The following is a 42,940-nucleotide window of genomic DNA, read 5'->3' on the forward strand; positions in this document are numbered from 1 at the left end:
TGCGCATGGAAACCCGCTTGCGCCAGGCTCAGGACGATTATTACGGCGGCGCCTATTACGGCGGTTATGGCGGTTACAACCGCTATGGCAATGGTTACGGTGCGTACACCGCGGTGCCGATCATCCGTACGTATTCGGAAGAGGTCGTCGTGGTGCAAGTGGACATGTATGACGCCCAGAGCGGTCAGCCGGTCTGGAGTTCCAGTGCCGAAACCAGCAACCGGGGCAGCGAAAGCCAGCGCACCGATGCCATTCGGGAGGCTGTGGAAAAGGCCATGTCGGCGTATCCTCCCAGTTAGCTTCTGTAGATAAGAAGCATTTCGCAGGTTTCTGCTTTCCACCGGAGAATCATCATGCTTCGCCGTTTCGTTTTACTGGCAGTGGCTGCGCTGCTCAGTGCCTGCGCCGCCAACCAGGTCAATCACGACTATGACGCCAGCCGTGACTTCGCGGCTTATCACAGCTGGAGCTGGAAAGAGCCCGCCCTGCAATACCGTCCCGATGATCCACGGATCAAGAGCGACCTGACCGAGCAACGCGTGCGCGAGGCGGTGACCGATCAACTGGATCAGCGTGGTCTGCGTCCAGCCGCCACGGACGCCAAGGCTGACTTGAATGTGCAGACCTACCTGATTGTCGAAGAGCGCCAGCAACAGGTGACCACCAATTATGGCGGTGGCTGGGGTAACCCATGGTATGGCTACTATGGCGCGCCGATGTACAACGAAACCCGCCTGGTTTCCTACAAGGTCGCGACCATCCAGATCGACCTGCTCGACGGCAAGGACGGCAAACTGGTGTGGCGCGGCAGCGATGAGCAAATGCTCAGTGGCAGTCCGAATCCGTCAGATCGCAGCACGGCCATCCATGAAACGGTCACGCGGATCCTGGCCAACTATCCTCCGCGCAGACCCTAGCCTAACGCCTCTTGACCCCCTGTTTCGCCGCAGGGGGTTTTTTATTGCCGGAAGTGGCGAGTTGCCAGCAACCTCGATCACCCTTGACTACACTCCTTGTCACCCACGGAGGTTGCGCCCGGCTGTGCGCCGGCAAAGGAGTGCGCCATGTCTTCCCGTATGCAGTTTCGCGGTCCGGCCCGGCAACAGGGCGCGATTGGCCTGATGGCCGCGTTGACCCTGACCACGGCCCTGGGCTTCATGTTGTTGGTGGTCGATAGCGGCAGGCTTTATCTGGAGCAGCGCAGTTTGCAACGGCTGGCGGATGTCGCGGCACTTGAGGCAGTCAGCCGCAATGGCGATTGCCAGTCAGCGGGATTAAGTGCTGCGGCTTACGCTCTAGAAAGCGCTACCCGGAACGGTTACAGCGCCAATGATGACATGACCCTGAATACGGCCTGCGGCTCGCTGCAAACAGGGACCAAGAACCTTCGCGCTTTTGTAGTCGATGCGAGTAAAAAAGAAGCGATTCGCGTAGTCGTCACCCATACGGTAACGACCAGTGTCGCAGCGGGCATTTATGCGTTGATGGGGTCAGGGCCTTTGAATCTGACCACTCAACTCTCCGCAACGGCCGTCAGCGCGCCGGCAGTATTGCCGCCCCTGGCCATGTTGACCATCGGCAGTACGGCGTTGACTGTCGACTCCAGCAAGTCGGCAGCGTTGAACCTGTTGTGGGGGCAGATGCTCGACGGTAGCCTTAACTTGAGTGTCGCTGGGTGGCAGGGGTTGGTCGACAGCCAAATCAACCTCCTGGATTACCTGAACCAATTGGCGCTCGACGTGAATGTCAGCGCGGGCAACTACACCCAGTTGTTGAACACAAGTATCGGCATGACCCAATTGCTCGACACAGCTATTACTGTACTTCAGGCCAGTGGTCCAACCACCAGTGTGGCGGTCAGCGGGCTGACAGGGCTGAAGGCGGCGGCGGGCGGAACTTCAATTGTTCTGGGGCAAATGTTGCAAGTGCAAACCGGTACGGTTTCATCGGCACTCAACACCAATTTGCAGCTGTTTCAATTGGTCGAGGCCTTTATACAATTGGCCAACAGCAAAAATGCGGCCGTGGCCAGCATTCCTTTGAACGTCCCGGGACTGGGCAATGTCGACGTCAAAGTCAAAGTCATCGAACCGCCGCAGTTGTCGGCCATTGGTAATCCGGCGCTGGTCACAGGACAGCTCAATGATCCCAATCGGATCTTTGTGCGCACAGCTCAGGTGCGTACTTTGCTGTCGCTTGATTTGCCTGTGCTGGGTTTGATCTCCGGGCTGCCCAATGCAATCAAAAGCTCTTCCTTGGTGGGCGGACTGACCGATGTGTTGAATGATGTACTGGGCCTGGATCTGGCGAAGGCACTGAATTCGGCTTTTTGTGCCTTGGGCGGTACCTGTGAGCGTACAGACCTGGAAATCCTTGCTACTTCATCCATCGATATCGCGTTGGATGTGGCAAGCGCCAATAGTTTTGTCACGGGGTACAACTGTGCCAGCGATGCCACCAAAACCCTTACCACCCAAATCAACACTTCGTTGGTCAAGTTGAAAGTCGGAGATATCGATATGGCCAACGCTTTTTCATCGTCAGCCGATGTCAGCGTGCAGCCATTGGCCCTGATTGATGTCGGCGCGATCACCTGCACCATTCCGTTGTTGGGCCTCGGTCAGGAGCATTGCGATCCTGCGAGTCGTAAACCTTTTTACGGCGGAGGCCTGGGGGTGAAAATCGAAACATCTGTCGCCGGTAATCAGAGCACCCATGTCTACCATCAACCACCGGAAATCAAGCAACCGCCGCAGTTATACAGCCTGAGTACAACCGGTATTGTCAGTAGCCTGAACGCGACTTTGAGCGGTGTGCAAGTAAAGGCCTATGAACCCACCGGTTCAAGTTTGCTGGGCAACTTGCTGAGCGTCGCGGCCAGTACTCTCAGCGGCGTGCAAAGTACGTTGGGAAGTGTGATCAAATCCTTGCTCAGCCCCATACTCGACCCCATTCTTGATGGCCTGCTGTCCAACCTTGGCATCAACCTCAACCAAGTCGATGTGGGTGCCAATCTCAGTTGCAAGCCGCCCGGACGCCCTTCGCTGGTGATCTAGTCCAGCACCACAATCGGCAACTCAATACAAAACCGTGCACCCTCGGTGGCGTTTATCACGCTCAGTTTGCCGCCCATGTTTTCGACGATGCCGTAACTGACCGACAGCCCCAAACCGGTACCGACCCCCACCGGTTTGGTCGTGAAGAATGGCTCGAAAATCCTTTCCAGCAGGCGTGGATCGATACCGCCACCGTTGTCCTCGACCCATAACCGCACAACCTGGGCATCGCGTTCGGCATTGACCGAGATCCAGGGTTTGAACGCCGGGTTGCCTTCGCGTTTGCCGAGCAAGGCATCCCGAGCGTTGACCATCAGGTTGATCAGCACCTGTTCCAGTTGATCGACGTGGCCACGCACCTGCACGTCAAAACCGGCCTCGCTGATCCGCAGGTCGACGCCTTTGCCACGCATGCCCTCGGCCAGCAGTGCCAGCGTGCCTTCGATGGCCAGGGCCGGATTGAACGGATGCTGCTCGATTTCCGAACGGCGGCCGAACACCCGCATGTGATCCACCACCCGCGCGGCACGCTGCACTTGTGAGTCGATGCGATTGAGTTTGTCGGTCAGGTAATCGACCTGCACCTCACCAGTGCTCAGGCGCTTGAGCACGTTGACGACGGCCATGCGCATCACGTTCAACGGCTGATTGATCTCATGGGCCAGGCCGGTGGCCATTTCGCCCAGCGTGGCCATTTTCGCGCTTTGAGTAAGTTGCTGCTGCGAGCGCCGTACTTCCGTGTTGTCACGACCCACGGCCTGGATTTCCAGCAATTGACCTTGCTCGTCGAACACCCCGCGGTCGGACCAGACCCACCACGCGTGTTCACGTCCGGGCAGTTGCAGGTTGATTTCGGCGGTGCTGATCGGGAACTCGGGGCTCAGCTGATTCAGCCGTTGGGTGAAGGCATCGCGCTGCGCCTGAGACATCCAGTTGCCCAGATTCATCCCCGGCAATTGCTCGGGCGTCAGTTCCAGGTACATGGCCAGCGGCCGGTTGCCGAACGTCAGGGTCAAGTCCGGGCGGTAGCGGCAGATCATCGCCGGTGAGTCTTCCACCAGAATCCGGTAGCGCTCTTCACTTTGCTTGACCTGTTCCGCGGCCAGGGTCGCTTCGGTGACATCCAGCCACAGCCCCACGGCTTCGACCGGCAAGCCGAGGTCATCACGCAGTAATTTGGCTTCGTCGAGCAGCCAGTGATAATCGCCACGGCTGTCGCGCAGGCGATAGCGGGCACGCACGGAACCTTCGCGCAGCAACAGTCGGGTGCGTTCGAAGTACTGCGAGCGGTCGTCGGGGTGAACCCGGTCCACCAGCGTATCGGGTGCGCAATCGGCGAGGCTCCAGCCCAATAGTGGCAGCAGGCTGTCGCTGAAGAACGTCGGTTGCAACGCGCCTTCGACGTAACGCTGCACGTAGATCACCGCCGGAGAACTGGCGATCAGGTTGTCCAGCCGCGCATGGGCGGCGGCGGCGCGTTGCTCCTGATTCTTTATGTCGCTGATGTCGAGCATGAAACCCACCAGCCGACGGCTTTTACCCAACCCCAGCGCCTGGCCTTGCAGGCGATACCAGATCGGTTCGGGTCCATCGTCGGGACGATACAGGCGCACGCACAGCAGCATGGACAGGCCGTCATCCCGCAAGTCTTGCAGGCGACGGCGCAACGCTTCGCGGTCGGCGGGATACACCTGCTCAAGCCAGTCCTGCACCGATAAACGAGATGTTCCCAGGTTCAGCGTATTGGCCAGCGAAGGGGCCAGCTGCACCTCGTCGCTGTCGCTGAACATTTCCCACCAGCCGGTGCCCAGCAGGGCTTGCAGCGACTCAAGACGCTCGAGCTGCAACTGATGTCGATGTTCGCGCAGACGTTCAAGCAAAGGCGCGGCGAGCGCAGCTGTCAGCTGCTGCCAGTCGCGCTCGGTAGTATCCGGCGCGCGTTGTTGTACTGCATAGAAACCGCAGAGCAACCAGGCGACCACCCCGTTCGCATCGTGATAGGGCACCGCGAAGCCGTCAGCATTGCCGAAGGTGCCTTGCAGGCGCGGGTGTTCGCGCAGGGTCAGATACTGCGGCGCAGAACCGCTCAAACTGTCGAGGCCAGTGCCCAGGCGCTGACCGTTTTGCCAGAGCTGTGGGGCGTCGAACGCGGCGTACTGCTGTTGAATCTGCCAGCCGTGTTCCTGCTCATCCGGCAAGGCCAGGGCAAGGCATGGAATCTGAAAACGCTGTGCCAGGTTTTGCAGTTGCTCGGTCAGCACGTCCGGCAGGCGCGTCAGGCTGCACAGGCGCAACTGCTCAGCGATTTGCATGGCCAGCCGTTGGCACTGCTCGCGGTTGTGCGATTGCCGGCGCTCCAGCAACAGGTCACCGATGTCCAGCAGTTGCAACAACCAGGCATCGCCGAAGGGTTGTACCCAGCCGCGCAGATGCAGCGGGGCACCGTTCAGGGTGTAGAAGTCCAGGTCCAGGTTCTGGCCCTGCCAATCAGCGGGCGAGCCTTCGATGGCCAGGCTGCTGTGGGGTAAAAGCAAGTCGAGCAGATGAGGCGCGCGGGCGTTCGGGACCCGCTGTGCCAGCAGATGCCGCAATGGACCGGTCAACTGCATGACCCGGCCTTCGGCATTGAGTTGGACCTGCAAACCGAAACACTGCACCCGCTGCGTCTCGGGCGGCTCCTGCCGGGGCTGCGGATAGCGGTTGAGCAGACGGCCGAACAACTTGTCCCCAGCGCTCAAAATTGCAGGCTCGAACTGGCTGTCAGGGTGGCCGGCAGGTTGGGCACTTGACCGATAACCGGCAGGTTCAGAAACGGGATAACGGCGTTAATTTTACTGGTCGGGTAGTTGACGCTGACTTTCAATACGCCGCCCACGAATGTGGCGCTGGTGTCGGTGGCCGCATTGAATGCCAGCGCGGGGGGAATCCAGGACAATTGATTCTTCAGCTCCGCCGTGGCTAGCGCCGTCAGCGCGCTTGCGTAACCGGGTGTGGTCGGGTCCAGCGCGACGCTGCGCCTTACGGCTTCGGCGGTCGACTGGTTGAATGATTGCATCAGCAGCATCGGCAGGCTGTAACTGACAATGCCGTAGAACACGGAAAAAAAAACGATGAACACCAGGGCGAACTCAATCGCGGCGGCACCTTTTTGTTTGTGCGGGAGGCTGTTTCTCATGAGTGCGTCTACCCTGACCATCACTAGGTAATATCATCATAGAATCATTCAGCCAAAACGGACGTTTATTAGCAGATGCAGAGTGTTGTCCTACTGATCTGGCTGGCGCTCTGCGCAGCACAGGATGCTCGGGAACGTCACATCGCCAACAGCTTGACCCTGGGGGCCGGGATGTTGGCGTTGGCTTATTTGTTGTGGAGCGGCACAACCTGGCTGGGGGCCGGTGCAGAGCAGGGTGGCTGGGCATTGTTGTTGGCGCTGGCGTTCACCTTGCCGGGCTATGCCCTGGGGCGTTTGGGCGCCGGCGACGTAAAACTGATGGCTGCACTGGGTCTTGCGACGGACGGTACACATGTATTGGGCACGTTTATCGGCGCCGGATTGGCCAGTGTTTTTTGGCTGCTGCTGGCGCCAAGAGTCTGGCTTCATATGAGTCAAGGGCTTAGAAGCCATCTTCTTTACCTGGCACCGGGAATGTCAAAGAAGCAGCCATTTGCGCCCTTTGTGTTAGTGGGCCTGATGCTGACGTTCGCGTGGTTCCATTAGAGATGACTCGTATGTACATCGCCGGAAACTAAGTCTATTTTTCAGTCAGTAGTTGTACAGCCTGTGGCTGTCAGTGAAGACGGGTCAATGTTTGGCCTCACAGGGAGTTGCACGTGAACAAGTTTACTTCGGCAGTAAAAGTCCTTGTGGTCGACGATGCGCTAATGATCGTTGAAGAACTGTGTGAATTTCTGGAGAGCAAAGGTTACCGCTGTGTTCCTTGCGAGTCCGGCCATCAGGCCATCGAGCGTTTCAAGGAGGACCTCGATATCGGTCTGGTGCTGTGCGATCTGCACATGCCTGGCATGGACGGGATCCAGCTGGTGGAGGAGTTGCAACGACTGTCGGGCAAGCATCGTGCATTCGAAGCGATCATGCTCACCGGCTGCGCCGACAAGCAGGACGTGATCAAGGCGTTGCGCGCCGGGATTGCCGACTATTACCAGAAGCCGATTGATCTGGATGAGCTGCTCGAAGGGTTGCAGCGTCAGGAAATGGTCTTGCAGGAAAAGCACAAGAACCAGCAATTGGGTCACTTGAATCAGAAGCTTCAGTACTTGTCCGAGTCGATCGATGATCTGTATCAGGACCTGGACAAGGTGCGACGCGGCCCGCAATCGGTAGACCGACATGACCAGGGTGTTATGGAGACTGACTCGGTCGAGATGCCGGCGATTTTCAATCAGCTGTCGCCGCGGCAACTGGATGTGGCCCGGTTGGTGGGCAAGGGGAATACCAATTATCAGGTGGCCTGTGAGTTGGGGATTACCGAGAACACGGTGAAGTTGTATGTGTCGCAGGTTTTGCGGTTGACGCATATGCATAACCGGACGCAGTTGGCGTTGGCGTTGTCGCCCAGTAATTCCGGGTTGCGGCAGCGGGTTACGGCGCATTGATCCTTGGCGGCCTCTGGGCCGACCAGGCTGTTGGTTGATTGAGTACATATCCGTTTTTGCGGTAACGGCGGCTGGCGGTTTCGCCCTTACGGCGAGTCACTTTTGGCAAACGCCCCAAAAGTAACCAAAAGGTCTCGCCCCTTACGTACGGCCCCTCGCTGAGGCTCGGCGTTCCTTCGCTCCGGCATTCATCCGGGGGCATTGCCCTCCGGTCGGCTTCGCTTCGACCTACATGCAATGAGTTCGACTGCGTCGAACGGCGCTGCGCGCCAATCCCCGGATAAACACCTCCACTCAGCCTCCCGAGGGGGCGGGTGGATCAAAAGCGAAAGGCGAGCTAACGCTCGGCCTGGTGAGTGGTGAGAAGCGCGGGTGTACGCAGATCAATTGTAGGAGCTGGCTTGCCAGCGATGACGGCCTGCCAACCAACCTGATCTTGCTGCTGCACGCGGTCCAATTGTAGGAGCGAGCCTGCTCGCGATGGACTCAAACGCACCGCGAACATCCAGAAAGTACGCGTCATCGTTAACGACCATCGCGAGCAGGCTCGCTCCTACACTGTTTTTGAGGTGTACACAAAATCGGCGAGTAGCAAAAAGTCCCTGACCCACCATCTTGTTCCAAAAACGGCGCTCTCTAATGAGCAAACGCCCGGCTCAATGCGGTAAAGCCCGGGCCTGCCAGTACGATCAACAACGCCGGGAAGAGAAACACCATCATCACGATGGACATTTTGGCGGACATTTTGGAGATGTATTCCTGCAGGCGTGTCAGGCGGCGGTCATCGAGTAACTGTTTGAGTGCCAGCAGGGATTTCATCGCGCCACCGCCCTGGTAGATCAGCTGTTGCAAGATCACGCAGGTGTCAGTGAACTCCTGGACCGCCAACAAGTGGCTGGACTTGTTCAGTTCTTCGCCCAGTTCCAGGCCGGAGTCTACCCGCGCCAGCACCAGACGCAGTTCATGGGTCAGGGCGGGCAGCAGTTGCTTGCCTTCCTGGCTCAGGACGCGCAGGGATTGTTCCACCGCCATGCCCGATTCGAACAGGATGCGCAGCAGCGTAATGAAGGTTGAAGTCTCGACGACGAGCTGTTGTTGTCGACGTTGTGCTGCGGCAGCCAGAAAGCGTTTTGGCAGTAGATAACCGAAGCCGATGGCGATGATCGGGGCCACCCAGTGGTTTTTTACCGTCGGGTAAAACAGCTCCTGGCCGAGCAAGCACAAAACCAACGCCAGCAAGGGCACGCCCACTTGCAGCGCGGCGAACAGTGAACGCTGGCGGGCGCTGCGCCACCCCAGACGGTTGAGCAGCGTCAGGGTTTCGTTGTCCATTTTGACCGACAGTTGCCCGAGACGGCTGGCGCCCAGCATTTGCAGCCATTGGTTGAAACGGTTGTCGCCAGACAACTTGCCATCCAGTCGCAGGGTCACCTGGCGCGCTCGGCGTCGTTGTTCCAGCAAATTGTGCAGCAACAACAGACCCGCCCCGAGAAACAGCAGCGCGCAGATCAGTAATGAGATCTTCATAGGGTGCGCATCATGCGCCACAGCGCAAAGCAACCGACCACCTGCAGAGCGAACGCGCTCACCAGCATCATTTGCCCGGAACTGTCCCTCCACATGCTCTGAAGATAGGTCGGGTTGGTGGCCAGAAAGTAAGCTGCAACGCTGACCGGCAGCAGCGCCAGAACCAACGCAGTGATGCGGGTTTCACCGGTCATTGCGCGCAATTGACGCGCCGCCTGCTCCCGCTCGCGGATCATCTTGATCAGGTTTTCCAGCAACTCGCTGGCATTGCCGCCGTAACGGTGATTGACCTTCAAACCGAGTGCGAACAGACGCAGCTCATCTTTCTCGTACAGTTCGGCAAAGTCCGAAGTGGCCTCGGCCAGGCCAACGCCTAACTGCACGTTGCGCTGAACCCGGCCCATGGCATCTTTGAGCGGGTCTGCGGCGGTGTCGATGGCGCCCAGCACGGCATCGGACAGTGTCCGGCCGGATTTCAGGCTGCGCACGGCGTGATCGAGCAAGGTCGGCAGTTGTTCAATCATGCGTGTGAGGCGACGCTGATAACGCCAACTGACAAACAGCCGCACGATCACCGGGGGCATCACCAGCAACACCAACGCGCCGAGCCAGCCCGACACGACAAACCCCATCAGCACGCCCAACGCCCATAACGAAATCCACAGGCCCAGCCGTTCGGTGGGGCGCCCGAGCCCTGCGCGCAGGAACGCGCGTTCGAGGCCGCTCCAGGATGATTTCGGCAGCATCCGTTGCGGTTGCCCCTGGCTCAGACGGCCAAGAATTCGCTCGGTGCCGTTCTGGCGCAGCCCGCTATAGAGAAAGCGCAGCGACAGCCCGAACAGGATCAGACAAACAAGGATCAGCAGCGCGGGTCTGAGCATGTCGAGGCCTCAATACGCCGAAGGGGCGAGCGTCGTTTCGCGGCGCAATTTGTCGCCGGCGGGGTTGACCGCTTCGCGCAAAAAGCCAAAACCGGTACGACGGTCGAAACGGAACAGTGTGTTGGTGACATACACGTCATCGCGCACGCCAATCACCTCGACCACTTCGCTGACGCAGCGGCGGCCGTCGGGCAAGCGCGTCAGCTGGATGACGACGTCCAGTGCCGCGCAGATCATTTGTCGCAGGGTGCGTTCGGCGATGGTGCGGCCAGTCAGGCCGACCAGGGTTTCCAGGCGCAGCAACGCGTCCTGTGCGTTGTTGGCGTGCACGGTGCTCATGGAACCGTCGTGGCCGGTGTTCATGGCCGTGAGGACGTCGACCACTTCGACACCACGAATCTCGCCGAGGATGATCCGGTCCGGGCGCATCCGCAGGGCGTTGCGAATCAAGTCGCTGGATTTCACCTCGCCATGGCCCTCGGCATTCGGCGGACGGGTTTCCAGGCGCACGACGTGCGGGTGGCCGAGTTGCAACTCGGCGACGTCTTCGATGGTCACCAGTCGTTCATTGGGGTTGATCAGTTGACTGAGAATGTTCAGCAGCGTGGTCTTGCCGGTGCCGGTGCCGCCGCTGATCAGAATATTGCAGCGCTTGCCCACGGCTTCCTGAATGAAATCGTAAATCGCCTGATCGATGGTTTGCATGGCCATCAGGTCGGTGCTTTTGAGCATGTCCTGGCGAAACTTCCGGATCGACAGGCACGGGCCATCGAGGGCAATCGGCGGAATGATCGCGTTGACCCGGCTGCCATCGGGCAGGCGCGCATCGACCATCGGCGAGGACTCGTCGAGCCGTCGCCCCAATGGCGCGAGAATCCGTTGCATGACGCGTTCAACGTGGTGCGAGTCGATGAAACGCAAGTCGCTCAGGTGCAGCACGCCCTCGCGTTCAACGAACACCCGATGGGGGCCGTTGACCAGAATCTCGGTCACCGCCGTGTCACGCAGCAACACTTCCAGCGGTCCGAAACCGGTGAGTTCGTCGACGATCTCTTCGGCCAGGCGCTCCATTTCATAGCGGGAAATGGCCAGGTGCAGACGCGCGATGTACTCGGCCACTTTGTCGATCACAAATTGCGATAGCACTTGCCGCGAGCCTTCCAGCAGGTTTTTGCCGGACTCTTCGATGGCGTCGATGATGTAGCGGTGCAAGACCAGTTTCAGGCCGTCATGGTCAGTGTTGCCAATGGCGGCGCGTTGCGTGGCGCCGAAAAGTTTTTCGCTGCTCATTGCACACCTCGCAAGCGGTCGAACCAACCGGCCTTGGGTTTGGCCAGGCCTTCGGAGCGTTTGGCCAGGCGTTCGCCGAGGGCGCGCAGGCTTTGGGTGAGGCCTTCGCGAGGCGCCAGTTCGAACAGCGTCACGCCCTGGTTCTTGGCGTTGAGGCGGACCTCCGGGCTGTAGGCGAGCGTGGCGATGATTTCCAGATCGAAGGTTTTGCCGAGGGTTTCGGAGTCGGGCGCGACGTTGCGCAGGTAGCGGTCGATCAACAGCCTGGCGTGATCGAGCTTCATGCCTTTTTCACGCCATGCGTTGAGCACGGCGAGGTTGCGGCGACAGTCGAGCACGTTCTGATCGGTGTACCACAGCAGCTTGTCGCAATGGCTGACGAAGGTGCGCAGCGCTTCGCTGTCCGGCTGACCGGTGAGGTTCACGACGATGTGCTGGAAGTGTTGGCGCAGGGCGCTGAGCAACATATACAACTCGGCGGCGCTGGTGTGCTCCAGTGGTTCATCGCTGCTGGCATAGGCGAGAATGCGCAGCCCGGCTTCGCAACTGGTGAACGCGCTGTCGATCAGCGTGGCATCGAGGCGTCGCAAGTGGCGTAACGCATCGCCGAAGTGAAACGAACTCTCCAGACCGAGCAGGGCCAGGCTGTCGCCTCGGGGCAAGCCCAGATCAAGCAGCAGCGTGTGTTGTCCGCTCTTCTGCACCACTTGCGCCATGTGGGTCGCGAGCAAGGCACCGTCGGCGTTGCTCTGTACGCCATAGAGGACGGTCAGGCCGCCCAGGTGCGTGTTCGGCGTCACTTGCGGCAGACGTTTGCTCAGGCGCCGTACCAGGCCCGCGACCTCGCTGGAGCGCGAGCCATAGGCGACAAAATCCCGGGCACCGGCACGCATGGCATTGAGCACAAGCTGGTTGTCCATGCCGTCACCGAGCGCGACGATCGCCAGCATCGGCTTGGCTTCCAGCGCGCCCTCGATCAATGCGCTTTGGGCCACCACATGGTCGCGGTCCAGGCCGACGAACACCAGGCTGGCGAAGGTCACGTCGACCAGCGCGAGCAGTTCATCGAGGCTGCCGCCACCGGCGCTGACCACTTGACCCAAAGGCGCGAGGGCGCCTTGCAGCCATTCGAGGTCGGTGTTGTTACGCGTGATTGCGAGGAAGGTCTGATTCAGGTTCTGGCTCATTGCGATAACCCACTGCGTTTATCGATGTCGCCGTTTTCGAGGCGGTTGAACAACGGCGTAGAGCGTCTGCGCATGGAAAGGCGTCCTTGCTCGGCTCAGGGGGTCTGTTGGGTGATTTCGTTGCCACGAATGACTTCCACACTGGGCTTGCGCGGTGCGTTGCCATTGCTGACCGGGGCAGATTTCGGGGGAGGAGCGGTCATGGCCAGTTGGCTGAATTGCAGGAGTTCGCGGTTGGCATTGGCCAGCGTGGTTGCCGAAACACGCTCACCGGCCCAGTAGCGGGCCAGGCGTTGTTCATCGGCACTGCGGACCGCCAGGCGCAACACCCCGACCTGGGCTGCGAGCATCAGGCGGCTCACCAGTTGTTCGGGGACGGCGAGCAACACGGTCCGGGCCGCGGCGCGCTTCTGGTCTTGCTTGAGTTTTTCGTCTTGGTTGGCCGTCGGACTGGAAGGCTGGCCGTCGTTGGTCAACCCCATTTGTTCGCCCACGCCGAGCACCCGCAAGGCCGGTATCACAAGCTGCGACGACGGTTGAAGGTTGAGGGTGTCTTTACGCAGAAACAGCAGCACATCGACATAGTCGCCGGGCGTCAGTTGCCCGCCGACATTGATCACTTCGTCCACGGCGACCGCCAGGGCACGCTCATCGATGCGGATCATGCGTGACAGTTGGCTGCCGGCTTCGAAACTGGCGTCGTTGAGCCAGGTGCCGGCGCTGAGGGCTCGCCATGGCGTGCGTCCGATCACCTGGTCAAGGCGGGTCAGGCTGCCGGCCGGCACCGTGCGCAGTTTTTCCACGGTCACGTCGGCGGCGGTGATCGGCACAAAGGCCGCGACATTGTTGACCAGCACGACCACCGGATGTCGAGTGAGATCATCCGCAGGCATCGACGCCTGAGTGGCGATAACCGGTGGGGTGTCGGTGACCTGGACAACGGGTTCGGGGGCCGGTTGGCGGCTCAATGAGACGCCCCAATATCCGGCAATGATGGCGCCGATCAAAAACAAACCGGCGAGACCCAGGGTAATACGGCTGTTCATGACGGCTCTCCCTTTCCTGCTGCTACAGAACTCGTTCTATCTAACGAGAAAACTTCGCAATCAGGCAGCTATGAACATTGAACTATTTCGCTATTTGACCGTAGCGCAGGTAGAGCGAAATGCCATTACTGAGAGGAAAAAATAAGCCTCCAAACAGCGATGCCCGATGAAATGACACTGTTTTATGACGTCAACGAACCGACTAATACTTTTGTATTAATGCGTATTTACAGTTGTTGGGGTGGGTAATGCCGACAATGCTGATGCTGGCACTGGGGAATCATGTTGCGTCCGTGCAACACCCGTCGTCGTCCAGGAGAACGTTATGTCTATTTCCACACTGGTTCAGAAGGTCAAATTGGAAATCGTTTTCTTCAGTTACAGGAGACTGGTGAGGGATACCGAGGGTGCTTCGGGTATTGAATATGCGATTGTGGCAGCGATGGTTGCGGTGGTGATTGCTGGGCTCAGTAGCGACCTGGGGGACGACATCAAGACTATATTCGGTCAGATCGGAACGGCACTGGGTCGCAAAGCCGCTGCCCCCGAGTGAATCTTGGCTAAGACGATAATTTGCCGGATCCTAACGTCAGTGCTTAGTCCATTGCAGGTATTGCCTTATGAATGCGCTCGCTCAGCCACGCCAGCAGCTTCTTCTGGTCGATGACGAAGAGGATGCATTGCTTGAGTTGGCGGAGTTGCTGGAGGGTGAAGGGTTCAATTGCTACACGGCGACATCGGTCAAGATTGCGTTGCAGCATTTGACGCGTCATCCGGATATTGCGCTGGTCATCACGGACCTGCGCATGCCGGAGGAGAGTGGCATGTCGTTGATCAAGCGGCTGCGCGAGCATACGTCGCGTGAGCATTTGCCGGTGATTGTGATGTCCGGGCATGCGGGTATGGAGGATGTCAGTGACTTGCTTCGGTTGCAGGTACTCGATTTGTTTCGCAAGCCGATTTATCACGTGCGGTTGTTGGAGACGCTGAACAATTTGTTTCCTCAGCCGCAGATGTATTTGGTCAAGGGGTGACTTGGCGGCCTCTGGGCCGACCATGCTCCTGGTTGATTGAGTAACTATCCGTTTCGCAGTAATGGCGGCTTATGGTTTCGCCCTTACGGCGAGTCCCTTATGGCAAACGCCCGGAGTGCCGATACATCCAACATCGATGTTGGATGCACCGGCCTCATCGCGAGCAAGCTTGTCCTACAGGCTTGGTGCCGTTCGAATCATTCATGTCCGACGCAAACACTGTAGGCGCTGGCTTGCCAGCGATAGCGGTCTGTCAGTCAACATCGATGTTGGATGCACCGGCCTCATCGCGAGCAAGCTGGCCCCCACAGATTTGGTGCCGTTCGAATCATTCATGTCCGACGCAAACACTGTAGGAGCTGGCTTGCCAGCGATAGCGGTCTGTCAGCCAACATCAATGTTGGATGCACCGGCCTCATCGCGAGCAAGCTGGCCCCCACAGGTTTGGTGCCGTTCGAATACTTTGTGTTCGACGCAAAAACTGTAGGAGCTGGCTTGCCAGCGATGGCGGTATGACTGGCACCCGATCATCCGGATGCCACTCCCCCATTCCTACAACTGGTAACTGAAACTGATGCTGTATCGCGGCCGACGGTTGAAGGTGTCCAGCGCTTCATCGGACATCGGCTTGGCGGCTTCCAGGGAGACGTTGTAGTACTTGGCATCGCCAAATCTCAAACCCACGGCGACCGATGACATGTCGTTGCTCTTGACCGGCAATTCGTTGAACCAGGTCTTGGCACGGTCGAGCACGCCATAGGGTTGCAGAATGCGTACCCAGCTCCCCTCCCGATGAAAGCTGTAGTTCACTTCGTAAGCCGCGCCCCATCCTTTGTCGCCGGAGGCTTGATCGTCAGGGTAGCCGCGACCGAAGTTCTGCCCGCCGAACACTGCGCGCTCGCTGTCGGGGAGGCTGTCGTCGCTCCAGTACAGCGCCGCCGACATCACGCCTTGCCAGTTTTCGAAGAATTTGTCGCTCTGCACGCCCGATAACCGCAGGCGAAAAAAGTCCAGGTCGTAGGCGCTGCTGTTGGTTTCGGCGCCCATGCCGTCGATGCCTTGATACAACCCGCCACTGAGGATGCGCAGTTGTTTTTCATTGGCCTTGCGCCAGTCGCTTTCAGCGGCGAGGGCGCGGACGTCGGTGCGTTCTTCGAAGCTCAACGGATAGCCGACGACGGCGTATTCGGTTTTGTCGTTGACGGCGTACAGACGTGCACCGGCGTTGAGCAGTTCATTGGGCGAGGCCATCAACGGATGGTTGAAGCCGACGGAGTAACGGTCGTTTTCCCGATGCGGCTTAAGCTGCAAGCCGTTGTCCAGTTGCACATTGGTGCCGGGGTCGGCGCGATAGCGTGAGGCGGACAGGGCCAGTTGGGTGCCCTCGGTATTGAGGAACTGGTTGTAGTCCAGGCGGTAGTAATGTTCGTGATCGTCACCCGGGGGGAACAGGCCGCTCAGCGTGACCTGTTCACCCATGGACGTCTGGGAATTACTGCTCACCCCGAGCAAGGCCTGGAGGCTGTTGCGATTGGTTTCGGTGGTGCTCAAGGTACTGGTGAAGGGTTTTCGGCTGGCCTGGGCCTCAAGGTAGGCGGCGCCATCGGTGGTGCCTGGCGGTGGCACTTGGGCCTGCAAGGTGACGCCAGGAATGCGGCTCATCAGCGTGGTGTAGCGCTCGAAAGTCTTGCGGGTCAGAGGACGTTCGGCCTGGAGTTTGGCCACCAGTTTGTCGAGCAGGCCTTTGACCCGTCCGACGTCGCCCTGCAGTTGGTAATCCTTGATGTAACCCTCCACCAACACCACGCGCGCCACGCCATTGTCGAAGGTCTGTTGCGGCAGGAAAGCGTAGGACAGCAGGTAACCGTCCTGTTGATATCGACGGGTGATGCTGCGGGTGGCTTCGATCAGATCGGCGAGGCTGGTTTCATGGCCGATCAAGGGTTGGTAGAGCGCGGCGAGTTCGCTCAGGGGATAAATCGTCCCGCCTTCGATCTGCACGGTCTTGAGGTTGATTTTTGTGCCCATCAGCAACGGTTGGGTCTGGGTGGCACCGGGTTCTGGCACTTGCAGCGGTGCGGCACTCGGACGGTAAGCGTCGGCGGGCAGGTTGGGTGCGGGCAGGTTGCGAAGGGTTTCGTTGGTGTTGAGAAAACTGGGGAGGGTTTCGGCGAGAGCAGTGGAACTCAGAGTCAGCAACAGCAAGGACGTGGTGACGCGCATAGGACACTCCGTGTTCGAACAACAGCAGCGTCTGGATCTTTGTGATCCAAAGAAAAGGCGCAAGATCGATGAGAATCTTGCGCCATCAACCAAGCGTAGGCGCTGTAGGTGCGGCCGTCGAACGGCCAGGTGCAATTCAGCGATTGTTGCCGCCCAACGCGCCACCCAAGGCTCCGGTCAAGCCGCCGAGTACGCCGCCGACGCCACCGGTTGTAGAGGTGCCGCTCGTGGTACCCGTCACCAGCCCACCAACGGCTGCGACTGTGCCGCCTACGGTGGTGACGGTGTTGCCGACCGCTGTGACGACCGGGTTGGTCGTGCTGCCGGCGATCGCCCCGCCGAGGCTGGCGACGGCACCACCGGTTTGAGTGGTCAACCCGGCCAGGGGAGTACCGAGCCCGGTGGCGGCGCCGACGTTTTGGGTCACGTTCGTAACGGTGGCGGTCACCGGATTGATCGCGGCACCGACGGTCACGCCCAGCGTGCCCAGTGGTGCTGTTGGAGCGGTATTGGCAACGCCCGAGCCACCCAGCGCACCGCCGATTGTCGCAACAAGATTGCCGCCGGTAGCACCGGTCACGCCTGCCGAGCTGATGACGCCGTTAGTGTTACCCGCGTTCAGGCCACTGCTGACATTCACCACGGCGCCGCCCACCGTTTCCAGCAGACCCGTGCCGCCCAAGCCGCCGCCAGAACTTGTGCCGCTGGTGAGCAGACCACCCGACGTGCCGAGAGTTGTTCCGGTGTTGCTCAATGCGCCACCGACCGTGTTGGTCAGTGCGTTGCCCTCGCCGACCGTCGTGACGCGGGTGCCGAGACCGTCGACCGTGGTGCCGACTTTGCCGATGATGCCGTTCAATGGCGCACCGAGGCCGGTGCTGTCACCGATCTTGTTGGTGGTGGACTCTGCCAGGGCAATCACCGGCACCAGTTTGCTGCCCAATTGCTCTGTGACCGAGCCCAGAGGGCCGGTGGTGGTTGCAAGGCTCAGCGTGTCGCCGAGCATGGTGACTTTTTCGCCGAGGCCATCCAGCACGGGGGCCACTTTGGTCACCACGCCACCGACGACCGGAATGCTGTTGGTGGTCGTGGCCAATTTGCCGCTGAGATCCGAAACACCGTTGCCGACATCCTGCACCACACCGCCCACTGCCGAAGTGGTAACGCTGAGGCCGTCAGGGTTGGTGCTGAGTTTTCCGATGCCATTGGTCACACCGTCACCGAGCGTAGTGACGACATTGCCGGTGGTATTGATCACGCTTTGCACGACGCCACCCGCCACTGGAACACCGCTCAGCGAGTCGCCGGCCTGGCCTACGCCGTCGCCCACGCCACTGACGGTTTTACCGACGTCCTGTAGCAGCGTCGTGGTCACCAGAGAGGGCACCACGGGATTGGTTGGATTTGTTGGATTTGTAGGGTTGGTGGGATTCGTCGGGTCAGTAGTGCCGCCAGTACCGCCAGAACCACCAGTACCACCGGTGCCGCCAGTGCCTGTGCCGCCTGTGCCAGCCGTATCGCCGGTGCCACCGGTTCCGCCAGTGCCTGCCGTGCCACCCGTTCCGCCGGTGCCGGCCGTATCACCAGTGCCGCCCGTCCCGTCTGCTGCGGCAGTATCGTCGGAACCGCCGGAACTGCTGTGATGACCGCCACCGCCACTGCTGCAACCGCTGAGGCCGAGCGAGAGGATGAGCGCTAATGCGATTGCCGATTTGCACCACACTTGATTGTTCATGAGCGAGATTCCTTGCACCTGACACAACGTAGTTGTCTACGAAGGCTCGCCGGTTCTATTGCCGACAATGCCTTCGTCCGTTGTTCACATAACAATCGCAAGGGCTGCGCAGCGCCATTCTCAACTTGGTATTAACCCGTTTGATATCGGCGTGATGGCATTTCTTTAGGATTAGTTCGTTGGAGGGGGTATTTGTATTCTTGTGCCGGGAAACTTCTTATAAATCAAGGGAGTGCAGGGCGCGGCGCGGCGCGGCGTAATGATGCGGTGATGAAGCCGTAAAAACTTAAGTTATATATTCACAATTAACCATCTACTGCCGCATCAAGACCCTCGTCTTTGTCAGGCAACCGGGCGCCAATGCCCGACCATGTGTTCCAGATCCCCGGCGCCCAGCAACTGCAAGTCCCCGCTCGATCCCGGCGCGCTGGCCATCAATGTCACTTCGCTGGGCAGGCGCACCGGTTTCCTGAACTGCATGGCGATTTCGATGTTCGCCGCCGGCAGATACTCGGCGAGCGCCGCCAAGGTGCGCGCCTTGTTCCATAAGCCATGAGCAATGGCGGTCGGGAAACCAAAGAGTTTGGCGCTGGCCGCACTCAGGTGAATCGGGTTGTAGTCGCCGGACACTTTGGCGTACTGCCGCCCAATGTCCGAGGGCGCTGTCCAGCGTGCAATTTCGGTCATTGCCAGGGTCGATGCCAACACCTTATCGACCGGCTCGCCGTCGAGTTTGACGCCGCGACAGAGCATCTGACTTTGTTCTTCCCACAGCGACCCCAACTGATCGTCCAGGGTAGTGACCAGATCGAACGTCGCGCCCTTGGCGTGGGGTTGCAGGTTGTGCACTTGCACGCTGACTCGCACTCGGCTCACTCCGCCCATGGGGCGAAACACCTGGATGCGATTGCTCAAGTGAATCAGCCCCAGCAGCGGGAACGGAAACTCTCTGGCGGTGAGCAATTGCATCTGCAACGCGAAGCCGAGAATGTGCGGATACGTCGGTGGCAGCAGACCGTTGTCGACAAAACCGCAGACCTTGCGATAGGCCTCCAGTCGCTTGGGGTCGACATTCAGCCAACAGCGCAAACCCGAGCGGGGCGGGGTGGTGCCGGTGATTTTGCGGCGTGTCGCTGCCCGCGCATACAGGCCCGGAAGGCTGGGTTCGTGGTTGAGCGTGTGCCAGTCGGTGATCATCTCTATGCCCCCAGAACACTTTGTCCGCAAACCCGCAGCGCTTGACCGGTGAACGCGCCGGTACCCGGTTGCGCGAGCCAGGCAACGGCTTCGGCGACGTCTTGCGGCAGGCCACCCTGACCGAGTGAGCTCATGCGCCGCCCGGCTTCACGCAGGCCGAACGGAATGTGTGCGGTCATTTGCGTTTCGATGAAGCCCGGAGCCACCGCGTTGATGCTGATACCGCGCTCTTGAAGCAGCGGCGCCCACGCCTGCGCAAGACCCATCAACCCGGCCTTGCTCGCCGCGTAATTGGTTTGCCCGCGATTGCCGGCGATGCCGCTGATGGAGGCCAGCAGAATCACCCGGCCATTGTCGTGCAAGGTGCCGTTGTCGAGCAGGGCCTTGGTCAGCACTTGCGGAGCCTTGAGGTTGACCGCGAGCACCGCGTCCCAGAATTCCGGGGTCATGTTGGCCAGGGTTTTATCCCGGGTGATGCCCGCGTTGTGCACCACGATGTCGACGCCGTCGGGCAACTGTTCGATCAACTGTGCAGCGGCGTCTTCGGCGCAGATATCCAGGGTAATGCTGCGGCCACCGAGACGGGCGGCGAGGGCTTCGAGATCGGTCTTGGCCGGTGGTACGTCGAGCAGGATGACGTCGGCGCCGTCACGGGCCAGGGTTTCGGCAATCGAAGCGCCAATGCCTCGCGCTGCCCCGGTGATCAAGGCTTTGCGCCCGGCGAGCGGACGCGTCCAGTCCGTCACTTGAGTGGCGCACGGTGCCAGGCGAATGACCTGCCCGGACACGAAGGCACTTTTGGGCGAGAGGAAAAACCGCAACGGGCCTTCGAGTTGGTCTTCAGCACCCTCGCCAACGTAAATCAATTGCAACGTGCTGCCGCTGCGCAACTCCTTGGCCAACGAACGGCTGAAGCCTTCCAACGCACGTTGCGCACTGGCGGCGAACGGATCGCTCAGAGTTTCCGGTGCCCGCCCGAGCAGCACGAGATGCGCACATTGATCGAGGTTTTTCATCAGCGGCTGGAAGAATTCGCGCAGCTGTTTGAGCTGGTCGGTGTGCACCAGGTCACTGGCGTCGAACACCACGGCTTTGAGTTTCGGCCCGTGGCCGGGAATCCATGCTGTCGCCATCGAAGGCTCGGTGCCGTAGCTGTAGATCGCATCGGTCAGGCGGTGGGCGAGTGAGCTGATTTTTTCTGTCAGCGGGCCGCCACCGATCAGCAACGCTCCTTCCACCGGACGCAACCGGCCCGCTTGCCAGCGCTCCAGCCGCGTGGGTGAAGGCAGCCCCAGGGCGCCGACCAGACGATGGCCGATGGACGAATTGGCGAAGTCGATATAGCGGTCGGACATGGAACACGCTCCAGTGGCTGGGGTTCAAAGTGTGGACCATCAACGGCGATCAGTCGTTCGATCCGCGAGATAAGGCCTACGCTTGATCATTGTAGGATTTTGATTTTTCATCAGGAGCTTTTCATGACTCAGTTGCGTCGCGTCGCGATCATTGGCGGTAACCGCATTCCCTTCGCTCGCTCCAACGGCCAATACGCCACGGCCAGCAATCAGTCGATGCTCACCTCCGCCCTCGAAGGCCTGATCGAACGCTACAACCTGCATGGCCAGCGCGTTGGCGAAGTGGTCGCCGGCGCGGTGCTCAAATTGTCACGGGACATGAACCTGACGCGCGAATGCGTGCTCGGTTCGCGGTTGTCGCCAGCCACCCCAGCGTATGACATTCAGCAGGCCTGCGGCACCGGGCTGGAAGCGGCGTTGCTGGTGGCGAACAAGATTGCCTTGGGCCAGATCGAGTGCGGCATTGCCGGTGGCGTCGACACCACCTCCGATGCGCCGATCAGTGTCAGTGAAGGGCTGCGCAGGATTCTGCTGCAAGCCAATCGCGCCAAGACCACCGGCGACAAACTGAAGACCTTCCTGCAATTGCGCCCTAAACACCTGATCCCCGAATTCCCGCGCAACGGCGAACCGCGCACCGGTCTGTCCATGGGCGAGCATTGTGAATTGATGGCTCAGACCTGGAACATCCCCCGTGAAGCCCAGGATCAACTGGCACTGGAGAGCCATCAGAAGTTGGCGGCGTCCTATGCCGAAGGTTGGCACAACGATTTGATGACACCGTTCCTCGGCCTCACCCGCGACAACAACCTGCGTGCGGATTCGACGCTGGAAAAACTTGCCTCGCTTAAACCGGCCTACGAGAAAAGCGCCAAGGGCACGCTGACGGCGGGCAACTCGACGCCGCTGACCGATGGCGCATCGCTGGTGCTGCTGGGCAGCGAGGAATGGGCCAAGGCGCGTGGCTTGCCGATTCTCGCGTACCTGCGCGACGGCGAAGCAGCGGCGGTGGATTTCGTCAACGGAGCCGAAGGTTTGCTGATGGCGCCGGTCTATGCGGTCCCGCGCTTGCTGGCGCGCAACGGCCTGACCTTGCAAGACTTCGATTACTACGAAATCCACGAAGCCTTTGCCGCGCAAGTGTTATGCACCTTGAAAGCCTGGGAGGACCCCGACTACTGCAAAACCCGCCTCGGCCTCGACGCCGCACTCGGATCGATCGACCGCCGCCGGCTCAACGTCAAGGGCAGCTCGTTGGCGGCGGGGCATCCGTTTGCGGCAACCGGCGGGCGCATCGTGGCCAATCTGGCGAAGTTGCTGGATGCGGCGGGCAAGGGGCGCGGGTTGATTTCGATTTGTGCGGCGGGAGGGCAGGGCGTGACCGCCATCGTCGAAAGGTGATTTGAGAGAAATATCCTGCGAAGGGGATGAGCCCGGATGTCAGCTTCTGTCACACATGCCCCCGCAGGCTCTGCACAACACCTCATGCCGGCTCGGCTATGATCTTTGGCGTCACGATGAACGTCGGGATTGCGTGATCAACCCGGCACATTGTGTGCTTCTTGTTGTTCCTGGCAGTGTTCATAGGTCGGCACCCCCTCCCACCCGTGACTGGATTGCCGTATAACGAATGACTTTCGCGTGTTTGGTAATAAAGGACCCACAATAAAAGCTGATGAAGACTCCAAAACGCATTGAACCCCTGATCGAGGACGGTCTGGTCGACGAGGTGCTGCGCCCACTCATGAGTGGTAAAGAAGCAGCTGTTTATGTGGTGCGCTGCGGCAACGAGTTACGTTGCGCCAAGGTTTACAAGGAGGCGAATAAACGCAGTTTCCGTCAGGCGGCCGAGTATCAGGAAGGCCGCAAGGTGCGCAACAGCCGTCAGGCTCGTGCGATGGCCAAGGGCTCGAAGTTTGGCCGCAAGGAAACCGAAGACGCCTGGCAGAACGCCGAAGTGGCGGCGCTGTTCCGTCTGGCCGGTGCCGGTGTGCGGGTGCCCAAGCCGTTCGACTTCCTTGAAGGCGTGCTGCTCATGGAACTGGTGGCCGACGAATACGGCGATGCGGCACCGCGTCTGAACGACGTGGTCCTGGAGCCGGACCAGGCGCGCGAGTATCACGCGTTCCTGATTTCGCAGATCGTGCTGATGTTGTGTACCGGTCTGGTGCACGGCGACCTGTCCGAGTTCAACGTGCTGCTGACGCCGACCGGCCCGGTGATCATCGACCTGCCACAAGCGGTGGATGCGGCGGGCAACAACCACGCGTTCAGCATGCTGGAACGGGATGTGGGCAACATGGCGTCCTACTTCGGCCGGTTTGCACCGGAATTGAAGCAGACCCGGTACGCCAAAGAGATGTGGGCCTTGTACGAAGCCGGCACCTTGCACCCGAACAGCGTCCTGACCGGTGAGTTCGACGAACCGGAAGAGCTGGCCGACGTGGGCGGCATCATGCGCGAGATCGAGGCTGCCCGCCTGGATGAAGCACGCAAGCAAGCGGTCCGTGCGGCAGACGACGCACCGCCCGACAAGGCCGAAGAACCGCCTCCGCCCTGGATGCAGTGATCGGCTAAAGAAAAAACCGGCTTCGGCCGGTTTTTTTGTCTTCCACCTACACCAGCATCGATATTCAGGCGCGGACCGCGTCAGCACAGCAACCCGACTCCAGGTTTTTCAGGATCGGGCAATCCGGTCGATGATCGCCCTGACAATGCTCGACCAGATCCTGCAATGTATCGCGCAATTGCTCCAGTTCGCGAATCTTCTGGTTCAGCTCATCAATGTGCTGACGCGCCAGCGCTTTCACATCGGCACTGGCCCGCTGGCGGTCCTGCCAGAGGGTCAGCAGTTTGCCGACCTCTTCCAGCGAAAACCCCAAATCCCGTGAGCGCTTGATGAAGGCCAGCGTGTGCAGGTCGTCATCGCCATACACCCGGTAACCGCTGTCGGTGCGATGGGCGGCCTTGAGCAATCCGATGGACTCGTAATAACGGATCATCTTCGCGCTCAGGCCACTGTGGCGGGCCGCTTGGCCGATGTTCATCGATTGTCCTCCAGATCCGAGGGTTTCCAGGTTTTCAACAGTAGCGCATTGCTCACCACGCTGACGCTCGACAATGCCATCGCCGCACCGGCCAGCACTGGGTTGAGGAACCCGAACGCCGCCAGTGGAATGCCGATCAGGTTATAGACGAAGGCCCAGAACAGGTTCTGCCGAATCTTCGCGTAGGTCTTGCGGCTGATCTCCAGCGCGGCCGGCACCAGGCGCGGATCGCCACGCATCAGGGTGATCCCGGCTGCATGCATGGCCACGTCGGTACCTCCGCCCATGGCGATGCCGATGTCGGCGGCAGCCAGGGCCGGAGCATCATTGATGCCGTCGCCGACCATCGCCACCACACCGGTTTTCTTCAGCGCTGCAACCGTGGCGGCTTTGTCTGCTGGCAGCACTTCGGCGTGCACATCGTTAATGCCCAGCGCCTGGGCGACCACGTTGGCGCTGCCGCGATTGTCACCGGTCAGCAAGTGGCTGCTGATGTGGCGGACGGCGAGTTGCTGCACGGCTTGCAGCGCACCGGGCTTGAGGGTGTCACCGAAGGCGAACAGACCCAGCACGCGAGGCTCGGGACTTTGCTCGATCAGCCAGGACAAGGTCCGGCCTTCGGTTTCCCAGGCCGTGGCCGATTCAGCTAGAGAGCCTGGTTCTAACTCGCAGTCTTGCAACAGGCGTCGATTGCCCAGCGCCAACCGACGACCCTCAAGGGTGCCGGCAATGCCGCGCCCGGTCAGGGACTGGCTGTCGGTGACATCGGCCACGCCCAAGTCGCGTTCGGTGCAGGCGTCGAGAACCGCTTTGGCCAGCGGATGCTCGCTACCGCGTTGCAGGGCACCGGCCAGTTGCAACAGGGTCGCTTCGTCGCCGTCGATCGCACTCAAATGCGCGATGCGCGGTGCGCCCGAGGTCAATGTGCCGGTCTTGTCGAACACCACGGCGCTGACTTCGTGGGCGCGCTCCAATGCCTCGGCGTCCTTGATCAATATCCCGTAGCGTGCCGCGACGCCGGTACCGGCCATGATCGCCGTCGGCGTGGCCAGCCCGAGGGCGCAAGGGCAGGCGATCACCAGCACGGCGACGGCGTTGATCAGCGCGGTTTCCATTGGTGCACCGTACAGCCACCAACCGATCAGGGTTGCCAAGGCAATCAGCAGCACCGTGGGCACAAACACCTGGCTGACTTTATCCACCAGTTTCTGGATCGGCGCTTTCGCGGCTTGTGCGTCCTCCACCAAGCGAATGATCCGCGCCAGCACGGTTTCTGCACCCAGGGCTTGGGTGCGCACCAGCAACCGGCCTTCACCATTGATTGCGCCCCCCGTGACCTTGTCGCCGGGTTGCTTGGGCACCGGCAGGCTTTCGCCGCTGATCAAGGCTTCGTCGGCATGGCTCTGGCCTTCGATCACGTCGCCGTCCACGGGGAAACGCTCGCCGGGTTTGACCATCACCAGATCATTGAGACGCAAGGCGCTGATGGCGACTTCCTGCTCGCGGCCATCGATCACCTGAATCGCCCGTTCCGGGCGCAAGGCTTCAAGGGCGCGGATGGCGCTGGCGGTCTGGCGCTTGGCGCGACTTTCCAGGTATTTGCCCAGCAGCACCAACGCGATCACCACCGCCGAGGCTTCGAAATACAGGTGCGGCATACGGTCGGTGGCCGTGGCCCATTCGTACACGCTCAAGCCATAACCGGCGCTGGTGCCGAGGGCGACCAGCAAATCCATGTTGCCCGCGCCGGCGCGCACGGCTTTCCACGCAGCAACATAAAACCGTGCGCCGAAGATGAATTGCACCGGCGTGGCCAGGGCGAATTGTGCCCAGGCTGGGAGCATCCAGTGCACGCCGAACGGCTGCAACAGCATCGGCAGCACCAGTGGCAACGCGAGGGCGATGGCCATGATCAAGGCCAGACGCTCGCGGTGCAGGCGCTGTTGTTGGTTATCGGCAGGTGGGTGGTCGGCTTCCCGGACGCTGGCGGTGTAACCGGCTTTGGTCACGGCGGCGATCAGGATTTGCGGGTCGATCTGGCCGAGCAGTTCGAGGTGGGCGCGTTCGTTGGCCAAGTTGACGCTGACGCTCTTCACCCCCGGCACTTTGTTCAGCGCACGTTCGACGCGGCCGACGCAGGAAGCACAGGTCATGCCGTCAATGCTCAATTCCAGACTGTGCTGCGGCACGCTGTAACCGGCTTTTTCCACCGCATCCATCAACGCCGGCAAGCTGCCGGTGGGCGCTTGAACTCGCGCCTGTTCAGTGGCGAGGTTGACGCTGACGGCACTGGCGCCGATGACGTTGCTCAAGGCGCGCTCGACACGGCCCGCGCAACTGGCGCAGGTCATGCCGTTTATCGGCAGATCGAACGTGGTGGATTCGGACATCGGTCGCACTCCCTGTAGTAGATGACCACAGGATCAACCTTGCCATGCTGGCAAGGTCAAGCACCAATCTGATATTCACCGCAGATCCAATTGTAGGAGCAAGCTTGCTCGCGATGGCGGCGGCACATCCAATATGGATGTAAGTGTCAGACCGCTATCGTGAGCAGGCTCGTTCCTACAAGGGGTGTGTCAGTACCCGAGATCGGCGCGCTTCAGGTACATCCCTTCCTGCGTCATCGCGATCCGGTACTTCAGCACATCACCCGCTCTGAGCTGGATGTCCTGAGAGCCCGGTGCGAGCATGCCCGGGTTGCAACCCTGTGCCTGGCCCGGCAACAGTTTGAGACGCAAGGTCACATTGCCCGGCGGCAGGTTGAAAGACGTGCTTTGCTCCTGGAACAGACGCGCTGCCAACTGGTCCTGGATGTACACGCCGATTTCGCAGCTCGTTGCGACTTCCAGTCGCTCGCGGGAAATGATCAGCACACCATAATCCTCCCCGGCAGCATTGACCGAAGGCACGGCGGCGAAAAGGCTGAGTAAGCCAAACAGGCTGAAAGCTGACCAGCGCATGGCTGAATCTCCTGAGTTCAAGTCATAGATGGACGCAGCTTGGCCGAGCCCGGTGCCGAATGCCAGCCCGGCAGATCACTCCAGAACTTGACCTTGCCATGGTGGCAAGCTCGAGACTGCTCGCAACCCTCATCAAAAGGAGTCATTCCATGCAAGTGTTCAACGTTGAAGGCATGTCCTGCGGTCACTGCGTCAAGGCCATCACCCAGGCTGTCCAGGCCAAGGACCCGGCGGCCAGCGTGCGCGTCGATCTGAATGCCCGAGAAGTGGGCGTGGAAAGCGCACTGACCGCGCAGCAAGTCATCGAGGCGATCAGCGAGGAAGGCTACGGCATCAAGCTGGCTTGATCTTTTTAATAGTTAGCGAGCTATCTTAATGTTCAAGGCGTCCATGCGCGGCTAGACTGTCGAGCTGCTGACTTCTGCCCCACTGGATGCCTGATGAACTTCCGCACCATTTTGATTCTTGGCGCCTTGAGCGCTTTCGCTCCGCTGGCGATCGATTTCTATCTCCCGGCCTTTCCGGCCATGGCGCTCGCCTTCGGTACGGACGAAAAACACGTCCAAATGACGCTGGCGGCGTACTTCCTCGGCTTGTCCATCGGCCAACTGGCCTATGGCCCGGTGGCCGATCGGTTCGGGCGACGCATTCCATTGCTGACCGGTGTCGTACTGTTCACGGTCGCGTCCCTGGCGTGCGCTTATGCGCCGAACCTGGAATGGCTGATCGCTGCGCGATTCGTCCAGGCCTTGGGCGGGTGTGCGGGGATGGTGATTTCCCGGGCGGTGGTCAGCGATAAATGTGATGCGGTAGGTTCGGCGAAGGTCTTTTCGCAGCTGATGCTGGTGATGGGGTTGGCGCCCATCCTCGCACCGATGCTCGGCGGGTTGTTGGTCAACACCACCGGCTGGCAGTCGATCTTTCTTGTCTTGTGCGGCTTCAGTGCATTGGCGGGCCTGGCGGTTGCCATCGGATTACCGGAGAGTCTGCCGGCTCATATACCGCGTCAACCACTCTCGGGCGCATTGCGTCAGTACGGCCGGTTACTGGCTGATTCGGTGTTCCTCGGCCATGCCCTGACCGGAGGCATCGCGATTGCCGGAATGTTCTCCTACATCGCGGGTTCACCGTTCGTCTTCATCGACCTTTACGGTGTCCCGGCTGAGCATTTTGGTTGGTTGTTCGGCATCAATGCGGCGGGGTTCATTCTGGTGGCGCAGGTCAATGCGCGTTTGCTGGCCAAACGTGGGCCGGCATTTTTGCTGACACGCGCGGTTTGGGTTTACCTCGGTGCCGGCTTGACGCTGCTTGCGGTCAGCGCCCTGCACACCGAACGCCTGTGGCCGCTGCTGATCCCATTGTTCATCTGTATCTCCAGCCTCGGATGCATCCTCCCGAACGCCTCGGCGTGTGCCATGAACGGGCAGGGCGCCCGCGCCGGGAGCGCTTCGGCGATGCTCGGTTGCTTGCAGTTCAGCGTCGCTGCCGGCGCCGCGGCGCTGGTCGGCGTGTTGCACGACGGCAGCGCCATGCCGATGGCCATGGTCATCAGCCTGTGCGCAATTCTGGTGGTGAGCGTGGCGATGCTCACCCGGCGTTTGCAAAATGCCCGGGCGCTGGCGCAAGCCCAGGTTTGAGAAAGAATCAGCCGGCAGCACGCTGTGCGTGGAAGGCGGGAAGTTGGTGAGGGGCGTGGATACGTGCTTCAAGAATACGCGTGAAAGCGCGAGCTTCTGCTTCGCTGCGGAAGGTGACTGCATGCTGGTCCAGACGGACCTGCCACTGGGATTTTGCCAATTCTTTTATCAGGATCTTCACAGCTGATCTCCTCTCGTAAAAGACGTTCACGCAAAAGACTGCCTCGCAGGAGATTCGATTGTAGTCCTGAATACGAGCACCAACGTGACAAGGATCAACTGTCTGACTGACGGTTTGTAACGAAAAAAAACACAGTTTTCGACCGTGTGAATCGCAGCCGTGTGTGGCCGGAGCATCCCGGTCGCACACGGCGTAAACGTAGCGAGTGATGAAAATCACGACCGATTTCTTCAGCGCTTCAGAACCCTTCCAGCACAATCTTGCCCTTGGATTTTCCGCTTTCCAGCAGCGCGTGGGCTCGGCGCAGGTTCGTTGCGTTGATCGTACCGAAGTGTTCGCCGACCGTGGTTTTCAGTGTCCCGGCGTCAATCAACCGTGCGACGCGATTGAGCAGGTTGTGCTGTTCGATCATGTCGGCGGTTTCAAACAGCGAGCGGGTGTACATGAACTCCCAGTGCAACGACAGGCTCTTGCGTTTGAGCTTGGTCACGTCCAGGGACTTGGGGTCGTCGATCAGCGCCAGTTTGCCTTGGGGCGCCAATGCCTCAACCAGTTGATCCAGGTGCTGGTCGGTCTGGGTCAGGCTGGCAACGTGGGTCACCTGATCAATGCCGGCATGCTTGAGTGCTTCGCTTAACGGCTGGCTGTGGTCGACCACCTGATCGGCGCCGAGCGCTTTCACCCAGTCCTGGGTTTGCGGTCGCGAAGCGCTGCCGATGACGGTCAGACCGGTGAGCTGTTTGGCCAGTTGCACCAGAATCGAACCCACGCCTCCCGCCGCGCCAACGATCAGCAAACGCTGACCTTCGTCGGTTTTGCCTTCGCGAATCTGCAGGCGTTCAAACAGCAGTTCCCAAGCCGTGATGGCGGTCAGCGGCAGTGCGGCGGCTTCGGCGAAGCCGAGGGTTTTCGGCATATGGCCGACGATGCGCTCATCGACCACATGCAGCTCACTGTTACCGCCCGCACGGGCGATGGAGCCGGCGTAGAACACGTTGTCGCCGGCCTTGAACAACGTGACTTCGCTGCCGACAGCCTTGACCACACCGGCCACGTCCCAGCCCAGTACTTTGGCTGCGCCGCCTTCAGGCTGGACGTTCTGGCGGACCTTGGTGTCCACCGGGTTCACGGAAATGGCTTTGACTTCCACCAGCAAATCGCGAGGGCCGGCGACCGGCTCCGGCAGCTCAATGTCTTGCAGGGCGTTTTCGTCGCTGATCGGTAAGGAGGCGTAGTAGGCAATGGCTTTCATGGGCAATTCCTGGGGCGCTTATATAGAAGAGATTCGATGAGGCAGATGATTGGCTATTTTTCCCGGAGATAAAACCGGCTAAAAGAGCAGTCTCTTTCAATATTTTTTTGATAATCGGTGCACTTGATGCTGCGTTTCGATGATTTGCAGTTGTTTGTCCGGGCGGCGGACCTCGGAAGCCTGTCCGCCGCGGCACGGGGCATGGACATGTCGCCGGCGGTGGCGAGCGCCGCGTTGAAACGCATCGAGCAGCAGCTCGGTGCCCGCTTGCTCGCCCGTTCGACCCGCAGCTTGCGTCTGACCGCCGAAGGTGAAGGCTTTCTTGAATACGCCCGGGCAGCGTTGAGCCATCTCGACGAAGGCCGGCGTTTGTTGGCCAGCGGTCAGGATCAGGTCAGCGGCGTATTGCAGCTGTCTGCACCGTCGGACTTTGGTCGAAACCTGTTGCTGCCCTGGCTGGACGAGTTCCAGCGCGAGCACCCGAAACTCACCGTGCGCCTGTTGCTGGGCGACCGTATTGCCGATCTGTTCCGCCAGCCGGTGGACATTGCCTTGCGCTACGGCGAGCCGGAAGATTCCAGCCTGGTGGCGCTGTCCATCGCCCCGCAGAATCGCCGCGTGCTGTGTGCGGCGCCAAGTTATCTGGCCCGGCATGGCGAGCCGCATCAGCTGGAACAATTGGCCCAGCACAATTGCCTGCTGTACATGCTGGGTAGTCGCGTTCACGACCATTGGCGTTTTCACGACGGCAAGCGTGAAGTCGGCTTGACCGTCAGCGGTGACCGTTTCAGCGACGATGCGGATGTCGTGCGGCTCTGGGCGCTGGCCGGTGCTGGCATCGCCTACAAGTCCTGGCTCGATGTGGCCGACGATGTCCTCGCCGGTCGCTTGAAAGTATTGCTGCCTGACCGGCTCGGTGAGCGCGCACCGCTGAATCTGTTGTGCGCCCATCGCGCACAGTTGAGTAAGCCGGTGAACCTGTTGCGGGAAATGCTTGCCAGCCGATGCGCCCGATTGAGCAGCCATTTTCCGGGGTTAACGGGTATCGACGATTAGTCGCAGGAAAATAGCGAAATTTCCCTCAGGAACAATCAGCACCAACGGTTTGTACAGGGCATGAACCGGCGGTTAACCCGCCTATACTAGCGCTCGCCTCAGGTATGCACTGTCGATCGAAATGACGAGGCTTCGCCGGGGCGGGCCTTGTTTCAACTTTCCATGCCTGGCCTCTGCCACCGTTGCCCGGTGACGGCTCGGGTTGGCGATGGCTTCGCTCTGGCTATGGCGGTTTCCACGGATTGGCCGACGACACATTACTGTTCAAGATGTCTCTGAACAGTGGACGAAACGATTCAACAGGGAGTGAATACATGGAACATGCACCTTGCATCAGCCAGATCGCCACGTTGCTGGCTGACCCCAAGCGCAGTGCAATGATGTGGGCCTTGATGGATGGCTCGGCGCGACAAACCGAAGACCTGGCCTTGTTGGCCGGCCTGTCAGCCTCTTCGGCTAGTGCACACCTGGGGCGTTTGTCCGCAGGCGGTCTGTTGAAAGTCGAAATCCGTGGGCGCAAGCGGTTTTTCCGTCTCTCAGCGCCTGAAGTCGGTGCGGCGATCGAAGCATTGGCCAGTGCAACGCTGGCCAGCACCCCGCAGGACATTCCAGAGATTTTCAAACGCCCGGCACCCCTGGCCAAACCTCAGGCGGTGCGTTCGTCACTATTGCGGGCGCGGCTTTGCGATGACCATCTGGGCGGGACGCTGGCTGCCGATCTGTATCAGCGCTTGCTGGATGCCGGGTGGATCGAGCAGTTCGACAAGCGGGTCACGATCACGCTCAAAGGCTCCACCGAGCTGGCGGCACGCAGCGTCTACATTCAGGCATTGGCACATCGCAACGAACGGGCCGCGTGCTCTTGCCCGGACTGGAGCGAAAGACGCCCGCACATGGGCGGGGCATTGGGGGCCGCGTTATTGCAGTTGTTCATGCAGTCCGGTTGGTTGACGCTGCCGAACGATTCGCGAGCGTTGCAGGTCACCGCCACCGGGCAACGTGAAATCCACCATTTTGCCAAACAAACCGAGCTGGAAATGGCGCTCTAGCGGCTGAACATCAAACCAGTGGGAGCGAGCCTGCTCGCGATGAGGGCAGGCTCACTTCTGCATTGGGTATTGCGGTGATGCTTACGGTTTTACCAACCGTGCGTCCAGGCTGTTCTGCGCCAGGCGTTTGGCCTGGTCCTGGGTCATGCCCAGGTGAGTGTGCAGTGCATGGAAATTCTCGGTGACGTAGCCGCCGAAGTACGCCGGATCATCCGAGTTCACGGTCACTTTCACGCCACGTTCGAGCATGTCGAGGATGTTGTGCTGCGACATGTGATCGAACACGCAGAGCTTGGTGTTCGACAACGGGCATACAGTCAGCGGGATCTGCTCGTCGATGATCCGCTGCATCAGACGCTCGTCTTCGATGGCGCGTACGCCATGGTCGATACGCTGGATTTTCAGCAGGTCGAGGGCTTCCCAGATGTACTCGGGCGGGCCTTCTTCGCCAGCGTGGGCAACGGTCAGGAAACCTTCGCCACGGGCCCGATCGAACACGCGCTGGAACTTGCTCGGCGGATGCCCCATTTCGGAGCTGTCCAGGCCGACCGCGACAAACGCATCGCGGAACGGCAGCGCCTGGTCGAGGGTTTTTTCTGCTTGTTCTTCGCTCAGGTGACGCAGGAAGCTCAGGATCAAACCGCTGGTGATGCCCAGTTGCTGCTCGCCATCCTTCAGCGCAGCGGCGATGCCGTTGAGTACCACTTCAAACGGAATACCACGGTCGGTGTGGGTCTGCGGATCGAAGAACGGTTCGGTGTGAATCACGTTCTGTTCTTTGCAGCGCAGCAGATAGGCCCAGGTCAGGTCGTAGAAATCCTGGGAGGTGCGCAGCACGTCGGCACCTCGGTAATAGAGGTCGAGGAACTCTTGCAGGTTGTTGAAGGCGTAGGCCTTGCGCAAGGTGTCGACATCGCTCCACGGCAAGGCGATCTTGTTGCGTTCGGCCAGGGCGAACAGCAACTCGGGCTCCAGCGAGCCTTCCAGATGCAGGTGCAGTTCTGCCTTGGGCAGGGCGTTCAGCCAGTCGTACATGATTCTTTTCTCATCAGGTGCAATGGTCGCCATTCTACAGATGCCAGTCGCAACAATTGGTAAAACCTGACCAGCCGGTTCATTGATCCACGAAAAAAATGTGGGAGCGCGCTTGCTCGCGATAGCGCTGTGTCATACGAAACAAATCGACTGACACGCCGTCATCGCGAGCAAGCTTGCTCCCACATCAGGTTTCGCTGACTTAGACGCCGGCGATCAGTTGCCGTGCTGCCTGGCTGTGATCAGCAATCAAGCCTTTCAGGTCCAGCCCTTCAACCTGGCCATCTATGACTCGCCATTTGCCGCCGACCATCACCCGATCCGCGCGATCCGCACCGCACAGCAGCAATGCCGAGACCGGATCATGACTGCCGGAGAAACGCAGCTCATCCAGCTTGAACAGCGCGAGGTCGGCCTGCTTGCCCACGGCCAGTTCACCGATATCGGTACGTCCCAGCAGACTGGCCGAACCTTTGGTCGCCCAACCCAGTACACGTTCTGGTGTGATCTTCTCGGCGCCGTAACGCAGGCGCTGGATGTACAGCGCCTGACGCGCTTCGAGCATCATGTTCGAGGCATCGTTGGACGCCGAACCGTCCACGCCCAGGCCAAGCAGGGCACCAGCATCGGTCAAGTCAATGCTTGGGCAGATGCCCGACGCCAGGCGCATGTTAGAACTTGGGCAATGGCAGATACCGGTTTTGGCGGCGCCGAGTCGGGCGATTTCGTCCGGGTTGAAGTGGATGCCGTGGGCCAGCCAGGTGCGCGGGCCGAGCCAGCCGACGCTGTCCAGATAATCCACGGTGCGCAGGCCGAAGCGTTGCAGGCAGAAGTCTTCTTCGTCGAGGGTTTCGGCCAGGTGCGTGTGCAGGCGCACGTCGAGCTTGTTCGCCAATTCGGCACTGGCGGACATGATTTCCGGAGTCACCGAAAACGGCGAGCACGGCGCCAGGGCGATCTGGATCTGCGCGCCGTCACCGCGCTCGTGGTATTCGGCGATCAGGCGCTGGCTGTCGTCGAGGATCACCTGACCTTCCTGCACGGTTTGCTGCGGAGGCAGGCCACCGTCTTTTTCGCCGAGGCTCATCGAGCCGCGAGTCAGCATGGCGCGCATGCCCAGTTCGCGAACGCTTTCGACTTGCACGTCAATCGCGTTTTCCAGACCTTCCGGGAACAGGTAATGGTGGTCGGCGGCGGTGGTGCAGCCGGAAAGCAGCAATTCGGCCAAGGCGACTTTGGTGGCGAGGGCGAGTTTTTGCGGGGTCAGGCGTGCCCAGACCGGGTACAGGGTTTTCAGCCACGGGAACAACGGCTGATTGACCACTGGCGCCCAGGCGCGGGTCAGGGTTTGGTAAAAGTGATGATGGGTGTTGATCAGGCCCGGCAGGATCACATGTTCGCGGGCATCGAACACTTCATTGCATGGCGCGGACGGTTGCTGACCGAGGCCAAGCACTTCGACGATCACACCGTCTTGCAGCACCAGACCGCCACGGGCATCGAGCTCGTTGGAGGTGAAAATGGCGAGGGGATTTTTTAACCAGGTACGGGTCGCAGGCATGGTGGCCGGCTCCTCTGAAAGTTGGGTTCAGGGTTGCCAGCTCAGTGTTGTCCTGTCTGCTGATCCAGGGTCGCCGGGGAGGCGAGGTGCGCAGTTTCGATCAAAACGGCTTTGTGGGCAAGTAAATACCCCTGTAGGAGCTGGCTTGCCAGCGATGGCTTATCGGCGACATCGACGTTGATTGACACAACATCGCTGGCAAGCCAGCTCCTACAGGGGGCGGCGGTAGTTACCAGGGAATCGTCTCACCCCGATAATTGATGAAGTGATGCCCACCCTTGGCAACAAACGCATTCACCTGATCAACCAGACCACGGGTACTGGTTTCCACGTCGATATCCGCGCCTTCACCGCCCATATCGGTTTTCACCCAGCCCGGATGCAACGACAGCACGGTGAGCCGGGTGTCACCCAGCTGCGTGACAAAACTGTTGGTCATCGAGTTCAGCGCCGCCTTGCTGGCCTTATACAACGCCAGCTCCGGAGCGTCGGGCATGGTCACGCTGCCCAGCACCGAACTCATGAACGCCAGCACGCCGGTGTCTGGGCGGATCTGCCCGACAAAGCGCTCGGCCAGGTTGATCGGTGCCACGGCATTGGTAAAGAACAGCTGACCGACTTCAGCCATCGTCGCGCCTCCATTCGGCGTCTGAACCTCCGGGCCTTTGACGCCGGCATTGACGAACAGCAAGTCAAACACTTCGCCCGAGAGTTGCTGGCTCAGCGTACGCACGGCTTGCTGATCGTCCAGGTCGAGCTTTTCGATCCGAACCTTGCCCAACGCCTGCAAGGCCTCGGCATTCTGCGGATTGCGCACGGTGGCGGTGACTTGCCAGCCGTCGGCCAGAAGGGTCTTCACCAGACCGAGACCAAGGCCCCGGGAGGCGCCGATGATGAGTGCGGTTTTTGCCGTAGACATGAGTGGCTTCCTTGAAAAGTCAGAGTCGTGGATTCAATGGACACTGTTGCCCGAGTCGCTGCTGCAACTCATCGCGCAACGCGCCGAGTTCGGCCATGCGGGCTTCGATCAGCGTGAGTTTGTCTTGCAGCAGCTGCGTAACGGCCGCGTCCGGATCGGGCGACTGCCAGATTGCCGCGACGCTGTTGCCAATCTCACCGAGGGTAAACCCCAGTCGTTGAGCGGTCTTGATGTAGTGCACCAGTTGCACCATATCGGGAGGATAGTCGCGATACCCATTGGCGCTGCGCTGCGCCGCGATCAACCCGCGCTGCTCGTAGAAACGCAGCGTGTCACGGCTGACGGCGCTGGCTTGGGCTAATTCACCGATACGCATCCTGACGTCTCATGAAAGGGGGTTGACCCTGGAGCATACTCCAGGCTTTAGCCTTGTTGCTCCCTGATTTGGTGGAGCAATGTCGATGTGGACTACAACGCAATATCGTCGGTTGGTGCAAGGCAGCGCGTGGTACGACCTGATCGTGACGGCCGCGTTTGTCACGCCGTGGAGTTTCGCGGCGTTGCATGGGCTTTTGCTGGGGATAAGTCAGACGCTGAGTCTGCCCGGCGAGCTGCCACCGTTCGAGCCTGTGCATATGTTGATGGCGAATCTGTTGGGGTCGATTGTCTGCGTGTGGGCGGTGCTGCGGATTCGTGATCCGCAACCGGTGTTTGGGCGATATGACGCGGTGGCCAGATTTCTGTTTTCGGCATGGCAGGCTTATGCCCTGGCCCATGGCGCGAGTTCAATGCTGGTGGTTTTCTTGATCTTTGAGATGGCGTGGGGTGTAGCTCAGGTGTTGCCGGTGCGGTCGATAGACGGCCAGCACCGCTTGAGGGCAGGGACATTGACCAGGCCCCGAATTTGAACATCGGTTTTTGGTTAAAAAACGATCAATTGAATGCACGCCATACTGTGCGTGGCGCCCGGGCGGCCATGAACGGGTTATCCACAGGTTCCTCCACAGTATTTGTGCGCAAGCCCGAAGGTCGGGCATAAGCACTGTGTGGCTTTCTTCTAAAGGTGATAAACCGCTGTAACTATTTGTTTTTACGTATTTTTGGTGTTCGCGATGGTCAACTGGACGAAAATTGAGCAAAGCCCGCAAAGCCGCATGACAGAAGGGTTACAGCCATATGTGCTCAGGTTATCCACAGCCGGGTGCACAGTAGATGTGGGCAAATGTGAAAGAGCTGAAAAAATCGCTGCGCCCCAAAAGATTGCAGCCCTAACGCTGTAACAGAATCCGCCCACGACTCAAGTCGGCAAGCTGGGATTGCAAGGTATTGATCTGCGCTTCACCTACCGCCAACTGCAGCTCCACGCCATTGGCGGTGAAGGTTTCTTCCACAACCAGGCCACCCGATTCTGCCACCCGAAGTTTCACCAAGGGCAACTCGGAAAACCCGCAAGCACAACTCAGAGGCACCCGACTGATCAGCTCCACTTTCGGCGCCGCTTGCAGGCATTTGTTGGCGCCGCCGCCGTAGGCCCGGGCCAGGCCACCGGTGCCCAGTTGAATGCCGCCATACCAGCGAATCACCAACACCACGACCTGATCGCAATCCTGCGCTTCAATCGCCGCCAGAATGGGTCTGCCCGCAGTGCCGCCAGGCTCGCCATCATCGGTACTGCGATACTGATCGCCGAGTTTCCACGCCCAGCAGTTGTGCGTGGCATTCAAGTCGCTGTGCTGTTCAATGAACGCCTGGGCTTCGGCCGGGCTGGAGATCGGCGCGGCGAAAGTGATGAAACGGCTTTTGCGAATCTCTTCGCGGTGTTCGCAAAAACCGCTGAGGGTAAAAGGCATAAGTACTTAAATGGCAGGTGTCAGGCCGCAGCCCTTGAGAATGATACGGATCAGGTTGTTGCCGGCGTCTTCCATGTCTTGCCTGGTTAACCTGGCGCGTCCCGTGACTCGGCAAATCTGCGTGGAGAAATCGGCGTAATGCTGGGTGCTGCCCCACAGCAGGAAAATCAAGTGTACCGGATCGACCGGGTCCATCTTGCCAGCGTCGATCCAGCTCTGAAATACACCTGCACGGCCCTGGAACCAGGCGCGGTAATCCTGGTTGAAATATTCAGTCAGGCATTCCCCGCCACTGATGACCTCCATCGCGAAAATCCGCGAAGCTTGCGGTTGGCGACGGGAAAACTCCATCTTCGCGCGGATGTATCGGGTCAAGGCTTCGGCCGGATCATCCTCTGCCGTCAACGTATTGAAGGTGCTGTCCCATAGTTCGAGGATATTGCTCAGCACCGCCACGTACAAACCGAGTTTGTTGGTGAAGTAATAATGCAGGTTCGCCTTGGGCAACCCGGCATTCTGGGCGATGGTGTTCATGCTCGTGCCTTTGAACCCGTGACGGGCGAACTCGCCTTCGGCGGCTTTGATGATGGTCTCTTCGTTCTTCTGACGAATGCGGCCGGCGGGTTTGTCGCCGTGGGCTGGGACTTCAAAGGTCATGGGCACTTCCGAATGGGTGGGTGGGTGCAATCTGTGTTGATAGCGCGGCCACAGCCTTCAGACAAGCCTCTGTGCGGCTGAAACATCATTAACGGGTCGCGGCCAGACTTTCCAGAAAACTCTCCAGTACCAAGTGTGGACGACGGCCCTTGCGAGTGACCGAGGCGAGGCTGAGGTCATAGAACCGCGCATCGGGTTTCAATGCACGCAGGCGGCCTTGTTGCACCCAAAGGCTCGCGTAATGATCGGGCAGATAACCGATGTAACGTCCGGTCAGGATCAGAAACGCCATGCCTTCGCGGTCCGACGCGCTGGCGGTGCAGTTGAGTGCCTGGTAATGGGCCTGGATGTCCGCCGGCAATCGGAAGGTCGGCGCAATGGCGTCCTGGCTGTTCAGGCGCGTGTCATCCAGTTGCTTGTCATCGACATAAAACAACGGATGACCGACCGCGCAGTACAGCAACGAGCGTTCGCTATAAAGCGGCTGGTACTCCAACCCCGACAGCGCACTCGCCTGCGGTACCACGCCAACATGCAGGCGTCCGTCGAGTACACCTTGTTCGACTTCGTTGGGCGCGATCATGCGGATCTGGATCTGCACATCCGGACCACGTTCTTTCAATTGTGCGAGCGCATGGGTGATGCGCATGTGGGGCAGGGTGACCAGGTTGTCAGTCAGGCCGATGGTCAACTCACCGCGCAAATGTTGGTGCAGGCCGTTGACCTCGGTGCGGAAACTTTCCAGTGCACTCAACAGTTGCAACGCCGATTGATAGACCTCCCGACCTTCCTCGGTCAGGGAGAAACCGGCCCGCCCGCGCTGGCATAGACGCAAACCAAGGCGCTGCTCCAGATCGCTCATTTGCTGGCTGATGGCTGAGCGACCGATACCGAGTACGGTTTCCGCTGCGGAGAAGCCGCCGCATTCGACCACACTGCGAAAGATCCGCAGCAAGCGAATATCAAAGTCGCTGACTTGCGCCAGTGGATCGGGACGGCGGCTGGACATAGTTTAGTAGACGCCTGACTGAAGGTTACAAAAGTTGGATTTCACAGACTTTATCTCCATGGCAATTTAGCTGCAACAACGGTTTTTAATCCTTACGCCGCTTATCGCCTTGCGAGGTTTCGCTCATGAACTTGCCCGAAAACGCTTCGACTTCTCTGGCTAGCCAGCTCAAGCTCGATGCTCACTGGATGCCTTATACCGCCAACCGTAACTTCCAGCGCGACCCGCGCTTGATCGTCGGTGCGCAAGGCAGCTGGTTGATCGACGACAAGGGGCGCAAGGTTTATGACTCGCTGTCCGGTCTGTGGACCTGCGGCGCCGGCCACACCCGCAAGGAAATCCAGGAAGCGGTTGCCAAGCAACTGGGCACTCTCGATTACTCCCCAGGCTTCCAGTACGGTCATCCGCTGTCGTTCCAGCTGGCTGAGAAAATCACCGACCTGACGCCGGGCAACCTGAACCACGTGTTCTTCACCGACTCGGGTTCCGAGTGCGCCGATACCGCCGTGAAGATGGTGCGTGCTTACTGGCGCCTGAAAGGTCAGTCGACCAAGACCAAAATGATCGGCCGTGCCCGTGGCTACCACGGTGTGAACATCGCCGGTACGAGCCTCGGCGGCGTGAACGGCAACCGCAAGCTGTTCGGTCAGGCGATGATGGATGTCGACCACTTGCCGCACACTTTGCTGGCAAGCAACGCGTACTCCCGTGGCATGCCGGAGCAGGGTGGTATCGCCCTGGCCGACGAACTGCTGAAGCTGATCGAACTGCACGATGCGTCGAACATCGCCGCCGTGTTCGTTGAGCCGCTGGCCGGCTCCGCTGGCGTACTGGTTCCGCCACAGGGTTACCTCAAGCGTCTGCGCGAGATCTGCGATCAGCACAGCATCCTGTTGGTGTTCGACGAAGTGATCACCGGTTTCGGCCGTACCGGCAACATGTTCGGTGCCGACACCTTTGGCGTGACTCCGGACCTGATGTGCATCGCCAAGCAAGTCACCAACGGCGCGATCCCGATGGGCGCGGTGATTGCCAGCTCCGAGATTTACCAGACCTTCATGAACCAGGCGACGCCTGAGTACGCAGTGGAATTCCCTCACGGTTACACCTACTCCGCACACCCGGTGGCTTGCGCCGCGGGCCTGGCAGCACTCGACCTGCTGCAGAAGGAAAACCTGGTGCAGAGCGTGGCCGAAGTCGCACCGCATTTCGAAAATGCGCTGCATGGCCTGAAGGGCACCAAGAACATCATCGACATCCGCAACTTCGGCCTGGCTGGCGCGATCCAGATCGCTGCGCGTGACGGCGACGCGATCGTGCGTCCGTTCGAAGCCGGCATGGCGCTGTGGAAAGCCGGGTTCTACGTTCGCTTCGGTGGCGACACCCTGCAGTTCGGCCCAACCTTCAACAGCAAGCCGCAGGACCTGGATCGTCTGTTCGACGCGGTCGGCGAAGTGCTGAGCAAGATCGACTGATTTCTCCTTCTATATACCTATAAACAACGGGTGCCCGGTAACGGGTGCCTGTGGACAACTTTTCAGGAGCTTCCATGAGCGTTATTCCGCATTTGATCAATGGCGAACTGGTGACCGAGAACGGTCGCACGGTCGATGTGTTCAACCCGTCTACCGGCCAGGCGATTCACAAGTTGCCACTGGCGACCCGCGAAACCATCCAGAGCGCCATCGATGCTGCCAAGGCTGCATTCCCGGCCTGGCGCAACACGCCGCCGGCCAAACGTGCCCAAGTGATGTTCCGCTTCAAGCAATTGCTGGAGCAGAACGAAGCGCGCATCTCGCAATTGATCAGCGAAGAGCACGGCAAGACCCTGGAAGATGCTGCCGGTGAATTGAAGCGCGGCATCGAGAACGTCGAGTTCGCTTGTGCGGCACCGGAAATTCTCAAGGGCGAGTACAGCCGTAACGTCGGCCCGAACATTGATGCCTGGTCGGACTTCCAGCCACTGGGCGTAGTGGCCGGTATCACGCCGTTCAACTTCCCGGCCATGGTGCCACTGTGGATGTACCCGCTGGCCATCGTCTGCGGCAACTGCTTCATCCTCAAGCCGTCCGAGCGCGATCCAAGTTCGACGCTGCTGATTGCACAGCTTCTGCTGGAAGCCGGTTTGCCGAAAGGCGTGATGAGCGTGGTGCACGGTGACAAGACTGCGGTGGACGCGTTGATCGAAGCGCCGGAAGTCAAAGCGCTGAGCTTTGTTGGCTCGACGCCGATTGCCGAATACATCTATTCCGAAGGCACCAAGCGCGGCAAGCGCGTCCAGGCACTGGGCGGGGCAAAGAACCACGCGGTATTGATGCCGGATGCAGATCTGGACAACGCCGTCAGCGCACTGATGGGCGCGGCTTACGGTTCTTGCGGCGAGCGTTGCATGGCAATCTCGGTAGCCGTGTGCGTGGGCGATCAAGTGGCTGATGCGCTGGTGGCCAAACTGGTTCCTCAGATCAAGGCACTGAAAATCGGTGCCGGTACCAACTGCGGTCTGGACATGGGTCCATTGGTGACTGGCCAGGCGCGCGACAAAGTCAGCGGTTATGTAGAAGACGGCGTAGCTGCCGGCGCGACACTGGTTGTAGATGGTCGTGGTCTGACCGTGGCAGGTCATGAGGAAGGTTTCTTCCTGGGTGGCTGCCTGTTCGACAACGTCACACCGGAAATGCGCATCTATAAAGAAGAGATCTTCGGACCAGTCCTGTGCGTCGTTCGGGTCAACAGCCTGGAAGAAGCCATGCAGCTGATCAACGATCACGAATACGGCAACGGCACTTGCATCTTCACCCGTGACGGCGAAGCAGCGCGTTTGTTCTGCGACGAGATCGAAGTCGGCATGGTCGGCGTCAACGTACCGTTGCCAGTGCCAGTGGCCTATCACAGCTTTGGCGGTTGGAAGCGTTCGCTGTTCGGCGACTTGCATGCCTACGGCCCGGATGGCGTACGTTTCTACACTCGCCGCAAGGCTATTACCCAGCGCTGGCCGCAGCGTGCGAGCCACGAAGCGTCGCAGTTCGCCTTCCCTAGTTTGTAAGTAGAAGGGGATGAAGGCCGGCCCTGGTGGCCGGCCTTCGCGTTTGCGGGGCTTTTTGACTTATATGACAGTTTTATGAAAATAGCGGTTGACGGCAGATCTCAGGTGTCTATAATTCGCCCCACTTCCGGCGCAGTCGAAACGGAAAACTCCTTGGTAAACAAAGAGTTACGCGGTTTTCGGCAGCGGGTTGCTTCAGTTCATCGAAGCCAAAAGGAAGTTGAAAAAGAGGTGTTGACAACAGTGAGTAACGCTGTAGAATTCGCCTCCCGCTGATGAGAGATCTGAAGCGCAAGTGGTTGAAGTTGTTAAGGAAGTCCTTGAAAGCTTCTGAAAATAACCACTTGACAGCAAATGAGGCTGCTGTAGAATGCGCGCCTCGGTTGAGACGAAAGATCTTAACCAACCGCTCTTTAACAACTGAATCAAGCAATTCGTGTGGGTGCTTGTGGAGTCAGACTGCTAGTCAACAGATTATCAGCATCACAAGTTACTCCGCGAGAAATCAAAGATGTAACCAACGATTGCTGAGC

Annotated in this window: 39 protein-coding genes (1 of these 39 running past the window's edge); 16 read left to right on the top strand and 23 right to left on the bottom strand. The window is 59.8% G+C overall.

The features are described from left to right. The 3 genes from CKW15_RS14590 to CKW15_RS14600 form a co-directional block, all read left to right on the top strand. A protein-coding gene (locus CKW15_RS14590; RefSeq protein WP_095152312.1) for a DUF4136 domain-containing protein crosses the window boundary here: on the top strand, positions 1-299 show its 3' portion. It extends 322 nt beyond the left edge of the window; 299 of the gene's 621 nt are visible here — the last part of the coding sequence; its start codon lies beyond the left edge, outside the window; it ends in the stop codon at positions 297-299. Positions 300-353: 54 nt separating this feature from the next. Further along, positions 354-917 (top strand): DUF4136 domain-containing protein, encoded by a 564-nt coding sequence (locus tag CKW15_RS14595; RefSeq protein WP_095152313.1) that lies wholly within the window; start codon positions 354-356, stop codon positions 915-917. A gap of 147 nt (positions 918-1,064) precedes the next feature. Further along, positions 1,065-3,056: a pilus assembly protein TadG-related protein gene (locus CKW15_RS14600; protein ID WP_095152314.1), complete on the top strand. Its 1,992-nt coding sequence runs from the start codon at positions 1,065-1,067 to the stop codon at positions 3,054-3,056. On the opposite strand, the gene CKW15_RS14605 is transcribed toward CKW15_RS14600, so the two are convergent. Together CKW15_RS14605 and CKW15_RS14610 are read right to left on the bottom strand one after the other, a co-directional pair. Continuing rightward, complete coding sequence (locus tag CKW15_RS14605; protein ID WP_095152315.1) at positions 3,053-5,794, bottom strand: ATP-binding protein; 2,742 nt, start codon at positions 5,792-5,794, stop codon at positions 3,053-3,055. The genes CKW15_RS14600 and CKW15_RS14605 overlap by 4 nt on opposite strands. After that, complete coding sequence (locus tag CKW15_RS14610) at positions 5,791-6,231, bottom strand: TadE/TadG family type IV pilus assembly protein (protein WP_095152316.1); 441 nt, start codon at positions 6,229-6,231, stop codon at positions 5,791-5,793. Before CKW15_RS14610 ends, CKW15_RS14605 begins: the two co-directional genes overlap by 4 nt. A 75-nt stretch (positions 6,232-6,306) precedes the next feature. Here CKW15_RS14610 and CKW15_RS14615 point away from each other — a divergent pair, with 75 nt between their 5' ends. Both CKW15_RS14615 and CKW15_RS14620 read left to right on the top strand, forming a co-directional pair. Then, positions 6,307-6,777 carry a prepilin peptidase gene (locus CKW15_RS14615; RefSeq protein ID WP_095152317.1) on the top strand — a complete coding sequence of 157 codons (471 nt, stop codon included), beginning with the start codon at positions 6,307-6,309 and terminating at the stop codon, positions 6,775-6,777. Between the two features lie 113 nt (positions 6,778-6,890). Beyond that, positions 6,891-7,673 (top strand): response regulator transcription factor, encoded by a 783-nt coding sequence (locus CKW15_RS14620; RefSeq protein WP_095152318.1) that lies wholly within the window; start codon positions 6,891-6,893, stop codon positions 7,671-7,673. A gap of 636 nt (positions 7,674-8,309) precedes the next feature. On the opposite strand, the gene CKW15_RS14635 is transcribed toward CKW15_RS14620, so the two are convergent. From CKW15_RS14635 to cpaB, 5 genes are all read right to left on the bottom strand, one after another. After that, positions 8,310-9,200 carry a type II secretion system F family protein gene (locus CKW15_RS14635; protein WP_095152320.1) on the bottom strand — a complete coding sequence of 297 codons (891 nt, stop codon included), beginning with the start codon at positions 9,198-9,200 and terminating at the stop codon, positions 8,310-8,312. Then, on the bottom strand, positions 9,197-10,081 hold the full coding sequence (locus tag CKW15_RS14640) for a type II secretion system F family protein (RefSeq protein WP_095061414.1): 885 nt from the start codon (positions 10,079-10,081) through the stop codon (positions 9,197-9,199). The genes CKW15_RS14635 and CKW15_RS14640 overlap by 4 nt, the downstream gene beginning before the upstream one ends. Positions 10,082-10,090: 9 nt before the next feature. Continuing rightward, positions 10,091-11,371, bottom strand: coding sequence for a CpaF family protein (locus tag CKW15_RS14645; RefSeq protein WP_095061416.1), 1,281 nt, complete (start codon positions 11,369-11,371; stop codon positions 10,091-10,093). After that, the gene (locus CKW15_RS14650) at positions 11,368-12,558 is read right to left on the bottom strand and encodes a pilus assembly protein (protein ID WP_095152321.1); all 1,191 of its coding nucleotides are present in this window, start codon (positions 12,556-12,558) and stop codon (positions 11,368-11,370) included. Before CKW15_RS14650 ends, CKW15_RS14645 begins: the two co-directional genes overlap by 4 nt. Positions 12,559-12,653: 95 nt before the next feature. Next, positions 12,654-13,604 (bottom strand): Flp pilus assembly protein CpaB, encoded by a 951-nt coding sequence (gene cpaB, locus CKW15_RS14655; protein ID WP_095152322.1) that lies wholly within the window; start codon positions 13,602-13,604, stop codon positions 12,654-12,656. A gap of 325 nt (positions 13,605-13,929) precedes the next feature. On the opposite strand from cpaB, the gene CKW15_RS14660 reads away from it, so the two are divergent. Both CKW15_RS14660 and CKW15_RS14665 read left to right on the top strand, forming a co-directional pair. Next, positions 13,930-14,157 carry a Flp family type IVb pilin gene (locus tag CKW15_RS14660; protein WP_095152323.1) on the top strand — a complete coding sequence of 76 codons (228 nt, stop codon included), beginning with the start codon at positions 13,930-13,932 and terminating at the stop codon, positions 14,155-14,157. A gap of 67 nt (positions 14,158-14,224) precedes the next feature. Then, positions 14,225-14,638 (top strand): response regulator, encoded by a 414-nt coding sequence (locus CKW15_RS14665; protein ID WP_095061424.1) that lies wholly within the window; start codon positions 14,225-14,227, stop codon positions 14,636-14,638. Between the two features lie 552 nt (positions 14,639-15,190). Here CKW15_RS14665 and CKW15_RS14670 read toward each other — a convergent pair. The 4 genes from CKW15_RS14670 to CKW15_RS14685 form a co-directional block, all read right to left on the bottom strand. Further along, positions 15,191-16,861, bottom strand: coding sequence for a ShlB/FhaC/HecB family hemolysin secretion/activation protein (locus tag CKW15_RS14670; RefSeq protein ID WP_095061427.1), 1,671 nt, complete (start codon positions 16,859-16,861; stop codon positions 15,191-15,193). 136 nt (positions 16,862-16,997) lie between these two features. Continuing rightward, positions 16,998-18,596, bottom strand: a complete 1,599-nt coding sequence (locus CKW15_RS14675; protein WP_095152324.1) for a collagen-like triple helix repeat-containing protein — start codon at positions 18,594-18,596, stop codon at positions 16,998-17,000. Positions 18,597-18,938: 342 nt separating this feature from the next. Beyond that, entirely contained in the window at positions 18,939-19,793 is an 855-nt protein-coding gene (locus CKW15_RS14680) for a MaoC/PaaZ C-terminal domain-containing protein (protein WP_095152325.1), read from the bottom strand. 2 nt (positions 19,794-19,795) lie between these two features. Beyond that, the gene (locus CKW15_RS14685; RefSeq protein WP_095152326.1) at positions 19,796-21,148 is read right to left on the bottom strand and encodes a 3-oxoacyl-ACP reductase; all 1,353 of its coding nucleotides are present in this window, start codon (positions 21,146-21,148) and stop codon (positions 19,796-19,798) included. Positions 21,149-21,271: 123 nt separating this feature from the next. On the opposite strand from CKW15_RS14685, the gene CKW15_RS14690 reads away from it, so the two are divergent. Next, complete coding sequence (locus tag CKW15_RS14690; protein WP_095152327.1) at positions 21,272-22,549, top strand: acetyl-CoA C-acetyltransferase; 1,278 nt, start codon at positions 21,272-21,274, stop codon at positions 22,547-22,549. Positions 22,550-22,823: 274 nt separating this feature from the next. Continuing rightward, positions 22,824-23,717, top strand: a complete 894-nt coding sequence (locus CKW15_RS14695) for a PA4780 family RIO1-like protein kinase (protein ID WP_095061437.1) — start codon at positions 22,824-22,826, stop codon at positions 23,715-23,717. A 64-nt stretch (positions 23,718-23,781) separates the two neighbouring features. On the opposite strand, the gene cueR is transcribed toward CKW15_RS14695, so the two are convergent. The 3 genes from cueR to CKW15_RS14710 all read right to left on the bottom strand — a co-directional run bounded on the left by cueR (position 23,782) and on the right by CKW15_RS14710 (position 27,158). Next, on the bottom strand, positions 23,782-24,195 hold the full coding sequence (gene cueR / locus CKW15_RS14700; protein WP_095152328.1) for a Cu(I)-responsive transcriptional regulator: 414 nt from the start codon (positions 24,193-24,195) through the stop codon (positions 23,782-23,784). Further along, the gene (locus CKW15_RS14705) at positions 24,192-26,585 is read right to left on the bottom strand and encodes a heavy metal translocating P-type ATPase (RefSeq protein ID WP_095152329.1); all 2,394 of its coding nucleotides are present in this window, start codon (positions 26,583-26,585) and stop codon (positions 24,192-24,194) included. Before CKW15_RS14705 ends, cueR begins: the two co-directional genes overlap by 4 nt. 189 nt (positions 26,586-26,774) lie before the next feature. Then, positions 26,775-27,158 (bottom strand): hypothetical protein, encoded by a 384-nt coding sequence (locus CKW15_RS14710; protein ID WP_095152330.1) that lies wholly within the window; start codon positions 27,156-27,158, stop codon positions 26,775-26,777. Between the two features lie 149 nt (positions 27,159-27,307). Here CKW15_RS14710 and CKW15_RS14715 point away from each other — a divergent pair, with 149 nt between their 5' ends. After that, positions 27,308-27,505: a cation transporter gene (locus CKW15_RS14715; RefSeq protein ID WP_095061445.1), complete on the top strand. Its 198-nt coding sequence runs from the start codon at positions 27,308-27,310 to the stop codon at positions 27,503-27,505. Between the two features lie 93 nt (positions 27,506-27,598). After that, positions 27,599-28,795, top strand: coding sequence for a multidrug effflux MFS transporter (locus CKW15_RS14720; RefSeq protein WP_095061447.1), 1,197 nt, complete (start codon positions 27,599-27,601; stop codon positions 28,793-28,795). Positions 28,796-28,802: 7 nt separating this feature from the next. Here CKW15_RS14720 and CKW15_RS28090 read toward each other — a convergent pair whose 3' ends face one another. Together CKW15_RS28090 and CKW15_RS14725 are read right to left on the bottom strand one after the other, a co-directional pair. Then, entirely contained in the window at positions 28,803-29,195 is a 393-nt protein-coding gene (locus CKW15_RS28090; protein WP_143498441.1) for a hypothetical protein, read from the bottom strand. Positions 29,196-29,214: 19 nt separating this feature from the next. After that, positions 29,215-30,228 (bottom strand): zinc-binding alcohol dehydrogenase family protein, encoded by a 1,014-nt coding sequence (locus CKW15_RS14725; protein ID WP_095061449.1) that lies wholly within the window; start codon positions 30,226-30,228, stop codon positions 29,215-29,217. A gap of 126 nt (positions 30,229-30,354) precedes the next feature. On the opposite strand from CKW15_RS14725, the gene CKW15_RS14730 reads away from it, so the two are divergent. Together CKW15_RS14730 and CKW15_RS14735 are read left to right on the top strand one after the other, a co-directional pair. Further along, entirely contained in the window at positions 30,355-31,284 is a 930-nt protein-coding gene (locus tag CKW15_RS14730; RefSeq protein WP_095152337.1) for a LysR family transcriptional regulator, read from the top strand. A 314-nt stretch (positions 31,285-31,598) separates the two neighbouring features. Next, on the top strand, positions 31,599-32,333 hold the full coding sequence (locus CKW15_RS14735) for a helix-turn-helix transcriptional regulator (protein ID WP_095152331.1): 735 nt from the start codon (positions 31,599-31,601) through the stop codon (positions 32,331-32,333). 81 nt (positions 32,334-32,414) lie between these two features. On the opposite strand, the gene CKW15_RS14740 is transcribed toward CKW15_RS14735, so the two are convergent. From CKW15_RS14740 to CKW15_RS14755, 4 genes are all read right to left on the bottom strand, one after another. Further along, positions 32,415-33,368 carry an adenosine deaminase gene (locus CKW15_RS14740; protein ID WP_095061453.1) on the bottom strand — a complete coding sequence of 318 codons (954 nt, stop codon included), beginning with the start codon at positions 33,366-33,368 and terminating at the stop codon, positions 32,415-32,417. Positions 33,369-33,570: 202 nt separating this feature from the next. Beyond that, the gene (locus CKW15_RS14745) at positions 33,571-34,929 is read right to left on the bottom strand and encodes an 8-oxoguanine deaminase (RefSeq protein ID WP_095152332.1); all 1,359 of its coding nucleotides are present in this window, start codon (positions 34,927-34,929) and stop codon (positions 33,571-33,573) included. Between the two features lie 229 nt (positions 34,930-35,158). Further along, on the bottom strand, positions 35,159-35,848 hold the full coding sequence (locus CKW15_RS14750; protein WP_095152333.1) for an SDR family oxidoreductase: 690 nt from the start codon (positions 35,846-35,848) through the stop codon (positions 35,159-35,161). A gap of 19 nt (positions 35,849-35,867) precedes the next feature. Continuing rightward, entirely contained in the window at positions 35,868-36,224 is a 357-nt protein-coding gene (locus CKW15_RS14755) for a MerR family transcriptional regulator (protein ID WP_095061459.1), read from the bottom strand. An 85-nt stretch (positions 36,225-36,309) separates the two neighbouring features. On the opposite strand from CKW15_RS14755, the gene CKW15_RS14760 reads away from it, so the two are divergent. Then, positions 36,310-36,756, top strand: coding sequence for a hypothetical protein (locus CKW15_RS14760; RefSeq protein WP_095152334.1), 447 nt, complete (start codon positions 36,310-36,312; stop codon positions 36,754-36,756). Positions 36,757-37,116: 360 nt separating this feature from the next. Here CKW15_RS14760 and CKW15_RS14765 read toward each other — a convergent pair whose 3' ends face one another. The 3 genes from CKW15_RS14765 to CKW15_RS14775 form a co-directional block, all read right to left on the bottom strand. Next, a complete protein-coding gene (locus CKW15_RS14765; protein ID WP_095152335.1) occupies positions 37,117-37,698 on the bottom strand; it encodes a YigZ family protein in 582 nt (193 codons plus the stop codon). A gap of 6 nt (positions 37,699-37,704) precedes the next feature. Next, positions 37,705-38,355 carry a TetR/AcrR family transcriptional regulator gene (locus CKW15_RS14770; protein WP_095152336.1) on the bottom strand — a complete coding sequence of 217 codons (651 nt, stop codon included), beginning with the start codon at positions 38,353-38,355 and terminating at the stop codon, positions 37,705-37,707. Between the two features lie 88 nt (positions 38,356-38,443). After that, positions 38,444-39,364 (bottom strand): LysR family transcriptional regulator, encoded by a 921-nt coding sequence (locus CKW15_RS14775; RefSeq protein ID WP_095061467.1) that lies wholly within the window; start codon positions 39,362-39,364, stop codon positions 38,444-38,446. 125 nt (positions 39,365-39,489) lie between these two features. Between CKW15_RS14775 and CKW15_RS14780 the strand changes: the two genes are divergently transcribed. Both CKW15_RS14780 and CKW15_RS14785 read left to right on the top strand, forming a co-directional pair. After that, on the top strand, positions 39,490-40,839 hold the full coding sequence (locus CKW15_RS14780; RefSeq protein WP_095061469.1) for an aspartate aminotransferase family protein: 1,350 nt from the start codon (positions 39,490-39,492) through the stop codon (positions 40,837-40,839). A gap of 74 nt (positions 40,840-40,913) precedes the next feature. Continuing rightward, a complete protein-coding gene (locus CKW15_RS14785; RefSeq protein ID WP_095061471.1) occupies positions 40,914-42,407 on the top strand; it encodes a CoA-acylating methylmalonate-semialdehyde dehydrogenase in 1,494 nt (497 codons plus the stop codon). The last annotated feature ends 533 nt before the right edge of the window (positions 42,408-42,940 follow it).

It is taken from the genome of Pseudomonas sp. Irchel s3b5, assembly GCF_900187435.1.
Lineage (GTDB): Bacteria > Pseudomonadota > Gammaproteobacteria > Pseudomonadales > Pseudomonadaceae > Aquipseudomonas.

Coding starts and splice junctions, on each gene's coding strand:
- CKW15_RS14595 (WP_095152313.1), top strand. CDS start 354: ATGCTTCGCCGTTTCGTTTTACTGGCAGTGGCTGCGCTGCTCAGTGCC.
- CKW15_RS14600 (WP_095152314.1), top strand. CDS start 1,065: ATGTCTTCCCGTATGCAGTTTCGCGGTCCGGCCCGGCAACAGGGCGCG.
- CKW15_RS14610 (WP_095152316.1), bottom strand. CDS start 6,231: ATGAGAAACAGCCTCCCGCACAAACAAAAAGGTGCCGCCGCGATTGAG.
- CKW15_RS14615 (WP_095152317.1), top strand. CDS start 6,307: ATGCAGAGTGTTGTCCTACTGATCTGGCTGGCGCTCTGCGCAGCACAG.
- CKW15_RS14635 (WP_095152320.1), bottom strand. CDS start 9,200: ATGAAGATCTCATTACTGATCTGCGCGCTGCTGTTTCTCGGGGCGGGT.
- CKW15_RS14640 (WP_095061414.1), bottom strand. CDS start 10,081: ATGCTCAGACCCGCGCTGCTGATCCTTGTTTGTCTGATCCTGTTCGGG.
- CKW15_RS14645 (WP_095061416.1), bottom strand. CDS start 11,371: ATGAGCAGCGAAAAACTTTTCGGCGCCACGCAACGCGCCGCCATTGGC.
- CKW15_RS14650 (WP_095152321.1), bottom strand. CDS start 12,558: ATGAGCCAGAACCTGAATCAGACCTTCCTCGCAATCACGCGTAACAAC.
- cpaB (WP_095152322.1), bottom strand. CDS start 13,604: ATGAACAGCCGTATTACCCTGGGTCTCGCCGGTTTGTTTTTGATCGGC.
- CKW15_RS14660 (WP_095152323.1), top strand. CDS start 13,930: ATGTCTATTTCCACACTGGTTCAGAAGGTCAAATTGGAAATCGTTTTC.
- CKW15_RS14665 (WP_095061424.1), top strand. CDS start 14,225: ATGAATGCGCTCGCTCAGCCACGCCAGCAGCTTCTTCTGGTCGATGAC.
- CKW15_RS14670 (WP_095061427.1), bottom strand. CDS start 16,861: ATGCGCGTCACCACGTCCTTGCTGTTGCTGACTCTGAGTTCCACTGCT.
- CKW15_RS14675 (WP_095152324.1), bottom strand. CDS start 18,596: ATGAACAATCAAGTGTGGTGCAAATCGGCAATCGCATTAGCGCTCATC.
- CKW15_RS14680 (WP_095152325.1), bottom strand. CDS start 19,793: ATGATCACCGACTGGCACACGCTCAACCACGAACCCAGCCTTCCGGGC.
- CKW15_RS14685 (WP_095152326.1), bottom strand. CDS start 21,148: ATGTCCGACCGCTATATCGACTTCGCCAATTCGTCCATCGGCCATCGT.
- CKW15_RS14690 (WP_095152327.1), top strand. CDS start 21,272: ATGACTCAGTTGCGTCGCGTCGCGATCATTGGCGGTAACCGCATTCCC.
- CKW15_RS14695 (WP_095061437.1), top strand. CDS start 22,824: ATGAAGACTCCAAAACGCATTGAACCCCTGATCGAGGACGGTCTGGTC.
- cueR (WP_095152328.1), bottom strand. CDS start 24,195: ATGAACATCGGCCAAGCGGCCCGCCACAGTGGCCTGAGCGCGAAGATG.
- CKW15_RS14705 (WP_095152329.1), bottom strand. CDS start 26,585: ATGTCCGAATCCACCACGTTCGATCTGCCGATAAACGGCATGACCTGC.
- CKW15_RS14710 (WP_095152330.1), bottom strand. CDS start 27,158: ATGCGCTGGTCAGCTTTCAGCCTGTTTGGCTTACTCAGCCTTTTCGCC.
- CKW15_RS14715 (WP_095061445.1), top strand. CDS start 27,308: ATGCAAGTGTTCAACGTTGAAGGCATGTCCTGCGGTCACTGCGTCAAG.
- CKW15_RS14720 (WP_095061447.1), top strand. CDS start 27,599: ATGAACTTCCGCACCATTTTGATTCTTGGCGCCTTGAGCGCTTTCGCT.
- CKW15_RS14725 (WP_095061449.1), bottom strand. CDS start 30,228: ATGAAAGCCATTGCCTACTACGCCTCCTTACCGATCAGCGACGAAAAC.
- CKW15_RS14730 (WP_095152337.1), top strand. CDS start 30,355: ATGCTGCGTTTCGATGATTTGCAGTTGTTTGTCCGGGCGGCGGACCTC.
- CKW15_RS14735 (WP_095152331.1), top strand. CDS start 31,599: ATGGAACATGCACCTTGCATCAGCCAGATCGCCACGTTGCTGGCTGAC.
- CKW15_RS14740 (WP_095061453.1), bottom strand. CDS start 33,368: ATGTACGACTGGCTGAACGCCCTGCCCAAGGCAGAACTGCACCTGCAT.
- CKW15_RS14745 (WP_095152332.1), bottom strand. CDS start 34,929: ATGCCTGCGACCCGTACCTGGTTAAAAAATCCCCTCGCCATTTTCACC.
- CKW15_RS14750 (WP_095152333.1), bottom strand. CDS start 35,848: ATGTCTACGGCAAAAACCGCACTCATCATCGGCGCCTCCCGGGGCCTT.
- CKW15_RS14755 (WP_095061459.1), bottom strand. CDS start 36,224: ATGCGTATCGGTGAATTAGCCCAAGCCAGCGCCGTCAGCCGTGACACG.
- CKW15_RS14760 (WP_095152334.1), top strand. CDS start 36,310: ATGTGGACTACAACGCAATATCGTCGGTTGGTGCAAGGCAGCGCGTGG.
- CKW15_RS14765 (WP_095152335.1), bottom strand. CDS start 37,698: ATGCCTTTTACCCTCAGCGGTTTTTGCGAACACCGCGAAGAGATTCGC.
- CKW15_RS14770 (WP_095152336.1), bottom strand. CDS start 38,355: ATGACCTTTGAAGTCCCAGCCCACGGCGACAAACCCGCCGGCCGCATT.
- CKW15_RS14775 (WP_095061467.1), bottom strand. CDS start 39,364: ATGTCCAGCCGCCGTCCCGATCCACTGGCGCAAGTCAGCGACTTTGAT.
- CKW15_RS14780 (WP_095061469.1), top strand. CDS start 39,490: ATGAACTTGCCCGAAAACGCTTCGACTTCTCTGGCTAGCCAGCTCAAG.
- CKW15_RS14785 (WP_095061471.1), top strand. CDS start 40,914: ATGAGCGTTATTCCGCATTTGATCAATGGCGAACTGGTGACCGAGAAC.